Source organism: Streptomyces sp. NPDC058239 (assembly GCF_042882185.1).
In the GTDB taxonomy this organism is placed as follows: domain Bacteria; phylum Actinomycetota; class Actinomycetes; order Streptomycetales; family Streptomycetaceae; genus Streptomyces.
Window position 1 is genome coordinate 1 of the sequence record NZ_JBHVWS010000069.1, and the last position, 44,594, is coordinate 44,594.

Here is a 44,594-nt window from a genome sequence, read left to right on the forward strand (position 1 = left end):
TTGGTGTGTTGCTGTCTTGGGGGGGTGGGGGTGGGGGGGGCGGGGCCGCGCGCCCCGGGCGCGTTCTTTGGGGGCGGGGGGGTTTGGTGCGGGGGCGGCGGGGGGCGCCTCTCCGGCTCCGTACAGGCCGGCCGGTCAGCCGGAGCAGCCACCGCACTGGCACGGGGCCCCGGACTGGCATCCGCATCCGCAGCCCGAGCCGCAGCCGCAGGCGCCGAGCACGGTCAGGTGCACCACTTCAGCGGGTGCCTCCTGCCGGGGGTCGGTCGTGGGGGAATCGGCCATGGTTCCTCCTCATTGCGTACGACAGGGCCGTACGCCACGGCAACGCGCGTACGACCGGGGCGTACGGACAAGGCGTGCCGCCCCACCCCATTGCATGCCCAACCGGGCGGGCGCATCAACGGCGCACGCGCGCAGAGACACATGTGCGACCGGATGCGACCGCGTACGCCATCAAGATCCTCCGCTCTCGGCCCCCTTTCCGGCTACGCGCCCTCCACCGGGGTCTGCTGCTGGATCTCGTCGGCGTGCTCGCCCGTCACCAGGTAGACCACGCGCTTGGCGACCGACACCGCATGGTCGGCGAAGCGCTCGTAGTAGCGGCCGAGCAGCGTCACGTCGACGGCCGTCTCGATGCCGTGCTTCCAGCGGTCGTCCATCAGGTGCTGGAACAACGTGCGGTGCAGCAGGTCCATCTCGTCGTCGTCCTGCTCCAGCTGGAGCGCCAGATCGACGTCCTTGGTGATGATCACCTCGGCCGCCTTGGCCATCAGGCGCTGCGCCAGCTGCCCCATCTCCAGAATGGTGGCGTGCAGGTCGTGCGGAACTGCCGATTCCGGGAACCGCAGCCGGGTCAGCTTGGCGACATGCTGGGCGAGGTCGCCCGAGCGCTCCAGATCGGCGCTCATCCGCAGCGAGGTGACCACGATCCGCAGATCCGTCGCCACGGGCTGCTGGCGCGCGAGCAGGGCGATGGCCCGCGCCTCCAGGTCGTGCTGGAGGTCGTCGACCTTCTGGTCCGCGGCGATCACGCTCTCCGCGAGCTTGAGATCGGCATCGAGCATGGACGTCGTCGCCCGGCCGATCGCCGACCCGACGAGCCGGGCCATCTCGACCAGTCCCTCGCCGATCGAGTCGAGTTCCTCGTGGTACGCGTCACGCATGGAAGTCCCTCTCCAGTCCTCACTAAGGCCGGGGCCAGGTATGAACCCCACGCTGCCACCATGGGCGGCGTACGCGTCGGCTTCCGGCCGCCCAAGTGAACCAACCCTTGCTCCTCGGTGAACTCTGGGCGACGAGTGTTCGGATCCGCACTCGGATGGCTGGGAGAGTCCTCCCGGACCCGCATAACCTTGACCTATGGACGTGAACGCGGCAGTCGCCGCAGCTGCGGCGATCGGCGGTGCGTGTACCGGCGTGATCGCCATGCTGGCGTTCCGCTGGAGCGAGCGCGACCAGAAGAAGCCGACGCGCACCTCCCTGCGGCCCGACAGCAATGCCCCGCTGCCCCCGGGGGTGGACACGGTCCTGTCCGTGCTCAGCTCCTCCGCGGTCGTGCTCGACGAGAGCGACAGTGTGGTCAAGGCCAGCTCCGCCGCCTATGCGCTGGGTCTGGTCAGGGGCGGCCGGCTCGCCGTCGACGCGATGCTGAACATGGCCAGGGACACCCGCCGGGACGGTGAGATACGGCAGGTGGAACTGGACCTTCCCAGACGCGGTACGGGCCGCGGCGAGGCCCTTGCGGTTTCCGCCCGGGTCGCCCCGCTGGGCTCCCGTCTGGTGCTCCTGCTGGTCGAGGACCTCACCGAGGCCCGCCGCATAGAAGCGGTACGGCGCGACTTCGTCGCCAATGTCAGCCATGAGCTCAAGACCCCGGTCGGCGCGCTCTCGCTGCTCTCCGAGGCAGTGATGGACGCTTCGGACGACCCGGAGGCGGTGGAGCGGTTCGCGGGGCGGATGCAGATCGAGGCGACCCGGCTGACCAACCTCGTACAGGAGATCATCGACCTCTCCCGGGTGCAGAACGACGACCCGCTGGAGGACGCCGAGCCGGTCCGGGTGGACGAGCTGGTGGCCGAGGCCATCGACCGTTGCCGCCAGCAGGCCGGCTCGAAGCAGATCACCATGGCTGCGGGCGGCACCGCGGAGCTCCGTATCTGGGGCAACCGCGGCCAGCTCGCAGCGGCGCTCGGCAACCTCGTCGAGAACGCCGTCAACTACAGCCCCGCCCGTACCCGAGTGGGCATCGCCGCCAGGCGACTGTCCGTACCCGGCGGGGACCAGATCGAGATAGCCGTGACCGACCAGGGCATCGGTATCTCGGAGAAGGACCGCGAGCGGGTCTTCGAACGCTTCTACCGCGTCGACCCGGCCCGCTCACGGGCCACCGGTGGCACCGGCCTCGGCCTCGCCATCGTCAAGCACGTGGCCGCCTCGCACGGCGGGGAGGTCACGGTCTGGAGCTCGGAGGGCCAGGGCTCCACCTTCACCCTGCGGCTGCCCGAAGCGGGCTCCGTACGGGAACGGGACCGCAGCTCGGGCGGACCGCTCATCGTCAACGGCGACGAGGGCCCCTACGGACCCGCTCACCCCGACACCCTTGAACCATTCCCTGCCCCGGAGGTCCTTCCGTGACCCGAGTGCTTGTCGTCGAGGATGAGGAATCCTTCAGCGACGCCCTGTCCTACATGCTCCGCAAGGAGGGTTTCGAGGTCGCCATCGCGGCCACGGGCCCGGACGGGCTTGACGAGTTCGAGCGCAACGGCGCCGACCTCGTACTGCTCGACCTGATGCTGCCGGGCCTGCCCGGTACGGAGGTCTGCCGTCAGCTGCGCAGCAGGTCCAACGTCCCCGTGATCATGGTCACGGCCAAGGACAGCGAGATCGACAAGGTCGTCGGCCTGGAAATAGGAGCCGACGACTACGTCACCAAGCCGTTCTCCTCACGGGAACTCGTCGCCCGCATCCGCGCGGTGCTGCGCCGCCGCGGCGAGCCGGAGGAGGTCACGCCGGCCGCGCTGGAGGCGGGCCCGGTCCGGATGGACGTGGACCGCCACGTCGTCACGGTCTCCGGTGGCAAGGTCGACCTCCCGCTCAAGGAGTTCGACCTGCTGGAGATGCTGCTGCGCAACGCGGGCCGGGTCCTGACCCGCATGCAGCTGATCGACCGGGTCTGGGGCGCGGACTACGTGGGCGACACCAAGACCCTCGACGTCCACGTCAAGCGCCTGCGCGCCAAGATCGAGCCCGACCCGGGCGCACCGCGCTTCCTGGTGACGGTGCGGGGCCTGGGGTACAAGTTCGAGCCGTAAACCGGCCCGTATGCGACGGCGGAGGGCGCCCCTCGAAAGGGAGGGCGCCCTCCGCCGTCTGCGTACCCGCGTACGGTCAGCCGGTCTGCGCCGAGGCGGACGCGGCGTCGCTCGGGGTGCCCGTGTCGCTGTCGGACTCCGACCCGGCCGCCGGGGCTCCCGGCGTCTCGGAGGCGGAACCTGACGGCGTGGTGGAGGTCTCGGGCGACTGTGCCGGCGCCACGGGCAGCGAGCTCGGGCCGAAGCCCTGGAAGTAGCTGCTCGCCGGAACGACGAACGCGCCGAGCGAGATCTCACCGGTCGAGCTGAACTTGAAGACGACGGGCTGTACGTTGCCGGCCTGCGCGGCCTCGCGACCGTTCTCGATCACGGCGGACGCATTGCCCTCGCCGCCGAGAACCACCCTGCCGCCGGCCGGGACCACGACCGGTCCGGAGCCCTTGGCGGCGTGCAGCTGCACCGCGGCGCTCGTACCCGGCAGGGTGACGGCATCCAGGGTCTGCGGCTTGACGCCGTTGTTGAACACCGTCGCGGAGACGACGGCCGGGCCCTCGGCGTTCCGCTCGGGCTGGGTGATGACGTTCGCGTTCTGGATGCTGATGTCACCGGAGGTGGTGGCAGCAGTGTCCGGCCTGACCTTGAGCGTCGCTGCGTCATTGCCCGCACCGCACGCGGCGAGCGAGGCGATCGAGAACACGATGGCTGTGGCGGCGAGGGCGCCGTGTCGAAGGCTGCGGCTCACGGCGGCGGCAACTCCTTGAACGTTCGGACTGCGGACGGGAGGGGCGGGCGACGTAAAGCCGTCCTAAGGGTGTGTCAGCGGCCTTAGGCTACCGAGCCGCCCGTCCCGCCCCGCACCCGACCCGCCCCTTCGCGCACCGGCACTTCCCCGGGCCGGTGCCGTTCGGGGTCCGCACCCGGCCGAGGTTCGCGGACCGGCGCATCCCGAAACCGGTCGACACGCGCCGTTCACATATCGCCGGTGATCAATTCATGGAGCGTGGCGCATTCCGCGCGCATAACCGATCACATCAGGGCGTTGATCAATTCCATTGATCCACCACACTTACGCTCGTACGGGTGATCGATGTCCGAACGGAGTACGGAAAGTTCATCATCCGGAATCCGGCAAAACGGGACGTTAGACCACTTCGGAGGAGGGTTCGGATGCGTGTAACGTCCGCGTTTCACCTCGCCCGTACAGCCGCTCCGACCTGCGAATACCGTCTCCCGTGAGCCTTCCGCAGCACGTACGTGTTGCTGTTGTCAAGCCCCGAGATATGCCCTGACCTGCGAAAACGCCATTCAGGAGAAGCTGTTCTCGTGTTACTCTTGATAGCCACGGAAGGGGTACCTGTCACATGACGTTCAAGGTTGGCGACACCGTGGTCTATCCCCATCACGGGGCCGCGCTGATCGAGGCTATCGAAACTCGCCAGATCAAAGGCGTGGACAAGACCTACTTGGTGCTCAAGGTCGCCCAGGGCGATCTGACGGTTCGTGTGCCGGCGGACAATGCGGAGTTCGTGGGTGTGCGCGACGTGGTCGGGCAGGAGGGGCTGGACCGGGTCTTCGAGGTGCTGCGTGCACCGTATGCCGAAGAGCCGACGAACTGGTCCCGGCGCTACAAGGCAAATCTGGAAAAGCTCGCCTCCGGCGATGTCATCAAGGTCGCCGAAGTTGTTCGCGACCTGTGGCGTCGTGAGCGCGAGCGTGGACTCTCCGCAGGTGAGAAGCGGATGCTCGCCAAGGCTCGCCAGATTCTGGTGAGCGAGCTCGCTCTCGCGGAGAACACGAACGAAGACAAGGCCGAGGCTCTGCTCGACGAGGTACTCGCGTCCTGAACCGGCTTGCGCCGGTCGTAAAAAATGTGCCGCGGTGCCCGCTGACAACCGTATTCACGGTATGTCGTCGGGCGCTGCGGCATGTCCGGATTCAGCCACGACGTGTCTGGATTACGTTCTGACTCACCGATGCGTTGGCTTCATCGGCGATCCCCCCGATACGTTGCTCGCGATCTTGTGTAGCCGATCCCGAGCGACCGGTGCGGCTTGTCCGACTTCGACCGGGTGTCACGGAAAGGGCCCGGTCGAGTCATGGCGTGGCGCCCGGCTCGCTTGTGGCCATACCCATGTCGGCTGTGGAAACAAACATGCCGAAGCTTCGGAGTGCAACCGATGTCTGATCAATCGCGTCCGTACCGCACCGCCGCCGTGATTCCCGCGGCCGGCCGCGGCGTACGGCTCGGCCCGGGCGCCCCCAAGGCGCTCCGCGCGCTGGGCGGGACGCCCATGCTCATCCATGCGGTACGGGCCATGGCTGCGTCCCGTTCCGTGTCCCTCGTCGTCGTCGTCGCGCCGCCGGACGGCGCCGCCGAGGTCAAGAACCTGCTCGACGAGCACGCCCTGCCCGAGCGCACCGACTACCTGGTCGTGCCCGGCGGCGAGACCCGGCAGGAGTCGGTGCGGCTCGGTATCGACGCCCTGCCCGAGGGCATCTCCGTGGTCCTCGTCCACGACGCGGCGCGCCCACTGGTGCCCGTCGACACCGTGGACGCGGTGATCGAGGCGGTACGGGACGGGGCGCCCGCCGTCGTCCCCGCGCTGCCGCTCGCCGACACCGTCAAGGAGGTCGAGCCCGGTCCGCCGGGGGAGCCGGAGCCGGTCCTCGGCACGCCCGTACGGGCCAGGCTGCGCGCCGTGCAGACTCCGCAGGGCTTCGACCGCGACATGCTCGTACGCGCGCACGAGACCGTCGCCGTCAGCGGCGACGGCGCCACGGACGACGCCGGCATGGTGGAGCAGCTCGGGGCGCCCGTCGTGGTCGTACCCGGGCACGAAGAGGCGTTCAAGGTGACCCGGCCGCTGGATCTGGTGCTGGCCGAGGCGGTACTCGCACGCAGGAGGGCGAACGATGGCTTCTGAGGAACGGACCGGGCCCGTGATCCCGCTCGTCGGGATCGGCACGGACATCCACGCCTTCGAAGAGGGCCGCGAGCTGTGGTGCGCGGGACTGCTGTGGGAGGGCGAGGGGCCCGGCCTGGCGGGGCACTCCGACGCCGATGTCGTCGCGCACGCCGCGTGCAACGCGCTCTTCTCGGCCGCCGGGCTCGGCGACCTCGGGCAGCACTTCGGCACGGGGCGGCCCGAGTGGTCCGGCGCCGCCGGAGTCACCCTGCTGACCGAGGCGGCGCGAATCGTACGGGCCGAGGGCTTCGAGATCGGCAATGTCGCCGTTCAGGTCGTCGGCGTACGGCCGAAGATCGGCAAGCGGCGCGACGAGGCGCAGAAGGTGCTGTCGGCCGCCGTGGGGGCGCCCGTCTCGCTCTCCGCCGCCACCTCCGACGGGCTCGGCTTCACCGGGCGGGCCGAGGGCCTCGCGGGGATCGCGACCGCACTGGTCTACCGCACGGGCTGACCTGCCGGTGGGTGGGGGCGGGGCCCCTCAGGGCCGTCTCCTCGGCACTGACGCGGCACTCCACTGCGTACAGCGGACCGCGGTCATCTGCGTCGGCCCCCGTCGACCCCGAGGTGCACGTGCGCAGAAACGGGAAGCGGGAGCGGTGACGCGGGGTTGGGGTACGGGTAGGAGCACCATCGACCCGCTTGGAGGACGTACGCCATGACCGCCGCACTCTCCGCAGAACTCAAGGCGCTTCTCGACACGCCCGTCTTCGTCACCGTCGCCACCGTCCAGCCCGACGGCAGCCCCCAGGTCTCCCCGGTCTGGGTGAAGCGCGACGGCGACGATCTGCTCGTCTCCACGACGGTCGGCCGCCGCAAGGAGAAGAACCTGAGCCGCGACCCGCGGGTCTCCGTCGTCGTGCAGCCCTTCGACGCGCCGTACACATACGCCGAGATCCGCGGCACCGCCACGCTCACCACCGAGGGCGGTCAGGAGCTCATCGACGAGCTGTCCGTGAAGTACACCGGCAAGAAGTACGCGGAATTCAACCCCGAGTCCGGCGCCGACGACGAGCGGGTGGTCGTCCGGATCACCCCGCGAAAGGTCGTCGGACGCATCTAGGCACACTCGGCCGGCACAAACTTTTCCCCGCGATCCCCAAGGGGTCGCGGGGCACTGGTGCGCGCCCACTACCCTTGAGGCGTGACTATTCGCCTGTACGACACCAGCGCCCGGCAGATCCGTGACTTCGTACCGCTCACAGCGGGCTGTGTCTCGATCTACCTCTGTGGCGCGACTGTCCAGGCCGCCCCGCACATCGGGCACATCCGATCCGGGCTGAATTTCGACATCATGCGCCGCTGGTTCGAGTACCGCGGCTACGACGTCACGTTCATCCGGAACGTCACCGACATCGATGACAAGATCATCGCGAAGTCGGCCGAGCAGGGCCGCCCGTGGTGGGCCATCGGGTACGAGAACGAGCGGGCGTTCAACGCCGGTTACGACGCGCTCGGTTGCCTCCCGGTCACGTACGAGCCCCGCGCGACCGGCCACATCACCGAGATGATCGAGATGATGCGGGGCCTGATCGAGCGCGGCCACGCCTACGCGGCCGACGGCAATGTCTACTTCGACGTGCGCTCCTTCCCCGGCTACCTGGAGCTCTCCAACCAGGACCTGGACGATCTGCGCCAGCCGTCCGGCGACGGTGAGACCGGCAAGCGCGACCAGCGCGACTTCGCGATGTGGAAGGCGTCCAAGCCCGGCGAGCCGAGCTGGGAGACCCCATGGGGCCGCGGCCGGCCCGGCTGGCACCTGGAATGCTCCGCCATGGCGCACAAGTACCTCGGCACCGCCTTCGACATCCACGGCGGCGGCATCGACCTGATCTTCCCGCACCACGAGAACGAGATCGCCCAGGCCAAGGCGTACGGCGACGACTTCGCGAAGTACTGGGTGCACAACGGCTGGGTCACCATGTCCGGCGAGAAGATGTCGAAGTCGCTCGGCAACTCCGTGCTGGTCAGCGAGATGGTCAAGCAGTGGCGTCCGATCGTGCTGCGCTACTACCTCGGCACCCCGCACTACCGGTCGATGATCGAGTACAGCGAGGAGGCCCTGCGCGAGGCCGAGTCCGCGTTCGCGCGGATCGAGGGCTTCGTGCAGCGCGTCGTCGAGAAGGCGGGCGGTGAGGTCGCCGCGGCCCCCGAGGTCCCGCCGGCGTTCGCCGAGGCGATGGACGACGACCTGGGCGTCCCGCAGGCGCTCGCGATCGTCCACACCACGGTCCGCCAGGGCAACTCCGCACTCGCCGCCGACGACAAGGAAGCCGCCGTCGCCCGGCTCGCGGAGGTCCGCGCGATGCTCGGCGTCCTCGGCCTCGATCCGCTCGACGAGCACTGGGCGGGCGAGAGCGATCGCGGCGACGATCTGCACGGGGTCGTCGACACGCTCGTACGTCTCGTCCTGGACCAGCGCCAGTCGGCCCGCGAGCGCAAGGACTGGCCCGCCGCCGACGCCATCCGCGACCAGCTCAACCAGTCCGGACTCGTCATCGAGGACAGTCCGACCGGGCCACGGTGGACACTCGGCCCGCGCCAGTAGTCCTCACCATGTGCCGCCCGGCGATCCGGGCGGCACACTTCAATTACGTACGCATGTCTGAGAAGCAACGAAACAGGTAGGTCATGGCCGGGAACAGCCAGCGCAGGAACCGCCGCACGTCCAACAAGAAGGGCGCGCAGGTAGGCAGCGGTGGGCAGCGACGCCGTGGCCTGGAGGGCAAGGGCCCGACGCCGCCCGCCTCCGCCCGTAAGGGACACAAGAAGAACCGGATCGCCGGCGCCCAGGCCAAGCAGGCCGCGGCCCGCCGTCCCGCGCCGCGGCGCGGCGGCGTCAAGGGAACGTCCGAGATGGTCGTCGGGCGCAACCCGGTCTACGAGGCCCTGCGCGACGGCGTCCCGGCGACGACCCTGTACGTCCAGCAGTACATCGACAACGACGAGCGGGTCCGCGAGGCGCTCCAGCTCGCCGGCGAGCGCGGCAACATCAACCTGATGGAGGCCCCGCGCCCCGAGCTGGACCGGATGACGAACGGCCTGAACCACCAGGGCCTTGTCCTCCAGGTCCCGCCGTACGAGTACGCGCACCCGGAGGACCTCACCGCCGCCGCGTACGACAAGGGCGAGGACCCGCTGATCGTCGCCCTCGACGGCGTCACCGACCCGCGCAACCTGGGTGCGATCGTCCGCTCCGTCTCCGCGTTCGGCGGCCACGGCGTGGTCGTGCCGGAGCGGCGCGCGGCCGGGATGACGGCGGGCGCATGGAAGTCCTCGGCGGGCACGGCGGCCCGTACGCCGGTCTCCCGGGTGACGAACCTGACCCGGGCCCTGGAGGGCTACCAGAAGGCCGGCATCACGGTCGTCGGCCTCGCCGCGGACGGTGAGCACACCGTCGAGGACCTGGAGGCCCTCGCCGGCCCCGTCGTCATCGTCATCGGCAGCGAGGGCAAGGGCCTGGGCCGCCTCGTCGGCGAGACCTGCGACTACCGGGTCCGCATCTCGATGCCGGGCGGCGCGGAGTCGCTGAACGCGGGTGTCGCGGCCGGGATCGTCCTGTACGAGGTTGCGCGGCGCCGGGGCTGAAAGTGCACCCGGCCGGGGGGCGGCCGACCGGGGCGCCCCCCGGCCGGACCCCATTGACGGGCCTCGGACACTTCGGGCCCGTCAAGGCAGTGTCCTAAACACACATCACTCGGTTAGATGAGTGTGGACACCAGAACGCCTCGGTTCGACGAACAACCCGCCCTGAGCATGGCCAAGGTGGACTGCGACCCTGCGCAGGTCATCGTCAACCACGCCAGCTTCCGGGTGCAGCTCGCCTCCGGCCAGCGCCCGCGGCTGCGCGGTCTGGCCCCGGCCGGCGTGCCCAGGGTCCCCGCCATGAGCGGCTCCGCCGGAGCTGCGCGCGGCAGGCGCTCGCCCGTCGTGTGGAGCGGCAGGTCCGCACCCGGCGACCCCGGCGCCACCGGACTCCTCCAGGCCGTACGGAACTCCACCGCAGGCCGCCCGGCCACCGCGTACGACCCCTACGCCGGCCACGAGTTCGACGGCGGGCCCGGTGCGGGCGGCACCCGTGTCATCGAGCGGCTCGAAGACACCCAGCCCAACCCCGTCATCACCGCGCCCCAGCAGCCGGGCCGCCACGGCAGCGGCCCCCTGCTGCCGCCCATGCGCCGGGCGGTCGGCGCCTACGACCCCGTCGACACCGGGCCGTACGGCCGGGAGGCGTACGACGAGGGCGAGGACGAGTACGACGACATCACCGAGGCCCGGGGGCGGCGCCACAGCGGTGATTCCGTACGGCACGCGTACTACCCCGGGCGCCGGATGAACCTCGGCGTCGTGCTGCTGCCCATGCGTGTCTTCCTCGGCTTCATCTCCATCTACGCCGGCATGGGCAAGCTGTGCGACCCCGTCTACTTCGACGGCGGCGAGCGCGGCTCCATGGTCAAGTGGCTGGCCTCGTTGCACCCCTGGGGGCTGGCCGAGCCACTGCGCGACTTCGCACTCTCGCACCCGGTGGGCGCCGGACTCACCGTTGCCTTCCTCCAGGTCGTTGTCGGCGTCCTCACCGTCCTCGGTCTCTGGCAGCGTGTCGCCGCCTCCGTCGGCGCTCTCCTCTCCGCCGCCCTGCTGGTCACCGTCACCTGGCGCACCGTCGCCGTCTACGACGCGCCCGACATCATCTACCTCGCCGCCTGGAGCCCGCTGATCATCGCGGGCGCCCCCGTCTACTCCGTCGACGGACGGCTCGCAGGCGAGGCCTGGCGCAGGCTCGGCCCGCGCTCGGCGATCTGGGACCTCCGCCGCCGGGTGCTGCGCCGGGGTGCCGTCGTCGCCACCGTCGTCGTCGGCCTCACTCTTCTCGTGGGTTCCATGCTCGGCGGCGCTGTCCGCTCCTCCGAGGTCGTCACCGTGCCCGGTCCGAACGGCGACCCGACCAACCAGCTCCCCGGCTCTCCGCTCCCGCAGGAGTCCGGTAGCGGCCGGGCCTCCCACACGCCCGACGGGCGGCGCCCCTCGCCCTCCCGCAGCAGCGCCTCCACCACCCCGTCCGCCAAGGCGTCCACGCCCGCTGCGGAAGCCGTCCGCGAGTCCGGCCAGGCGGGTGCCGGTGCCGGACAGCCCAGCCAGACCCAGGGCACCGCCCAGCAGCCCCCGCAGCGGACGACCCCGCAGCAGCCGCCGTCCAGCAGTTCCGGCCCGAGCTCCTCCGGCTCCACCGGCACCGGCGGTGGTTCCACGGGCGGCGGCTCGGACAGCGGCGGCGGCTCCACCGGCGGAACGTCCGGCGGCGGGCAGAATCCCATCGGCGGTCTGCTCGGCTGAGCCCCCCGGACAGCAGCGGACGAAGCTGAGACCCCCGGACAGCAGCGGACGAAGCTGAGACCCCCGGACAGCAGCGGACGAAGCTGAGACCCCCGGACCGCAGCAGACGAAGCTGAGACCTCCGGACCGCAGCAGACGAAGGGGCGGTCACCGGAACGAACCGGTGACCGCCCCTTCGCGTACTCCGCCGCCGTCCGCTACTGCCCGTCGAGCTCCTTGGCGGCCTCGGTCAGGTCCTTCGCCGTGTCGATGGCCCGCCAGTACGCCCCGTGCGGCAGCGGGTACCCGGCCAGCCTGCGCTCGCGGGCCAGCCGCGGGAACGTCGTCCGCTCGTGGTCGCCCCGGTCCGGCAGCAGCGTCGTGAACGTCGGCGAGAAGACGTACACACCGGCGTTGATCAGATACGGCGACGGCGGCGACTCGATGAAGTCGGTGATGTGCCCGAACGCGTCCGTCTCCACGGCACCCCAGGGGATACGGGGACGGGCCAGGGCCAGTGTGGCGGTCGCATCGCGCTCGGCGTGGAACGCGGCCATCTCGCGCAGGGAGAAGCGCGTCCAGATGTCGCCATTGGTGGCGTACCAGGGCTGTTCCGGATCGGGCAGCCGGGCGGCGGCGTACTTCAGCCCGCCGCCACGGCCCAGGGGCTCGGACTCCACGACGGTGGTCACGCGCAGCGGCAGTACTGCCGAGTCCAGCCACTCCTGCAGTACCTCGGCCAGATGACCGCACGACACCACGGCGTCGGTCACGCCCTCGGCGGCCAGCCAGGACAGCTGATGGCCGATGATCGGAGTCCCGGTGCCCGGGATCTCGACCATCGGCTTGGGGCGGTCATCGGTGTACGGGCGCAGCCGCGATCCCTGGCCACCCGCCAGGACCACGGCCTGCGTCGGATACGTATGCATGTCAGGCACGATATGCGGTGCCCGGACCGGCGGGTCAGCTGAACTGTGCGACGCCCGAGGCGAACGACGTGTCGCAGACGGGACGCGAGAACCGGTGGGCGCGCGTCGGACCGTACTGCTCGACCGCGGCGCGGCCCAGCGCCTTCGCGATCGACATGCAGTGCCGGGCGAGCGAGGGGCGCCCCTCGACGGAACGCTGCAGGTCCGTCAGCGCGACACCCGGGTCCTTCTCCCGGAGCTCCACGAGCAGTCGGTCACGGAGGATGTCCTGCGGGGTGCGCGCCTTGGCACGCTTCGAAACATTGTGAGCCGATGCGGTCAGGACCTGTGACTCGGAATTGTGCGCTGCCCACGGCACGCTGGTGACGGCGAGAGTCCCGGAGAGGACCATCACGACGGGCAGTACGAGAGCGAGGGATCGGCCGATGCGGCGCGCGGTGTGGGTCACGCAGCGAGCGTAGCGGGCAGTGATGATTTGGCGACATTTAGTCACCCTTGAGGGGGATGGTTCGAGGATGCTTTTCGAATCACGTGTTGACGAACCGCAGTGAAATGACCGGTGTGCCGGGGATTTCGGCGCTGTACGGATCCAAACCCAAACACGCCCCACGGCGCGCGAACGGCCCCGCACGGAGAATGTGCGGGGCCGGCTGCGGTGCGGGTGTGCGGGCGTCAGTCGGTGAGACGCGCACCCGTCGAGGTCGAGAAGACGTGCAGCTCGTCCGGGCGCGGCACGACGTGCAGCTTGGTGCCCTTCTCCGGAACGGCGCGGCCACCGACGCGGACGACCAGGTCCTTGTCCTCGCCGCCGACCCGCGCGGAGCCGTAGACGAAGCCGTCGGCGCCGAGCTCCTCGACGACGTTGACCGAGACGGCCAGGCCGGCCGGGGCGTCGGCGCTGTCCTTGGAGAGCGACTTCGCGGCGGCGCCGCCGTGCTCGACGATGTCGAAGTGCTCGGGGCGGATGCCGACCGTGACGGTCGTGTCTCCCTTGTCCGCGGCGGCGGAGAGCGCCTCGCGGGAGACCGGGACGACGCTGTTGCCGAACTTCACACCGCCGTCGGTGATCGGGACCTCGACCAGGTTCATGGCCGGGGATCCGATGAAGCCGGCGACGAAGAGGTTGGCCGGGCGGTCGTACATGTTGCGCGGCGAGTCGACCTGCTGGAGCAGACCGTCCTTGAGGACCGCGACACGGTCACCCATGGTCAGGGCCTCGACCTGGTCGTGCGTGACGTACACGGTCGTGATGCCCAGACGGCGCTGGAGCGAGGCGATCTGCGTACGGGTGGAGACACGGAGCTTGGCGTCGAGGTTCGACAGCGGCTCGTCCATGAGGAAGACCTGCGGCTCACGCACGATGGCGCGGCCCATCGCGACACGCTGACGCTGACCACCGGAGAGCGCCTTCGGCTTGCGGTCCAGGTACTCGGTGAGGTCCAGCATCTTGGCGGCCTCTTCGACCTTCGCCCGGATCTCGGTCTTGTTGACCCCGGCGATCTTGAGCGCGAAGCCCATGTTGTCCGCGACGCTCATGTGCGGGTAGAGCGCGTAGTTCTGGAACACCATGGCGATGTCCCGGTCCTTCGGGGGCAGGTGCGTGACGTCGCGGTCGCCGATGCGGATCGCGCCGCCGTTGACGTCCTCAAGACCCGCGAGCATGCGCAGGGAGGTCGACTTGCCACAACCGGAGGGACCGACGAGGACGAGGAACTCGCCGTCCGCGATGTCGATCTCGAGCTGGTCCACGGCCGGCTTGGTGGAGCCGGGGTAGACGCGGGACGCCTTGTCGAACGTGACACTGGCCATGCTGAATCTTCTCCTTCACCGGCAGGAACGTGCCGGACGATCCGAGTAAGGGAGTGGTCTGGTCCACTTGGGTGAATCCTCAGCGACGCTACCTGGCCATTTGAAATCTGTCAGTAGTCCGAGGGATGCGAAATTTTGGGACCACGCAGGGAGCGGTGTTGGTTACACTGCTCCGGCATGCCTCCTTAGCTCAGCTGGCCAGAGCAACGCACTTGTAATGCGTAGGTCGTCGGTTCGAATCCGACAGGGGGCTCCGAGAAACCCCAGGTCACATAGTCCGTGACCTGGGGTTTTCTGTCGTTCCGAGCATGGCGCGTTAGATGGCTGGGGTGCCGCAGGAGGGCCTGCGTGAGCGATGTGTGAGCGGAGAGCCGCTGGACCCTACTTCGCGGGCTTCTTCCGCTTCGCCTTCTTCTTGCCTGCGGCCTCGGATTTCTTGGCGCGCTGGGCTTTCTTCCGGGCCTTCTCCGCCTTGCGGGCGGCTTCCCCCGCCTCCGCCTTCCGCTGTAGAGGGGCCAGCTTGGCGGTGGCCTCGGTCGCGCTCTTCCCGACGTAGGGGAGGACGCTCTGGTAGATGTCCCGGGTGATGCGGGTGCCGCTGTGCCCGAGCGTGTCGGAGATGATCTTCACGTCGATGCCGGCGGCGAGCATGAGCGTCGCGGCACCGTGGCGGAGGTCGTGCAGCCGGATGGGCGGCAGACCGGAGGCGGCGACGAGCCGTTCGAAGAGGTCGGTGACTTTCCCGGGGTGTAGCCAAGAACTGTTCTCCTGTGTGAAGACGAGGCCCGTCTCGATCCAGGCAGGCCCCCATTCCGCGCGGTCCGCCTCCTGCTGCTTTCGGTGGTGCCCCAGGACGTCGGTGGTGTCGTTGTCGAGGGCTACGACGCGGAAGCCGCTGTCGGTCTTCGGTTCGGATGCCTCGACCTGCCAACCGTCTTGGACCAGCTGGCCGGTGACGGTGAGAGAGTGCCGCAGGCCGTGTTCGCGAGGTTTGTCTAGCGGCGAGTTTCGGTCAGCGCCCCCATTCTCCGGCCCCCACCCCGACGTCACCAGTACGGTCAATCAACTCTGATGTGCGACCGGGACCAGGTCGCACGGACTCACACGAACTTGCCACTCACCAGCCGCAGGGGGAGCCGTCCCATGTACGAAGAAGCAATCATGGCCGTGTCTACAGGAGCCGCTAGCGGTGTCCTCTCCTACCTGCTTCAGGGCCAGGCCGACACCTAAGCGGGATTCTCGTCGAGACTCACGCGCTGCCGAATTGCGACGTGGCTGAGTTCCTCGGCGTCCCCCAAAACCGATGGAAGAAGCTGAGCCGCGATGCCGAAGGGGGCGTCAAGGCCGAGTGGCCGGAGGCGACCGAGATGTGTACCGAGGCGCGGGAGGCGCCGACCGGACACTTCTCCCGCAGGTATCTCGCCGCCCAAGTCGTCAGCTGGGACGGCCAGATCGTCGTCACCGTTTTCGCACATGCTGCGTTGGAGGGCAACACCCTCCACTTCGTCACGCGTCCTCACGTCCTGGCGCCCCTGCTTGCCTCGGCGGACGTAACGCCCGCCAAAGGCTGGGAGCTCGCGAGGAAGCTGGCAGAAACGCCGCTCCATGCCTGCGGCGACACCATTGAACTGGCGGTACGGCTCTACAACGTCATCGGTCGCGGCCTCGGGCTCCTGAGTGCAGTCATCACAGCCGACGCGATTGTGCCGCAGAAAGACGACGGGCTGCCAGTGAGTCTGCGGGAGCACTGCGGCCGCGTCACGACCGAGGACATGCACCAGACCGAGGATGTCCAGCGCTATGTGTCGATCCTGCAATCGCGCATGTTCAGCACGGTGAGCGCATTCCTCTCGGACCACGGGCTGGCGATCGGGGAGTTCCAGCGTCAGGCCATCGCCATCACCCAGAACTTCATCAGCGGCGACAACAACCAGGTCAACACCGGCAACCTGGGCGGGAGCATGAACCAGCAAGGCAATGCCCCTGGCCCAACAGACAGAACTGCGAAGGCAGGTTGATCATGCGATTCGGGCGAGGAAGCGAAAGCGGCGGCACCCACGTCACCGGCAGCGGTAACCAGGTCAACACCGGCAGGGTCGGCGGCGACATGCGTCAGATCCACGTCTCGGGTGGAGGGGCCGACGATCCCAGACTTCTGGCCGCGCAGACCAGACTCGCCGAGCTTACGGCGGCACTGAACGCACATGCTGGCGAGGTGCACAGCATTGACGGTTGCCGACAGGCGGTCGCCAGGATTGACGAAGAACTGCGCAGCCCTGAACCCGAGACGGCCGCCGGCTCACCGAGACCCTGGAAATGCTGAGCCTCGCGATCGGGTCGGTGGCGTCCCTGGCCTCACTCGCCGGGACACTGAAAGACGCGATCGAGGCCCTTCTCGGCTGAGCTGCTCCACACAGGACCGGTATGGCCGCCACGGTGAGCGCCCGCGGAGGCATCCAGGACGGCGCGTGAGCCAGTCGACGGACAGGAGGGCCCCCGGGTGGCGGAACATGCGTATCCGGTCGTCTCCTCGTCGTGCGTCGGCCTGCTGTCGTGCTGCTCGTCCGCCATGGCGTCACTACCCTCACCCCGTGGCAGCCGGCCAAGGTCACACCAGGGGTGCACCGCCCATCAACGACGAGGCCCACCCACACTCTCAACCACCCCTGAAATCAAGCCTCTTCGCATTACACTCGTGCCTCGCACACGCCACGGAAAGAGCACGGATGGCAGACACGACGGCTCACGCACCGGCACCCGACGCGTCCTTCATCTGGACGGACCCGGCGGAGGAGGCCGTCTACGACCGGACCGTCGAGGCATGCCTGACCGATCCCCGCGTCGCACGCAAGCTGGGGACCCGCCCAGGCGTGACGGCTGACGCCGTGCGCACCGCGATGGCGACCGGGGCGAACATCACCCGTGCGCTCGCCCCGTGCACGGAGCCTCGCGCCAAGTACCGCGCCGCGGCGGACAAGCTGGAGGAAACCAGATCCGCTTTGGCCCGGGCCAGAGCGGACATCGAATTCGATCTGCGTTCGACTCTCCTGTGGGTCTATCTCGCCCTCCTGACCATGTCTGCAACCGCCGGTCAGTTCTACTTCGGGGACTCGAAATGGGTGACGTTCGGGGCCCCCATGATCGGCGGCGCGGCCTTGGGGCTGGGGCTCGCCTGGGTCGGGAGCTCCGAGCGGTCGGAGAAGAACTTCGGTAACCAGCTCACCGCAGTCTGGGGACTCCTCACCCTCAAGCCGCGCGCGCTGAGCGCGAGGGTCGAGCTAAGACACTGGGAGAACGACCTCCGGCAGAACGGCACAGCCCCCGTCGTCTTCCTCGTGATAGAGGCACTGCTCGGCGATGATCCGCATTCGGTGCTGTTGCCCGACAGCTATGAGGGGTTGCGCGCCTTACAGGGCGGCGGATACGTGGTACCCAGTAGCGCGGCGCGTGAGCTGGAGCGCAAACTGTCAATCCTGGAAGGCGGCACCATCGCGGTCTGCGGGCCACGCGGATCCGGCAAGACCACGCTTCTCGAAAGCGCGGTTGAGGAGAGCGACTTCAGGGTCGCCTCCCACGTCCCCGCCACGTACACCCCGCATGACTTCCTTCTGTCCCTCTTCACCGATGTCTGCGAGGAGTTCATCAAGCGGGAAGGGTTCGGGGTTCCGGAGTTCACCAGGCTCTCCGGACTCGTCCGCGGGATGCGCCGACTGCGTCAGGCCCTGCGGGTCCTTAGGCGCCGTATCTTCTTCGCTGTGCTCGCGGCCGCGCTAGTCGTCCTCGGCTCGTTCGCCACTGCCCGTTCCCTGTGGCTCCAGTACGACCACACGGTGCGCTCGCGCGCCGGCTCCGCGACCGACTGGTCGACCAGACTGATCCTGGACGTCTGGCAGGGGAGAAACCTGGGCGCCGGGCTCCTCATCACCCTCGCCGGACTGTTCATCTGGCAGGTGCGACGGTCCGCCCGCTGGCGCCGTCATCTGCGCACCCTGCCGCGCACCCTCCTCCGGATCCTCGCCGTCGGCCTGGCAATCGGAACCGTCACCTCCCTCCCCTGGGACGCCGAACTGCGGCGTCGCATCCTGGCGTTGTCCGACCAAGCTCTGTTCGTGTTCGGCGAAGCGGTCCTGCTGCTGTCGTTCCTGGTGCTCCTGCTCACGGGCTATGTGATGGGCAATGTCCGACTGGGCGGACGGACGTTCCCCGCACGACGGCTGTTCTCTCCGGCGGCTCTGTGCTGCCTGACCGGTTTCGTTGAGCTTTTCCGCCGCAACGACGAAGCGGTCGCGTTGTTCCTGGACCGGGAGAATCCGACGCGTCTGCTCTGCCTCACCGTAGCCGCGCTGATACTGCGCATCGCGTCCCGGCCTGCCAAGCGCCTCGAACCAGTGCTGGTCACACGGTGCCGCGACCAGCTGTACCACCTCAAGACCGTCCAGAACACGTCGGCCGCCATCAACCCGGGAGCTTCGCAGATCGCCGCCCTGGCAGGCACCCACACCTCGTCGCTGTCCACGATCCCACCGAAGTTCCCCGAACTCGTCGACGACTTCCGCGAGTTGCTGACCCACATCGCGGATCAGATCCATCAGGAGGGCCACCGAACCGTGGTCGCCCTCGACGAGCTCGACCGGCTCGGCTCGGACGTGCAGGCACGCGCGTTCCTTAGCGAGATCAAGGCGATCTTGGGCGTCCCGCACGTGTACTACCTCATCTCAGTCTCGGAGGACGTCGGCGCCGCCTTCGTTCGCCGCGGACTGCCCCACCGCGACGCCACGGACAGCTCCCTAGACGACATCATCCACGTTCAGCCCTGTGACCTCGACGAGTCGAGGGCCATCATGGACCGACGCGCTCCGGGTCTGACCCCGCCCTACGCGCTGTTGGCCCACGCGCTCTCCGGCGGTATTCCGCGTGACCTCATCCGCTACGGCCGCCGCATTATGGAGATGCGCGAACGGACCAGTTCCGTGGAGCTCACCGACATCTCCCGCCGCCTCATCCTCGAAGAGCTGTCCGAGACTCTCGCTGGCTACCGCACCCTGCTGGCCAAGCAGCAGTGGTCGTCCGAGACCGCGAGCGTGCTCAATACCTACCGTGAACTCGTGGCCCAACTGCGCTTCGCCTGCGCCTGCCACGCCGCCTCCGTGACCCGCGCGCTGGAGAGGTTCTCCGCCCAGTCGGCCCCCGGCACTTCCCATGCGACGCCCCTTCCCGAGGACATCGCCCATCTCAGCCACGAGGCGTCCGTGTACACGTACTACGCCCTCACCCTCCTCCAGATCTTCAGCAGCCCCGCCTTCGACCAGCGCAGTGCTCTGGCCGAGGCCCACGGACCGGGAGGGGAGCCACAGTGCCTGGCCGAAGCGCGGCTGGAGCTGGCTGTGTCCTCATACAGCGCCCGGTCGCTGATCGGCGACGTGCGCCAGGCGTGGAGCCTGCCACCCGTGACGACCCTGGCCCTGTCCGCGACGATCCCCGCGCCCCGTCGCCGACCGTGCCCGTTGCACCCCCGGACCTGAAGTCGTGTGGTGTCCAAGCCGCGAGAAGGACCAGTTCCTCGCACGACGCGGCAGACCCGCCGCCTGGCGCGCGAGTTCGGGTCAGGCATGGAAGGCCGAACGGCCTGGGTGATGGCATGGATGGAGCGGCTTCCGGAGGAGTTCGCGTGCGCAATGCCATGATGAGAACACCGGCTGATCGCAGCGAGAACTGCAGGCGCCAACACAGGCTCCAGACTGCTGCGAGACTCTCGCTGAGCAGGCACAACATGGTTCTGTCTGGTCTCAGTTTTGGTCTCGTTTCACCCCCGTCCAGCCCAGTCCGCCGCCCACCCAACGGCCCACTCTGCCGCAGGTCAGAACACCCCCGGCCCCCGTCGGACCCCCAGGCGAACATTTGGAAAGCCTGTTGGGGGCACCCCCTCACGAGTTCGAATCTCGTATCCTCCACCATTGCTCTCACCGGGCAATACGTCGAAGGGTTGCCGCATGCCGGTCTCCACGTACCCTCCGACTCGTACAACACCTTGGCCTCGCCACCCGAAAGCGGCGATGCGGCTGCGGCGAAGCCTCCGTACCCGTCTACGCCTGTGCACCGTCCACGCGATTCCTGTTGAACACCGCCAGGTGTCCGTACTCGGCGCGTGTCACGGCGCCGGAACCCGACGGCAGCGCACCCAGGCCGGCATCGACCGCGACGCTGTCCGGGAAGGGCTCGGACGGCCAGGCGCGCTCAAGGATGAGCGAGTCCCAGGCGTCGCGGGAGCTGCGTCCCGTACGGTCGAGGACGAAACCCTGGCATTCGTCACGGAATTCGTCCAAGGCCCGCACCAGCGCGGCCACCACCTCCTCGCGCTCCGGCTCCTGCAGGTGTGCGATGTCGTAGATCACCGCCGTCGTGGTGTCGTCGAGCCGACGCACCCGAACGATCGTGTAGGTGTCCAGAGCGAGCCACAGGTGGAGTTCGAACTCGCCGTCACCAGGGCCGGCCAGCACCTCGGCCATACCGGGCACGTCACGTACGGGCAGGGAGTCCGAACCGCCCTTACCGATACGGGCGAGGAACATGTCCTCGGTGAGCAGATGGCGGGTGTTCAGCCCAGCGGATTCCAGCGCTCCCAGCAGTCGGCCCCAGCTCTGCGAAGTCAGATCCGACAGGTACCAGGAGAAGAACCCTCCCCGGCCTTCCTCGCGGTTCGCCCCCTCACCAAAAGCGGAGGGGCCGAAAAGATCGTCCACGATCTCCACGTAGCGCGCGCTCGAAACTTTGGGAGGCGTGTAATTCGCGGCACGGACAGCCGCCAGAAAATCTTCCGGCAATTCCACATGATATCGGCGAATATAATACTGGAGTTCGAGAGGCCATACCCATGTGCCATCAGTGATGAGCGATCCAGCCCCAGCAACAAATTCCTCATCATCCGAAATCACATCGAGGTCCGCCCCCATCGTGGTGTAAATCTCGCGACATGACGACATGTATTCCAGGGTCTGCGCCTCATCGAACAAGGCATGAGACCGAACGTCGTCATGAATGGACGGAGTCGATCCACCCGGGTTCTGAGAATTGAACTCTCTGTAGAAGCCGACTCGCCTGATCACTGTACCTCCACTGTTCGTTCCCATTACTTGGCCATCGGCAGGTACGTACGCCAATACCCACCATCGCCAATCTCCGGCGTCTGCCCCAAACCCTTCTCAGCAGAGGTTCCCACTTTATTGGTCGGCGCCGTCACGGGCACTCCCAGGTCGTTGGCCACACTCTGAGCGAGCGGAAGCTCCACGGAGTTCGGTGCGGAATAACCGGAGTGGCACGAGATCAGACGCACCGGGCCACCATCATAATTAGGATTACTGCGGATAGCATCCGAAATATGGGTCGGGTGCACCTTGAAATCCATGAGGATCTTTCCCGAACTATTGACCCGGCCAGGCAAAAACACGCCCGTGTTCGTACCGTGGATGATGACGTCATGTTTTCCGGGAACGCGAGCGACGCGTTGCGCATTGGCCAACGTTTTCGCGTCGTATCCGATGATTGTGGTCCGATTACCGAAATATACGGGGTCCCCGGATATGATCGCCCGGCACCCTGGGGGGAACGTGAACTTTCGAGTTCTCGCTCCGGAACAGATCCCAGGTGCGCCGTTTCCCCATGTCGTCGAGCACGAAAGGCGTGCGCCCGATTCCTGCGAGATTCGGGTTCGCGATTCCGATCGGGATGTTCTGCCCGAAAAGGTTGGAGAAGCCACCCACTTCGCTGGCGGCACGTGCCACACTGCCGGCGCCGCCGAAAGCCCCACCGAACGCGCCGCCGTAGATACCCGCTTGTTCCACCGAGTCGAGACTCAGGCCGTCCTGTAGGCCCGTGGCCATCCTGAGCGGCTGGGCGACCGCGAGGTCGACGGTGATGCCCTCGATCGCACCGAAGGCGATGCCGGTCAACGTGGTCGCGGCAATGGTGGCGACGGTGGTGGACACCGTGACGCCGAGCCCGGCGGCGACTTCGATAATGGTCGCGGTCGCCGCCGCGGAAGCCGCGGCGGAGGCACCGAAGGTGAATACTGCGAGCCCCACGCCCGCGGCGATGACCGTGGCTCCGATACCGATCTCGGTCCACAGAAGCTCAATGGCGTTATCGACGGCGTCGGCGAACTCTTCGAGCGCCTTGGCCATGGCCCGGGCCGCCGTGGCCGTGTCGTCCAGCCACCCCACACCCTCACTCTTGTGATAGCGGTCCCAGAAGACCCGGAACGCGTCGATCGCCTCACCCTGATTGTGGAGAACGACAGAACAAGCTTTGCCGTTGACCGGCCCGATGACGTCGTCCACCGCGTCCGCGAACGTCCGCCACGCCGTCGCAGCCGATCGCAGACTGCCCGAGTTCGCATCCGGCCACCACATACCAGCCTTCATGAGAAGGTCCTTGGCGATGTCCTCAACGTTCACTTGGCGCCGTTGTCTCCGTCGGCGCCAGGCACCCGAGCCTTGGTGAACATGCCCTCGATGAGCTTCTCGTTGTCCACGTAGCCGTCGGACATGTCGGTCATGGCGGCGTGGATGCTGCTCAGCCCGAGCACCAGGATGCCGACGCCCTTCTCGAGCTCCTTACGCTTCGACGAGTACGCGTCCCCGAACTCCTGGCCCTGCTCGTCGTCACCCCAAGGCGAACCCAGCGCGTCCAGGGACTCCCTGAGCGCCTTCGCCGCATCACCGAGCGCCTTGCTTTGCTCCTGGAACGTCGGCGCCGCCTCTTTCAAGTCCTGCGTCGAGATGCCGAGAACCTTGCCCGTGTCGCCCATCTCTTCCTCCCCGTCATGCCGTTCAGGAAGCCATGACCGTACTTGATCCCCCTGACGGACGACGCGTCATATGTGACGGGAGCCAGCGCAGATCGAGTCCGTGCACGGCGCCGGCACGGTCTCCATGAATCACGATCTTTGCGGTCGAAGCCTCGTACCGACACGGCACGCCGAAGCCGACCACGCGGTCCCGCAGCATGCGACCGCACCGTCCGACCTCGCTTCGTGGACCGTCTCTCCAAGAGCCGGAAGGCAGCCTGGAGGCACCCCTGCACCAGGATTTCGCGTCCCGCCGCGTCAACCGGATCAACAGCAAAAAGGCCTCTTCCACGTGAGTGACGCCGGGCGAGGTACGGGACACGCTGGAGCGTTACGCGGGCGAGCACGCCGTCGAGTTCAACGAAGTACCGCAGGCCCCGGAATGGTGGGCCATCACCGCCGCTCAGGATGGCAACCCCCTGTCGTCGGCAGTACGGCGGAGTACTGCCGGTAGGGCGCCTCGAATCTCGCGGACCTGCCGCGAGCGCAGAAGAGCTGGTCTCAATTCTGGTCTCATTCGCCCGTGTACGGCAGCGTTCAGGGCCCTGCTTCTCAGCCACTCCGCCCCAGGCCAGAACGCCCCCGACCATCCTTGAACCCCCAGACGAACAGTTGGAAAGCGTGTTGGTTGTAGCACGGTTGCGGGCCCGCAGTGCGTGAGCGGACGGGGTAGCACGTGAACAGGCCCGCGAGCGCGTCCAGGTGGCGGCGGCGAAACCGGGCGATCGACCGGTAGTCCGGGGCCTGGTCCCACGCGCACCATGCCGGAGCCGGCGCGGCCGTGGCGGACGACCTGCCGGCGCCGCTCCGACTGAGGTAAACCCCTCAGTCGTGCATCGGTGGGGGCATGGAAGGACAAAGGCTTGACGCGGTTCGGTCTCGCGTCCCCGCTGCGGTCAGTGGCGTGGGCGGCCGAACCAGGTCACGCCGTCCTTCTGAACCATGAGGACGATCAGCAGAACACCGGCGGCCAGCTCTACGAGGGCTGCCATGACCATGGTGGCGGGTGCGGTGCCGGCAGTGAGGCCGAGAGTGAAGGTGCCGACCACGCAGAGCCAGGCACCGTAGACGATCGTGCCGATGCGCAGGGCGTTGCCGCCCTTGCCGAATTGTGCGGCGAGGACGAGCGCGAAAGCGGCGTAGATGGCATTCCAGAGCATCCCGGACTGCGCGACCACCATTTGTGCAGCCGCCTCCTGCTCCGCCTCGTGGACAGCGGGGGCCATGAACCCCGAAGACCCGCTGTAAGGATCGAGAGCGCTCTGCGCTGCCTCGGCCTGAGCGAGCGCAGCCAGGCCCAGAATGATCAGGAAGCCCGCCAGCAGGAACAGGACGATGCGAGCCGCCTTGACCCGCTGCGGCATGTCCGGGGAGCCGCCGGCGTACCCCGGCTGCTGCATGTGCCCGAAGCCGGGCGACATCTGAGGCCGCGGAGGGCAACCCGGCTGGGGCGGCATGTGCGAGAAGCCGAATTCCGGCTGCCGGCCAGGGAGGTTGCTCTGCGCGGTCTCCGCGCGAGGTGCCTCATTCATGAGGATCGTTCTCCTTCGGTCTTGAAGTGGTGGGGCCGGATGTGGATCCGGTCGGCATGGGCCGGCGGTCGAACCGCTACCAAGCTTGTGAGCAGGGGGTGGGGCTTCCGCCGGGTTCATCCGGCGGAAGCCCTCGGTCGGGGGCGGCGTCAGCGCCCGGGGGAGTCAGCCACGGCCGTCACACGCCCGTGACCTGCGAAGTCCGGGCCGGGGTCAGCCGCGGCCGTCACACGCCTTGCAGTCGCCGCTGCCTCGGCAGCTGTCGCACTTCCACACGCCGCGGAAGCCGGATCCGTCACAGGTGGTGCACTTTCCATCGCCCTTGCAGCGCTGGCACTTGTTCCACATGGTGAGTCCTCTTTTCGTTGCCTTGTCGGCGGTCGGATGTCTCTGGCCGGCCGGGGTGGGGTCACAGGTTGACGGTGCCGCTCCACCCGGCCCTGGGCAGCAGGTTGTTGTAGTAGTGGTTGGGGGTGAGGGAGATGCCGTAGGGCTTCGGGTCGGGCAGGTGCCGCGAGTTGTTCAGCCAGGGGCTGTAGGCGTGGAAGATGTCCACGCTCTTGGTCAGGCAGTTGTTCCGGGCCAGGTTGTAGCCGTTGCTCGCGCTGGTGCGGGCCGCCCGTTGCGCCTTGGCCACGTTGGCGGAGGGTGTGTTGAGGCACCGGTACTTCACGTAGCGCTGCTTGCCGGTGTGCCTGGTCTTGAAGTTGTGGAGCATCCTGCTCCAGGAGCCGGTCGTGATGAAGGTCGACTTGGGCCGGCCGGTGTCGCCCTCGGTGGCCCCGTAGGTCCAGGTGCTGCCGGTGCCGTTGCGGAAGGCCCAGCCGATGTGCCCGACCGGCGCAGCCGGCCCGCGGCCGTCGAGGTCCACGGAGTTGGGTGCCAGGACGAGGCACACCCGGCCGCCCACGGCGGCGGCCTCGGCCGTGCCCGGGACGATCATCGGTACGGCGCTCGCCGACAACACGGCCGCGAGGAGGGTCAGGAGTGTGCGATGCTTTCGGGTCGTCGATCGGTCCATGGCAGGACTCCGTTCCTGGGTAGGTGGATTGACGGCGGATCAGCTCGGTCCCGTCCGCCGCAATCCACTCTCCTGAATGCTGGAAGCCCGCTCCAGATCCTTCGTCCGGCAGGCGCTTGCAGTGCAAGGTGCACAAGCTTTGACCTGCTGTTTCACTGGCGCAGTGCAAGCTTTGGGCGGGAGGAGAAGCAGTGGTGGGGGAACCGGGGGAGTCCTTCGAGGAATTGGCGTACGCCCTCGTCCAGGCCCTGGACGAGTGGAGCGAGTGCCTGCAAGAGGTGCTGGAGGGGTCTGGACTCTCCCGTTCGGGACTGGTCGCCCGGCTACGGGACGCGGACCCGAAGATCGACAATCCTCTCCTTGGGCACTGGCTGCTCGGCCGCAATCAGCTGCTCGGCGAGAACAAGAGATCCGGCCGTGTACCGACCATCCAGGACACCACCTGGATCGTGGCGACCTTCCCGGTCGACGCGGCGTCCCAGCGCCGGCGACTGATGGGGATCGCCAAACGGATCGAGTCCCACAAGGCCCAGCTGTACAAGATCAAGGGCCATCAATGGCGTAGCGCGGTGGTCAACGCGCTCAGGGCTCCGGAGCAGCCTGTCCAGCCGGAGCCCGCAGACCCTGCTGTCTCTGCCGCCCCCAGCTCGTGGAAGCGGCCTGCCGCCATCACTGTGGCCGTCGGCCTGCTGGCCGTCCTGGTGATCGCCGGGAAGGGATGGTCCGGGTCAACCGGGCAAGACGATCAGACCGGGTCTTCCTCCGGCTCGGCGGCGCCGCCCGCAGGAACACCCACCCCGTCCAGTGACGCGTTGGGGGGAGACAGCCGCTGTTCTCCGCCCAAAGCCGGTCCGTCCGGTGTGCAACTGCGCGCCTGCGCGAGGGTCCAGCGCGACAAGGTCGCTTTCGCCCTCAAGGTCGACAACCCCACAGCTTCCGCCGTGAAAGTCACGGTCAAGGTGAATGGCTCCTGGGCAGGAGTGGCTCACACCTGTGAACCCGGGCCCGCCATTACGCACAGCACCGTTGAACCGGGCGCCACATTCACCACCGATCCGGCCCGCTGCGAGACGGCACGCCAGGACGCTCCGCTGGCCTATCAGGCGGAGGCGTACATTGCCGCAGGCGACGGACAGGAGTGGATCGGCCACGCGTTCTCTCCCCGCGCCAACGTCTACGCGGACCGGGGCACTCTGTGGCGGTGCGGTGGTGATGTGCCGTGCTGAGCAGTGCGTGTATCGAAACCGCCGAAAGCCCATGCCGATCGTGATCACCGCCGGTCAAAGCGGTGACTCCGGTTCGGGCGCGGCATCAACCGGCTCGAAGGACACCGCGCCGTAGCAACGGGATACGGCAGACTCGCGGTCCGCTACGAGGCAACTGCCGTCTCCTGCCCCCGTCCGGTCGGAGCGGCTAGCGCGGGAGCCGCATCGACAGGCCGTCGAGGACGACCTCCAGGCCGTAGGCGAACTTGGTTTCGCGGATCTCCACGGGGTCGACGGCTGTGGTTTCGGCGTAGGAGTCGGCGAGGTGGTCGTGGCCGGCCGCGGCCTGCTGGGCGGCGGGCATGAGGCGGGCGATGAAGGCGGCCTCGGTCTCGCCGGAGCGGGCGACCGTGGTGAGCCAGGCCGCCTCCGTGGTGCTCATGCCGATGACGTAGGACAGGACGGTGTCGATCGCGCGGCTCGGCTCGGGAAAGCCGGCGGCCGTGAACAGGGCGGCCAGTCGCTCGGAGAAGGACATGAGGTTGGGGCCGAGGTAGGCGAGGCCCGCCTGGCCGAGGACCGAGGACAGCCACGGGTGGCGCAGGGCGGTCGCCCGGAAGGACCGGGCGGCCTCGGTGGCGGCGGCGCGCCAGTCGGGGCTGCCGGCCTCGGGGTCTCCCCGGACGACGTCCGGGGATGGGACGACGATCTCGGCGGCGACCTCGTCCACCGCGAGTTCCATCAGCTCGTCCTTGGTCGCGACGTGCCGGTAGAGGGAGGTCGCGCCGGCGTTCAGGCGGGCGCCGAGCTTGCGCATGCTCAGCGCCTCGATGCCTTCGGCGTCCAGCATGGCGATCGCCTCGCGGACGATCGCGGCCCGGCTGAGTGCGGGCTGGTCGGGCGCGGGCTGCTGCCGGGCCCACACGGACGGGATCGGGTTCGTCTTGGCGGCCATGATCCTCCTTCAAGGCGTACAGCGTTCGCATCCAGCGTACAGGAATTGGTTCTTGCGAACGCCGTACTCACATGCGTACAGTGTTCGCAACGAAGGAACGTCGTGCGCAGGCCGAGAGGAAATCCCATGGAAACCCGAAATCCGCGCCGCTGGTGGATCCTCATCGTGCTGTGCCTCAGCACGCTGGTCCTGGTGGTCGACAGCATGGCGCTGACCGTCGCGGTGCCGTCGATGACCGAGGACATCGGCGCGGGCGCCCAGGACATCCAGTGGATCCTCGACTCCTACATCCTGGTCTTCGCCGGGCTCCTGCTCACCTCCGGCAGCCTCGGTGACCGCTTCGGCCGCCGGAAGATCATGATCATCGGCCTGTTGCTCTTCGGGGCGGCGTCGCTGGCCGCGACCTTCTGCACGAACCCCGGCGAGGTGATCGCGGCGCGGGTCACGATGGGCGTGGGCGGGGCGCTGATCATGCCCTCGACGCTGTCGATCCTCATCACCGTCTTCGACGAGGAGGAACGCCCCAGGGCGATGGCGGCGTGGAGCTCCGTGTCGATGCTCGGCCTGGTCGGCAGCCCGGTGCTCGGCGGCGTGCTGATCGACCACTTCTCCTGGCACTCGATCTTCTTCATCAATGTCCCGGTCGTCGTGCTGGCCGTCCTGGCGGCCCTCGTCCTCATGCCGGAGTCGAAGGGGCCGTGGCAGAAGCCCGACCCGATCGGAGCGGTGCTGTCCGCGGTCGGTATGACCGCCCTGATCTGGTGGATCATCGAGCTCCCGCAGCACGGCGCCTTCGGCGGCCGCTCGGCGATCACCCTGGTCGTCGCGGTCGTCGCCCTCGCCGGGTTCGTGGTCTGGGAGAACGTCACCTCCGCGCCGATGGTGCCGCTGGTCCTGTTCAAGCACCGCAACTTCAGCGGCGGTTCGCTCTCGCTGACCCTCGTGCAGATAGGCAACGGCGGCCTGCTGCTGGTGCTCACCCAGTACCTGCAGTTCGTGCTCGGCTATTCGCCGGTCAAGGCGGGCCTCGCGTTCGTGCCGCTGGCCGTCGCCGCGCTGATCGGCAACGCCGCCGGCGCCGGGCTCGCCGCGAAGATCGGCAATCGCTTCCTCGTGCTGGGCGGGATGCTCGTCATGGCCTCCTCCTTCGCACTGTTGACCACCGTCTCGGCAGACTCCGGCTTCACTGTCCCGGCGGTCGCACTCGGACTGCTCGGCCTCGGCGCCGGCCTCGCGATGCCGGCCGCGGTCGGCGCGCTGATGGGCACCATTCCGGCGGAGAAGGCCGGCGTCGGCTCGGCCCTGAACGACACCATCCAGCAGGCCGGCACCGCGCTCGGCATCGCGATCCTCGGCTCGCTCCTGACGAGCGGCTTCCGCAGCGAGATGCCCGCCGACGCACCCGAGCAGGCCAAGCAGTCGATCGCCGACGCACTGGCCGCCGCCAACGGCGACACCGGACTGGTCCACGCCGCCCGGGAAGCCTTCACCGCCTCGATGTCGACCACCTTCACCATCAGCGCGATCGGCGTCCTCGCCGCGGCCCTCCTGGCTACCCTGGTCATGCGCGACACCAAGCCCGAGCCCGCCGCAGCCCGGACCGAGGAGCCCGAACTCATCGCCTGACCTCGTGCAGAAGGCCGGTGCCCCGGGAGGGCGCCGGCCTTCTTCCGTTGCCGGTGCGCCGACCGGACCGGCAGGTGGCCACCGGCTCGCAGACGGATCAACGCGCCCTCCACGACGGGTGGTTCACCTTCGTCTCCCTGGAGAACCCGCCCGCTTCCTCTCGGCGCACGGTCGATAGATTTCCCCGCGCGAGGCGGCCTGGGCCGCAGAGCCTGACATTCGGAGGGGCACAGTGAGCAGTCGCGTGCGTTCGCGCGTATCGGCGTATGCCATTGCCACCATGCAGGACCAACTGCTGTTGACCCAGCTCTCCGATGCCTCACCGGTCTTCGAGCCCGGGCTGTGGCACCTGCCCGGCGGGGGAATCGATCCGGGCGAGCAGCCACGGGAGACGCTGGCACGCGAGTTGTACGAGGAGACCGGCCTCGAACTCCTCGACGCCCGCCTGGTGGACGCGCGGGCGTATACGGCCACCCGGCTCGGGATCAGCTGGAACCTGGTGGGGCTCTTCTACATCGTCGAACTCAAGCCCGGCCCGCTGACGGTCACCAAGGCCGATGACTCCACGAGCGCGGTGACCTGGATGCCCCTGTCCGGCCTGGAGGACTCGATGCTGTCCCCGGCCGCGGTCGACGGTCTCGGGATGATCGGTGCGCAGCGGGGCATCGGTCGGCCGGGGCCCGATTGAGGTCGGGCGCGGGTGAGCCGCCGGACATTCCGGTTCCCGGTTCGGCCGTGCGGTCGCTCGGTCCGTTGCCGACGGCCGTAATTCGGATGCGTACGCCGGCGGATGCCGCTCGGGGGACGGTCGTCAACGTGGCCGCCGCGCACGGGCAGTCCGGCTCCACACAGGTGGTGTCGGAACCCGACGACGTCGCCCTGCGGGCCGAGGCCGAGGAGGGCGAGCCGGGACTGCGGCTGACGAAGACGGTGGACGACTCACGCCGCTACCGGGTGGGCGAGAAGGTGACGTACACGTACACCGTCACCAACACCGGTCCCCGGGAGCTGACGGGGGTCGGGGTCACCGACGACCGGGTGACCGGTGTGACCTGCGGGGTGACCGCCCTCGCCCCGGCCGGGCAGTCCGGCGACAGCACCACCTGCACCGGCACCTACCGGGTCACCGACGCCGATGCCAAGCGCGGCACGGTCACCAACCTCGCGGTGGCCGCGGCCGAGAACGGCACCGTCCGGTCGAACCAGGACCAGGCCCGCATCGCCGTCGAGAAGAAGTCGTGCCACGACAAGCACTGCAAGCCGAAGCCGAAGCCGAAGCCCAAGCCGTGCCACGACAAGCACTGCAAGCCGAAACCCAAGCCCAAGCCGTGCCACGGCAAGAATCCCTGCCACTCGAAGTGACACGACCTCCACACAGGTGACCGAACGGACCACGGGCACCCGCCACCACCCGGTGGCGGGTGCCCGTCCGTCTTTCCGGTCAGTGCCGTCCGGACAGCCGGTCCGCAGCCCTCGCGATGGGGTCCGTGCCGGGGCGGAGCGAGGTGAGTTCGCGGCGGTCGGCGGCGCGGTAGGCGGCGTACATGCCGTGGACGCCGAGCCAGCGGAAGGGTTCCGGTTCCCAGCGGCGGACCCGGTGGTCGACCCAGGGCAGCGCGGTCAGTTCCGTGGGGCCGGACTGACCGGAGTCCTGCTGGATCAGGTCGCGCAGGGTGCGGGCGGCGAGGTTGGTGGTGGCGACGCCGGAGCCGACGTAGCCGCCGGCCCAGCCCAGCCCGGTGGAGCGGTCGAGAGTGACGGTGGCGCACCAGTCGCGGGGGACGCCGAGGACGCCGGACCAGGCGTGGTCGATGCGGACGCCCGCCGTGGTGGGGAAGAAGCGGACCAGGATGTCGCGAAGGGCCTCGATGGTGGCGGGCTGGGTGCGGCCGTCGTTGTCGGTGGCGGAGCCGTAGCGGTAGGGGACGCCGCGGCCGCCGAGCGCGATGCGGTCGTCCGCGGTGCGCTGGGCGTACATGTAGGTGTGGGCCATGTCGCCGAGGGTTTCGCGGCCGTCCCAGCCGATGGTGTCCCACACGGACCGGGGGAGCGGCTCGGTGGCGATCATCGAGGAGTTCATGGGGAGCCAGGTGCGCCGCTGGCCCTTGAGGTTTGCGGTGAAGCCCTCGGTGCAGCGCAGGATGTACGGGGCGCGGACGGTGCCGTACGGGGTGTGGGCGTGCTTGGGCTTGATCTCGGTGACGGGCGTCGACTCGTGGATGGTGACGCCGAGCGCCTCGACTGTCGCGGCGAGGCCCTTGACGAGTTTGACCGGGTGCAGGCGGGCGCCGTGCGGGGTCCAGGTGGAACCGACGGCTCCGGTGACGTTGACGCGTTCGCCGGTCTCGCGGGCGCCGCGCAGGACGCGGTCCTTCTCGCCGAAGGCGATCTCGACGGAGTGGAAGTCCTTGAGCCGGGCCAGCTGGGCGGGGGTGTAGGCGACTTCGAGAACACCGCCCTGGTGGATGTCGGCGTCGATGTTCTCCTCGGCGGCCACGCGGACGACCTCGTCGACGGTGTCGTTCATCGCCTGCTGGAGACGGACGGCGGCTTCGTGGCCGTGGAGCTTGGCGTAGCGGTCGCGGCCCGCGATGCCGTTGTACAGCCAGCCGCCGTTGCGCCCGGAGGCGCCGTAGCCGCAGAACTTGGCTTCGAGGACGGTGATGTTGAGGAAGGGGACGGCCTTCTTGAGGTAGTAGGCGGTCCACAGTCCGGTGTATCCGCCGCCGACGATGCAGATGTCGGCGGTTGCGTCGCCGGGGAGGGGTTCCCGGGGGGTGGGGGTTCCTTGGTCCGCGTACCAGAACGATATGCCGCCGTTGACGGTGCTGACGGTGCTCATGTTGCCCCTGCTTTGTCCGGTGTGAAGCCTTGCCTGAGGTCGTGCTTTCTCTGGGGCGGGACGTTACTGCGCCGGAGGGGTTTTCGTCTTCGGCCGGGACCGGGTCAGTGGGTAGCAGGCGAGGCCGATGAGTACCGAAGTGAGGTGGCCGAGGTCGGTGAAGGTGCGGCCGGTGATGAGCGGGATGCCGTAGAAGACGAGGACGGCGAAGAGGTACACGTACCGCCAGGGCGCCGGGACGCGGTACGTGAGGACCGCGACGACGCCCGCGAGCGCGTAACTGACCCCGACATCGAGCGTGTTGGCGGCGGCCGGCGGTACGTGTCCGTGCCCGATGGCCCAGGCCAGGACGCCTTCGCTGACGAGGGTGGCGAGGACATGGGCGGCGATGACGACGGCGAGCCAGCGCAGGGTGCCGAGCCAGCGTTCGGCGGGGGCGTGGAAAACGGTGTAGAGGACGGCGTAGGGAACCCAGTGGCCGCCGTCGATCCAGAAGGCGCTGGCGATCAGTACGCGTACGGGGTCCCGGGAGAGTTCGTGGATGTTGGTCGAGCGCTGACGCAGGAAGTCCTCTTCGAAGTCCGGTGACATCTGGTGGACGATGACTGCGGTGACGAAGAGCGCGGTCAGCCAGAGGTAGGTGCCGGGTGCGCTGCGAATCCATGAGCCGACGCTGCGGATCCACGAGCCGGCGGTGGTGCGCGGCCGGGTGGGCGGGGCGGGGCTGCTCGGAGTCATATCCGATTGATGCACGGCTCTACGATCGTCCGCGTGATCGACATTCCGGACGAGCTGATCGACAACCGGTCCAAGTGCGACGGGGCGGCAGGGCGGGCCTTTCTCGCGGCGCTGCCGGGGCGGGCCGCCGAGTTCCTGGAACGGTGGGGGCTCCGGCGGGACGGCGAGGCGTTCTACGGGATGTGCGCGCTGGTGCTTCCGGTGGTGCGCGTGGCGGACGGCCGCCGGGCGGCGCTGAAGCTTCAGCCGGTGGACGAGGAGACGGCGGGGGAGCCGGTCGCGCTGCGGGTGTGGGGCGAGGCGGGCGCGGGGGCCGTGGAACTGCTGGATCACGACGCGGCGACGGGGACGCTGTTGCTGGAGCGGCTGGAAGGTCACCGCTCGTTGACGGGGATGGCGGACGGGCAGGAAGCGGTGCGGATTCTGGCGGGGCTGCTGGCCCGGCTGTCGTCCGTACCCGCTCCGGCGGGTTGTGGGCTGCGGGGGCTGGGGGACATGGCGGCCAGGATGCTGGCGGCGGCGCCCGGGGCGGTGGTGGCGCTGGCGGACGGGGAGGAGCGGCGGCTGCTGGCGGACTGCGCGGCGGCGGTGCGGGAGGTCGCGGGGGAGCCGGGGGACCGGTTGCTGCACTGGGACCTGCATTACGGAAATGTGCTGGCCGACGGGGAGGGCCGGTGGGTGGCCATCGACCCGAAGCCGCTGGTCGGCGATCCGGGGTTCGAGCTCCTCCCGGCGCTGGTCAACAGGTTCGACGCGGCGGCGGTGCGCCGGCGGTTCGATCTGATGACGGAGGTGCTGGGGCTCGACCGGGAGCGGGCGCGGGCCTGGACGCTGGGGCGGCTGCTGCAGAACGGCCTGTGGGCTGTGACGGACGGGGAGCGGCGGCTGGAGCCGGATCAGGCCGAGATCGCACGGCAGCTGCTGGGGCGGGGTCGGTGAGGGACGAGCCCGTGCTTACGCTGCCCTCATGATTCGTACCGCTGCCCCTGCCGATGTCCCCGTCATCCATGCCATGGTCCGTGAGCTGGCCGACTACGAGAAGGCCCTGCACGAGGCGAACGCCACCGAGGAGCAGTTGCACGAGGCACTGTTCGGCGAGCGGCCCGCCGCGTACGCGCACATCGCCGAGTCGGACGACGACGGCGAGGTCGTCGGCTTCGCACTGTGGTTCCTGAACTTCTCCACGTGGCGCGGGGTGCACGGCATCTACCTGGAGGACCTGTACGTACGCCCGGAGCGGCGCGGCGGCGGGCACGGGAAGGCGTTGCTGACGGAGCTGGCGCGGATCTGTGTGGAGCGCGGCTACGAGCGCCTGGAGTGGTCGGTGCTGAACTGGAACACCCCGTCCATCGCGTTCTACGAGTCGCTGGGCGCGCGGCCGCAGGACGAGTGGACGGTGTACCGGCTGACGGACGGGGCGTTGTCGAAGCTCGGGGAAGAGCTCGGCGGAAAGTAGGACCTCGCCGGGTTACGGAATCAGGACGACCTTGCCCATCGTGCCCCGGGTCTCCAGGGCGCGGTGGGCGGCGGCCGCCTCGGCGAGCGGGAAGCGCTGGACAGTGGGGCGGAGCCGGCCGGAGGCCGCCTCGGAGAGCGATCGCGTTTCGAGGGCGCGCAGGCCGCCGGCCTTCGCCGTCATGACGGGGCCGAGCACGCTCTCGGAGGTGATGCCGCGTTCGGCGAGTTCCTTGTCGGTGAAGGTGAGCGGTGCCCCGTCGTGGAGTCCGGCGCCGGACCAGCCGAACACGATGTGCTGCCCGCCCTTGCCGAGGAGATCGACGGCGGCGCGGCCGGTGGTGCCCCCGACGGAGTCGTAGACGACGGTGGCGCGACGGCCGATTTTGTCGAGGTGGGTGCGGACCTGCCGGGGCCAGTCGGGGAGGGTGTAGTCGACGGCGAGGTCGGCGCCGTTCGCCCGGACGGCGGCGACCTTGGCGGGGCCGCCGGCGAGGCCGATGACGGTGGCCCCGGCGTTCTTGGCGTACTGCACGATCAGGGTGCCGATGCCTCCCGCGGCTGCCGGGACGATGACGGTCGAGCCGGGGCCGAGATCGGTGAACTGCAGGATGCCGAGGGCGGTGCGGCCGGTGCCGATCATGGCGACGGCGTCTGCTTCGTCGAGGCCGTCCGGGACGGTGTGCAGCTTCTCGGCGTCGACGACGGTGAGTTCGGCGTAGCCGCCCGGGACCATGCCGATGTGCGCGACGACGCGCTTGCCGAGCCAGCCGGGGTCGGTGCCCTCGCCGAGCGACTCGACCCGGCCCGCGACCTCGCGGCCCGGGATGGTCGGCAGCTCGGCGGGGGCCGGGAACGGGCCGGTCATGCCTTCGCGCAGGGCCGTGTCGAGAAGGTGCACGCCCGCTGCGGCGACGGCGATACGGACCTGGCCGGGGCCGGGTACGGGGTCGTCGGTCCGCTCGTAGGTGAGGTTCTCGGCCGGGCCGAAGGTGTGGAGGCGGATGGCGTGCACGGTGGACTCCCCGTTGGTGTCGGTCGCTGTGGGCCTGTGGGCTTGTGGGGCCCGTGGCCCTGTGCAGCCACTCTCCGACCTCAAGCCCGCTTGAGGTCAAGTCCTGTCGTGGAGGTGCGAGCGGTGGCACGGCTCTCGGAAGCCTTGAGGGCGAGCAGCGCCGCCTCCATGCCGCTGTTGAACGACACCTCGCTGAGCAGTCCGGGCGCGGCGACCTGGTCGCCCGCGAGGTAGATGCCGTTGCCGTGGTCGATGGCGGGCCGGTCGCGCCAGGTGGTGCCGGGCCGGTCGACCGCGCCGGTGCGGCCGGAGGCGAGGGCCTCGCGCCGCCATACGGTGCGCTCGCGCCAGTTCGGGCAGCCGAGGTCGAGCAGCTCCTCGGCGCGGGCGATGCCGATGGCCCTGGACTCGCCGGGAGCGAGGGGGAACTGCCCCTGGACGAGCTGCTGTCCGGCGGGCGCGAGGGTGCGGTCCTGGGCGCTGAAGCGTTCGATCCAGCCGGGGGCGTCGAGGTCGGACACGGCAAAGGCGTCGCCGCGCCGGGTGCGCAGGGCCAGGTCGATGAGTGCGGTCCTGCCGCTGTCCCAGGTCAGTGAGGGGTCGCGGAGCAGGGTGCGGGCCGCGTCGAGGGAGGTGGCGACGATCACCGGGCCCTGTCGGGTCAGGGTGTCGAGGGTGTCGGCGTCCACGCGCGCCGCCGTCTCGATCCGGACGCTGAGGTTCCAGGCGCGTGCCGCCATCCGGTCGATGACCTGTGCCCAGCCGCCGACGGGGTAGCGGGCCTCGGGCGGCAGCGCGGCGGCGCGGCGCAGCCGTTCCTGGACGAACGCGGCGGAGAGCGCCCCGGGGTCGTGGTGGTAGAGCGCGACGGCTGCGTAGTGCGCGGCCACGCGGGCGCCCGCCTCGCCGACCTGTCCGGTGGCCCAGGTGCGGAAGTCGGTGTCGACGGGGGCCTGTTCCGCGCGGCGGCGGGTGAGGCGGAGGAGGGCGAGGGGCGGGGTACGGCGCAGGGTGCCGTCGAGGCGGAAGCGGAGCCGGGCGCCTTCGAGGAGAGGGATGGTGGCGACGGGGCCCAGGAGGTTGCGCCGGTCGAGCCAGGTCCAGTGCGGTCCGCGGCGGTAGAGGGCGTGGGGTCCTTCGTTGGTGCGGTACGGGCCTTCGGCGGTCCTGGCCCGTCCGCCGAGGGTGTGGTGGGCCTCGTGGACGGTCACCAGGGCGCCGGACTCGGCGGCGGTGATCGCTGCGGTGAACCCGGCGAGGCCGCCGCCGATGATGTGGATGCGCTGCATGGTCCCGGTCTCCTTCGCTGAAGGGGCGCTGCTGTGTACGGGACGGTTCGCGGCACCCCGTTTGTGACATCGGCGAGGGGGCGTTGTCAGTGGGGTGGGTCACGATGGGGGCATGGCGCGCAGCAGCAGGAAGACGGACACGATCGCAGCGGCACGGCGGCCGGAGGTGCGGCTGCCGTCGCTCGTTCCGTACGACGGGGCAGGACTGGAGCCGGACGGGGACTACGACGGTGTGCGGTTCGACGGGACGGATCTCGCGGACGAGTCGGGTCCGGGGGCCCGTTTCATGGACTGTGCGCTGGACGGCTGCGCACTGGACCGTACGGAGCTGGTCAGGGCCCGTTTCATCGACTCGGTGCTGACGGGCGTACGAGGTGTGGGCACCGATCTGGCGGGGGCGTCGCTGCGCGACGTGGAGGTGGTGGACGCACGACTGGGCGGGGTGCAGTTGCACGGTGCGGTGCTGGAGCGGGTGCTGGTACGCGGCGGAAAGATCGACTACCTGAATCTGCGGAAGGCGCGGCTGAAGGACGTGGTGTTCGAGGGCTGTGTGCTGTCCGAGCCGGATTTCGGGGATGCGCAGCTGGTGCGGGTGGAGTTCCGCGACTGTGTGCTGAAGCGGGCCGACTTCAGTTCCGTACGGATGGAGTCGGTGGATCTGCGGACGGTCGCGGAGCTGGACATCGCCCGCGGGGTGGAGCGGCTGGCGGGTGCGGTGATCAGCCCGGCACAGCTGATGGAGCTGGCTCCGGCGTTCGCGGCGCAGATCGGGGTGCGGGTGGAGGCGTAGCCCGCCGGGGCCGGGTCAGATACGGGGGAAGCGGGCCTGGAGGTCCCAGATCACGGGGTTGTCGGCGAGCCCTTCGTGCATGTCGGCGAGGTCGGCGATCAGGTCGTGCAGGAAGTCGCGGGCCTCACGGCGCAGCAGCGAGTGGCTGAAGGTGAGCGGGGGTTCGTCGCCGGGCATCCAGTCGGCCTCGACGTCGACCCAGCCGAAGCGGCGCTCGAAGAGCATCCGGTCGGACGACTCGGTGAAGTCCAGCTCGGCGAACTGCCGCCGGTGCGAGCGGTTGCCGCGCGGGTCCTGGTCGATCTGCTCGACGATGTCGCACAGCGCCCACGCGAAGTCGAGCACCGGCACCCATCCCCAGGCTGTGGACACTTCGCGGTCCGCCTTGGTGTCCGCGAGGTAGACGTCCCCGGAGAACAGATCGTGCCGCAGGGCATGGACATCCGCGCGGCGGTAGTCGGTCTGCGGGGGATCGGGGAAGCGTCGGGAGAGGGAGTAGCCGATGTCGAGCACGGTTCGATGGTGTCATGCCCGGTGACGGGGGCCGACACGATCGGGTGGGGCCCTGCGCCGCAGGGCCCCACGAGTCCGAAGGATCTAGGGCAGCAGCCGCTGCTCCTTCGCCACGGCTACGGCGCCCGCGCGGGTGTCGACGCCGAGTTTGTCGTAGATGCGGCCCAGGTGGGTCTTGACCGTGGCCTCGCTGATGAACAGGGCGCGGGCGATGTCCCGGTTGCCCAGGCCCTGGGAGAGCTGGGCCAGGATGTCGAGTTCGCGGTCGGTGAGGGTGGGCCCGGGCTTGCGCATCCGGGCCATGACGCGGCTGGCCACGGGCGGGGAGAGCGTGGTGCGGCCCAGGGCGGCCGAGCGGATCGCGGCGAAGAGCTCCTCCGGGCGTTCGGCCTTCAGCAGGTAGCCGGTGGCGCCCGCCTCGATGGCGCGGGTGATGTCGGCGTCCGTGTCGTACGTGGTGAGGACCAGTACATGGACGCCGGTGGCGGCGATGCGGCGGGTGGCCTCGACGCCGTCGATGCCCTCGCCGAGCTGGAGGTCCATCAGGACGACGTCCGGGGTGAGCTTGGCTGCCAGGGCGACGGCCTCCTCGCCGCTGCCGGCCTCGCCGACGACCTCGATGTCCGGTTCGCTGCCGAGGAGGGCGAGCAGCCCTGCGCGTACTACGGCGTGGTCGTCGCAGAGCAGGATGCGTACGGTAGGCGCGGTCATGCGGGGGCCTCCGGGGCGGTTGTCGGTGCGGGTGCGGGCGTGAGGGGGACGGCGGCGGACAGGACCGTACCCTCGCCCGGTGCCGACTCGATCGTCAGCGTGCCGCCGAGCTGGTGCAGCCTGGCGCGCATCGCGGGCAGCCCGTGGCCGCGTACGCCGCCGTTGGGTCCGGTGCGCTCGGCGGGTGCGAAGCCCCGCCCGTTGTCGGCGATGTCCAGGACGATCCGGTCGTCGAGATGGGTCAGCGTCAGCGCCGCCTCCGTCGCATGTGCGTGTTCCCTCACATTGGCCAGTGCGCCCTGCGCGATGCGCAGGAGCGCCGACTGCACCCGGTCGGGCAGCGCGGTGTGCTGCTCTCCCTCCACATGGCAGCGGACGGTGAGCCGCCCCTGCGCCTGCGCCGTCTCGCGTGCGGCCAGTGCGTGCAGGGCCGCCTCCAGGCCGCCGCCCTCCGCGAGATCGGCCGGGGCCAGGTCGTGGACGAAGCGGCGGGCCTCGGCCAGATTGCGTTCCGCGATGCCCGTTGCCGTACGGACATGGCGGCGGGCTGTCGCCGGGTCGGCGTCCCACGTGCGGTCGGCGGCCTGGAGCAGCATCTGCTGGCTGGACAGGCCCTGCGCGAGAGTGTCGTGGATCTCCATCGAGAGCCGCTGGCGTTCGGCGAGGGTTCCTTCGCGGCGCTCGGTGGCGGCCAGTTCACGGCGGGTGCGCAGCAGGTCGTCGATCAGTTCGCCCTGCCGCTCGGACAGTTCGCGCTGACGCACGGCCTGGCGCTGCATATGGACGAAGACCGCCGTCGCGACCGCCGCCACCGCGGGCGGGGCGAGCACCAGGTTCGGGTCGAAGCCGTCGGCCAGCCGCAGCTGCGCGGCGACGACGAACACGGTGAGCAGGGCGACGAGCGCGATTGCGGCGCGTGGCGGAAGGATCCGCAGCCCGGTGTAGAACAGCGGGACCGCGCACCACGCGAAGCTCGGCGCGAGGACGACCAGCACCATCCATACGGCGACCAGCACCCCCAGCCACACCACGCTGCGCGGCGTCGGACGCGAACCGAGCACCGGCCCGAGCACGTACAGCACGGCCAGGGCGACGGAGAGCGCGATGATCCACGGGGTGCGGGCCTCGCCCGGGTGCCGCAGCAGGAAGCGGGCGAGCGAGGCGCCGAGCAGCAGGAAGAACGCGGCGTGCATCAGGAGCGTGAGCCATCGGGCATCCGGGTCGCCGGTCCCGGTTGCGTCGTTCTTGCTTTCGTCGAAGGTGCCGGTCCGTCCTGTCACGGGGCCGCCGGTCCGCCCCGTGACCGTGCCGGGCGCCGGTCGGGTTCGGTGTTCCACCTCGTACCCCTCGCTCCTCACCATCGCCATCGGCGCTGCTGACCTGCACAGATACATCCATGGTCACCCCGGATGACCACCCCCGCATCAACCGATCGGCCGATGGGGCCGTCGGCCGTACCGCTCGCGGCGTCGAGCCTGTTCGTCGACGGTACGGCGCCGGACGCGGCCGGAGGATCGATGACAGAGCCGAACAAGCTCATCCGCCGACCCCCCGCTGCTGAAGGAGCCCACCATGAAGAAGCTGTCGCTGCGCACTCGCGTCCTGACCGGTGCCGTTGCCGCCGCCGCCCTCGGCGCCGGAACCTTCGGTGCCATGTCCGCCAACGCCTCCACCCCGGCTGCCGCACCCGCCGCCGCGGTCGACGCCGACACCGCGAACCGGAACCTCCAGCAGACCACCCACCTGACCGTGGCCGCCGCCACCAAGGCCGCGCAGGCCGCGCTCGACGCCGCGAAGAACGAGAACCAGCGCGTCTCCGTCGCCGTCGTCGACCGCAACGGCAACACCGTCGTGACGCTGCGCGGTGACGGCGCGGGACCGCAGGCGTACGAGTCGGCCGTGAAGAAGGCGTACACCGCCGTCTCCTGGAACGCTCCCACCTCCGAGCTGGCCAAGCGCCTGGAGCAGGCCCCGAACCTCAAGGACATCCCCGGCACCCTGTTCCTCGCGGGCGGCGCTCCGGTGCAGGTCAAGGGCGCCCCGGTGGCGGGCATCGGAGTGGCCGGGGCCCCGAGCGGCGACCTCGACGAGAAGTTCGCGAAGGCCGGCGTCGCCGCCCTCGCGAAGTAATCTCCCCGCCGTGCCCGCGCAAGCGCATTCAGACATTTCGCGCCTAGGATCACTTGTGTGGATCAGCGAACGTCTGTACGCAGCACGGCACGCGCCGCCGTCGCCCTGCTGATTCTGGCGACGTCCACAGCGTGCACCGGTGGCACCGGCGGTGTCGAAGGCACCCCCGGCGCCGCCGGTCTGCGCGACCCGTACTTCCCCAAGCTCGGCAACGGCGGCTACGACGTCACGCACTACGACCTCGCCCTCGACGTCGACCCGGCCGCCCGCCATCTGCGCGGCACCGCCACGATCACCGCGCGCGCCACCCAGGACCTCAGCGCCTTCAACCTCGACCTCGCCGGGCTCACCGTGCGATCCGCGACCGTCGAGGGCCGCCCTGCCGCAGTCAACCGGGCGGGGCACGAGCTGACGCTGCGCCCCGACGCCGAGATCGAGAGCCGGCTCCACAAGGGCAGGACGTTCCGTACGGTCGTCCGCTATTCCGGCTCCCCGCAGACCCTCACCGACCCCGACAAGTCGAAGGAGGGCTGGCTGAGGACCGCGGACGGATCGGTCGCGCTCGGTGAGCCGACCGGTTCCATGGCCTGGTTCCCCGGCAACAACCACCCGAGCGACAAGGCGTCGTACGACATCACCGTGACCGTTCCCAAGGGCCTGACGGCCGTCTCCAACGGCGAGCTGACATCCCGCAGCACCTCGGGCACCACCGCCACGTATCACTGGCACACCGCCGAACCGATGGCGAGCTATCTCGCGACGGTCACCATCGGACGCTTCGACATGAAGACGTCGACCACCCCGGACGGCATCAAGGTGTTCACCGCCGCGAACACGAAGGTGGCGGCGGACAGCGCGCGGATTCTCGCCCGGGTTCCCGAGATCGTGAAATGGGAGGCGGAACGTTTCGGCCCGTATCCCTTCTCCGCCACGGGCGCGATCGTCGAGCGTCCCGGGGACACCGGATATGCGCTGGAGACACAGAACCGGCCGTTCTTCCCGGGGCCGCCGGACGCCGGACTGCTCGTCCACGAGATGGCCCACCAGTGGTTCGGTGACTCCGTCACGCCCAAGAGCTGGCGGGACATGTGGCTCAACGAGGGCTTCGCGACGTACGCGGAGTGGCTGTGGGAGGACGACCAGGAGGGAAACCCGGTCCAGAAGCGGTTCGACGCCGCCTTCGACGACGACAACAACTGGGCCTTTCCGCCCGCCGATCCGCCGACCGCCGCGGACATCTCGCAGGCGCCGGTGTACGGGCGCGGGGCGATGGTCATCCACAAGATCCGGCAGGCTGTGGGCGACGACGAGCGTTTCTTCGCGCTCGTCAGGGGCTGGACGCAGGCCCACCGGCACGGCAACGCGTCGACCGCCGACTTCACCGCCTATGTGGAGAAGACGACCGGTCAGGATCTGACGGAACTGTGGAACACCTGGCTGTACGGCAGGAGCCGGCCCGCCTCGAAGGGCTGACCGGCTCCCGCGTACAGCAGTGGGACTACTTCACATTGACGCCGCTCCAGGCGGCGTCGACTGCCGCGAGCTCGGCGCTGTCCGCCCCGTACAGGTCGGTCGCCGCCTTCTCGGTCGCCGTGCGGGCGGCCGCGTAGTCGGTGGTCGACGTCATGTACTCGGAGAGGGCCTTGTACCAGATCTGGACGGCCTTGTCCCGGCCGATGCCGGTGACCGTCGAGCCGTCGATGGTCGGGGAGTCGTAGTCGACGCCGTTGATCGTCTTCGCGCCGCTGCCCTCGGACAGCAGGTAGAAGAAGTGGTTGGCGACACCGGACGAGTAGTGCACGTCGAGGTCGCCGACGCTGCTGTCCCAGTAGTCCGCGGAGCCGCCGTCCTTGCTCGGCTTGTCCATGTAGCGCAGCGGGGTGCCGTCGCCGTTGATGTCGATCTTCTCGCCGATGAGGTAGTCGCCGACGTCCGTGCTGTTGTCGGCGGCGAACTCCACCGAGGTGCCGAGGATGTCGCTGGTCGCCTCGTTCAGGCCGCCGGACTCCCCTACGTAGTCGAGGTTGGCGGTGGACGCGGTCAGGCCGTGGCTCATCTCGTGACCCGCGACGTCGAGAGCGGTGAGGGCGCTCTTGTTGTCGGCGCCGTCGCCGTACGTCATGCAGAAGCAGCTGTCGTCCCAGAACGCGTTGACGTACCCGTCGCCGTAGTGGACCCGCGAGTACGCGGCCTTGCCGTCACCGGCGATGCCGTCGCGGCCGAACGCCGACTTGTAGAAGTCCCAGGTCTTCGCAGCACCGTAGGCGGCGTCGACGGCGGCGGTCTGGCGGTCGTTGCCGGTGCCGTCGCCCCAGGTGTCGTCGTCGTCCGTGACGAGGTCACCGGTGCCGCTCTCGCCCTGGTTGAGGTCGTACGTCTTGTGACCGCCGCGGTCGCCGTCGGTCAGCTCGAAACCGGAGCCGGCCGCGGTGGTCGTCAGGTCGACCTGGCCGCTGTACTGGCTGTTGCCGACGCCGGTCTCGATCGCCTCGTAGCTCTGGAGCTTCTTGCCGGTGGTCGCGTCGGTGATGATGTGCAGCCTGCTCGGCGTGCCGTCCTTCTGCACCCCGGTCTTCACCGTCTCGAAGGCGAGGACGGGCTTTCCGCCGCCCGCCCAGATCACCTTGCGGCCACTCGCCGCGGTCTTGATCTTCGCCGTCGTCGAGGGCACGGATATCCGGGCCCCGGTCGCCTTGGTGACGCTCTTGAGCTTTCCGCTGCGGGCGGTGTGGGTGACGAGGTCGCCGCCGATGACCGGGAGGCCGGCGTAGGTTCGCTCGTAGCGGGTGTGGACGGTGCCGTCGGCGTCCTTGATCACATCACGGGCGATCAGCTTCTCCTGGCCGCCGAGCCCGAGGGAGTCGGCGGTCGAAGAGGCGTCGGACTGCGCCGACTTGATGGCGGCGGTGCGCTGCGAGGCGTTGTTCGCGCCGAAGGGGGCGGCGCTGCGAGAGGCGGAGGGACCGTCATTGCCGTTGTCCGGCGCGGCGTTTGCGGCACCGGTCTGGACGCCGACGACGACCATCGCGGCCACGGCGGCCAGGGCTGCGGCGCGACGGGTGTTCATGTGGGGGGTCATGCGTTCTCCGTTGCTCGTTCCGTGGGGGGTTACGAGCCGAGAGCGTGCCACCGAATGACCGACATTGACGGTGTACTAACAAATGCCTCACATTTTTTTGACCACTTCTTGTCCGAATGGGATGCGCTTGTGTTCGCTATTCGGCGGAGTCCGGTGGTGGCGGCGGCCCGGAACTCCGCGTGCCGAAATGCCGCGCACAGCTTTGGCAAGGAGCATGTGTGCGGCGTGTGAAGGGCCGCGGGGCCGGCCCTGACGAGCAGTGGGCATCGAGTCGGCCGGCCGTCTTCGACCAGTGGCCGGCCGGGCCGCCGTTCCTGCTCGGCCTGCCCGGTGTTCGCTGTGCGGTCATCTGTGATGGTTCGCGGAGCGCTCAGGCATAACGGCCCTGACTCAAGCCCGGTCGGTGAGCACGCAGAAGCCCCCGGCCGCGACGGCCGGGGGCTTCTGCGTGATGGGCTCTTGCGTCAGAGGTTGACGCCGAAGTCCAGCGCGATGCCGCGCACGCCCGAGGCGTAACCCAGGC

At 69.2% G+C, this 44,594-nt stretch carries 41 protein-coding genes, 1 tRNA gene and 1 pseudogene; 22 read left to right on the forward strand and 21 right to left on the reverse strand.

Features of this window, described 5'->3' with window-relative positions; genetic code table 11:
* Positions 1–488 precede the first annotated feature (488 nt).
* A complete protein-coding gene (gene phoU / locus ACFVYE_RS41335; RefSeq protein ID WP_383979564.1) occupies positions 489–1,166 on the reverse strand; it encodes a phosphate signaling complex protein PhoU in 678 nt (225 codons plus the stop codon).
* A 196-nt stretch (positions 1,167–1,362) separates the two neighbouring features.
* Between phoU and ACFVYE_RS41340 the strand changes: the two genes are divergently transcribed.
* Together ACFVYE_RS41340 and ACFVYE_RS41345 are read left to right on the forward strand one after the other, a co-directional pair.
* Positions 1,363–2,637 (forward strand): ATP-binding protein, encoded by a 1,275-nt coding sequence (locus ACFVYE_RS41340; protein ID WP_329836935.1) that lies wholly within the window; start codon positions 1,363–1,365, stop codon positions 2,635–2,637.
* The gene (locus tag ACFVYE_RS41345) at positions 2,634–3,314 is read left to right on the forward strand and encodes a response regulator transcription factor (protein WP_030977814.1); all 681 of its coding nucleotides are present in this window, start codon (positions 2,634–2,636) and stop codon (positions 3,312–3,314) included. Before ACFVYE_RS41340 ends, ACFVYE_RS41345 begins: the two co-directional genes overlap by 4 nt.
* Before the next feature lie 76 nt (positions 3,315–3,390).
* Here ACFVYE_RS41345 and ACFVYE_RS41350 read toward each other — a convergent pair whose 3' ends face one another.
* The gene (locus tag ACFVYE_RS41350; RefSeq protein WP_389608671.1) at positions 3,391–4,056 is read right to left on the reverse strand and encodes a DUF461 domain-containing protein; all 666 of its coding nucleotides are present in this window, start codon (positions 4,054–4,056) and stop codon (positions 3,391–3,393) included.
* Between the two features lie 619 nt (positions 4,057–4,675).
* Here ACFVYE_RS41350 and ACFVYE_RS41355 point away from each other — a divergent pair.
* The 7 genes from ACFVYE_RS41355 to ACFVYE_RS41385 all read left to right on the forward strand — a co-directional run bounded on the left by ACFVYE_RS41355 (position 4,676) and on the right by ACFVYE_RS41385 (position 11,611).
* Entirely contained in the window at positions 4,676–5,158 is a 483-nt protein-coding gene (locus tag ACFVYE_RS41355; protein ID WP_006380568.1) for a CarD family transcriptional regulator, read from the forward strand.
* 333 nt (positions 5,159–5,491) lie between these two features.
* Positions 5,492–6,238, forward strand: coding sequence for a 2-C-methyl-D-erythritol 4-phosphate cytidylyltransferase (ispD, locus tag ACFVYE_RS41360; protein ID WP_383973249.1), 747 nt, complete (start codon positions 5,492–5,494; stop codon positions 6,236–6,238).
* Positions 6,228–6,731: a 2-C-methyl-D-erythritol 2,4-cyclodiphosphate synthase gene (ispF, locus tag ACFVYE_RS41365; RefSeq protein ID WP_114245792.1), complete on the forward strand. Its 504-nt coding sequence runs from the start codon at positions 6,228–6,230 to the stop codon at positions 6,729–6,731. Before ispD ends, ispF begins: the two co-directional genes overlap by 11 nt.
* A gap of 204 nt (positions 6,732–6,935) precedes the next feature.
* Positions 6,936–7,340, forward strand: a complete 405-nt coding sequence (locus tag ACFVYE_RS41370; RefSeq protein ID WP_383973251.1) for a PPOX class F420-dependent oxidoreductase — start codon at positions 6,936–6,938, stop codon at positions 7,338–7,340.
* An 81-nt stretch (positions 7,341–7,421) separates the two neighbouring features.
* Positions 7,422–8,825 carry a cysteine--tRNA ligase gene (gene cysS / locus ACFVYE_RS41375; protein ID WP_383973253.1) on the forward strand — a complete coding sequence of 468 codons (1,404 nt, stop codon included), beginning with the start codon at positions 7,422–7,424 and terminating at the stop codon, positions 8,823–8,825.
* Positions 8,826–8,908: 83 nt separating this feature from the next.
* The gene (gene rlmB, locus ACFVYE_RS41380) at positions 8,909–9,865 is read left to right on the forward strand and encodes a 23S rRNA (guanosine(2251)-2'-O)-methyltransferase RlmB (protein WP_383973255.1); all 957 of its coding nucleotides are present in this window, start codon (positions 8,909–8,911) and stop codon (positions 9,863–9,865) included.
* A 117-nt stretch (positions 9,866–9,982) separates the two neighbouring features.
* A complete protein-coding gene (locus ACFVYE_RS41385) occupies positions 9,983–11,611 on the forward strand; it encodes a DoxX family membrane protein (RefSeq protein ID WP_383973257.1) in 1,629 nt (542 codons plus the stop codon).
* A 197-nt stretch (positions 11,612–11,808) separates the two neighbouring features.
* Here ACFVYE_RS41385 and ACFVYE_RS41390 read toward each other — a convergent pair whose 3' ends face one another.
* From ACFVYE_RS41390 to ACFVYE_RS41400, 3 genes are all read right to left on the reverse strand, one after another.
* Positions 11,809–12,519, reverse strand: coding sequence for a nucleotidyltransferase family protein (locus ACFVYE_RS41390; RefSeq protein ID WP_327273848.1), 711 nt, complete (start codon positions 12,517–12,519; stop codon positions 11,809–11,811).
* Between the two features lie 34 nt (positions 12,520–12,553).
* A complete protein-coding gene (locus ACFVYE_RS41395) occupies positions 12,554–12,967 on the reverse strand; it encodes a hypothetical protein (protein ID WP_383973259.1) in 414 nt (137 codons plus the stop codon).
* A 224-nt stretch (positions 12,968–13,191) separates the two neighbouring features.
* On the reverse strand, positions 13,192–14,328 hold the full coding sequence (locus ACFVYE_RS41400; RefSeq protein ID WP_383973261.1) for an ABC transporter ATP-binding protein: 1,137 nt from the start codon (positions 14,326–14,328) through the stop codon (positions 13,192–13,194).
* A 179-nt stretch (positions 14,329–14,507) separates the two neighbouring features.
* Between ACFVYE_RS41400 and ACFVYE_RS41405 the strand changes: the two genes are divergently transcribed.
* Positions 14,508–14,581 (forward strand) — tRNA-Thr (locus ACFVYE_RS41405).
* A 128-nt stretch (positions 14,582–14,709) separates the two neighbouring features.
* Here ACFVYE_RS41405 and ACFVYE_RS41410 read toward each other — a convergent pair.
* Positions 14,710–15,300, reverse strand: a pseudogene (locus ACFVYE_RS41410) (tyrosine-type recombinase/integrase); the annotation flags it as partial.
* A 299-nt stretch (positions 15,301–15,599) separates the two neighbouring features.
* On the opposite strand from ACFVYE_RS41410, the gene ACFVYE_RS41415 reads away from it, so the two are divergent.
* The 3 genes from ACFVYE_RS41415 (at position 15,600) to ACFVYE_RS41425 (ending at position 19,850) form a co-directional block, all read left to right on the forward strand.
* A complete protein-coding gene (locus ACFVYE_RS41415; RefSeq protein WP_383973263.1) occupies positions 15,600–16,346 on the forward strand; it encodes a hypothetical protein in 747 nt (248 codons plus the stop codon).
* 2 nt (positions 16,347–16,348) lie between these two features.
* Entirely contained in the window at positions 16,349–16,651 is a 303-nt protein-coding gene (locus ACFVYE_RS41420) for a hypothetical protein (RefSeq protein WP_383973264.1), read from the forward strand.
* Positions 16,652–17,054: 403 nt separating this feature from the next.
* Complete coding sequence (locus ACFVYE_RS41425) at positions 17,055–19,850, forward strand: P-loop NTPase fold protein (RefSeq protein WP_383973266.1); 2,796 nt, start codon at positions 17,055–17,057, stop codon at positions 19,848–19,850.
* A 561-nt stretch (positions 19,851–20,411) separates the two neighbouring features.
* Here the strand turns inward: ACFVYE_RS41425 and ACFVYE_RS41430 are convergent.
* From ACFVYE_RS41430 to ACFVYE_RS41455, 6 genes are all read right to left on the reverse strand, one after another.
* Positions 20,412–21,338: a hypothetical protein gene (locus ACFVYE_RS41430; protein WP_389608672.1), complete on the reverse strand. Its 927-nt coding sequence runs from the start codon at positions 21,336–21,338 to the stop codon at positions 20,412–20,414.
* A 116-nt stretch (positions 21,339–21,454) separates the two neighbouring features.
* Positions 21,455–21,844, reverse strand: a complete 390-nt coding sequence (locus ACFVYE_RS41435) for a hypothetical protein (RefSeq protein ID WP_389608673.1) — start codon at positions 21,842–21,844, stop codon at positions 21,455–21,457.
* Between the two features lie 34 nt (positions 21,845–21,878).
* A complete protein-coding gene (locus ACFVYE_RS41440) occupies positions 21,879–22,778 on the reverse strand; it encodes a hypothetical protein (protein WP_383973272.1) in 900 nt (299 codons plus the stop codon).
* Entirely contained in the window at positions 22,775–23,131 is a 357-nt protein-coding gene (locus ACFVYE_RS41445; RefSeq protein WP_389608674.1) for a WXG100 family type VII secretion target, read from the reverse strand. The genes ACFVYE_RS41440 and ACFVYE_RS41445 overlap by 4 nt, the downstream gene beginning before the upstream one ends.
* Before the next feature lie 935 nt (positions 23,132–24,066).
* Entirely contained in the window at positions 24,067–24,702 is a 636-nt protein-coding gene (locus ACFVYE_RS41450; RefSeq protein ID WP_389608675.1) for a hypothetical protein, read from the reverse strand.
* 409 nt (positions 24,703–25,111) lie between these two features.
* Entirely contained in the window at positions 25,112–25,723 is a 612-nt protein-coding gene (locus ACFVYE_RS41455; protein WP_383979101.1) for a Tat pathway signal protein, read from the reverse strand.
* Positions 25,724–25,914: 191 nt separating this feature from the next.
* On the opposite strand from ACFVYE_RS41455, the gene ACFVYE_RS41460 reads away from it, so the two are divergent.
* Positions 25,915–26,949, forward strand: a complete 1,035-nt coding sequence (locus tag ACFVYE_RS41460) for a hypothetical protein (RefSeq protein WP_389608676.1) — start codon at positions 25,915–25,917, stop codon at positions 26,947–26,949.
* A gap of 187 nt (positions 26,950–27,136) precedes the next feature.
* Here the strand turns inward: ACFVYE_RS41460 and ACFVYE_RS41465 are convergent, their stop codons facing one another.
* Positions 27,137–27,883 carry a TetR/AcrR family transcriptional regulator gene (locus ACFVYE_RS41465; protein WP_383979106.1) on the reverse strand — a complete coding sequence of 249 codons (747 nt, stop codon included), beginning with the start codon at positions 27,881–27,883 and terminating at the stop codon, positions 27,137–27,139.
* A gap of 126 nt (positions 27,884–28,009) precedes the next feature.
* Between ACFVYE_RS41465 and ACFVYE_RS41470 the strand changes: the two genes are divergently transcribed.
* The 3 genes from ACFVYE_RS41470 (at position 28,010) to ACFVYE_RS41480 (ending at position 30,871) form a co-directional block, all read left to right on the forward strand.
* Complete coding sequence (locus ACFVYE_RS41470; RefSeq protein WP_389608677.1) at positions 28,010–29,509, forward strand: MFS transporter; 1,500 nt, start codon at positions 28,010–28,012, stop codon at positions 29,507–29,509.
* A 244-nt stretch (positions 29,510–29,753) separates the two neighbouring features.
* Complete coding sequence (locus ACFVYE_RS41475) at positions 29,754–30,197, forward strand: NUDIX hydrolase (protein WP_389608678.1); 444 nt, start codon at positions 29,754–29,756, stop codon at positions 30,195–30,197.
* Between the two features lie 128 nt (positions 30,198–30,325).
* The gene (locus ACFVYE_RS41480; protein ID WP_389608679.1) at positions 30,326–30,871 is read left to right on the forward strand and encodes a hypothetical protein; all 546 of its coding nucleotides are present in this window, start codon (positions 30,326–30,328) and stop codon (positions 30,869–30,871) included.
* Positions 30,872–30,950: 79 nt separating this feature from the next.
* Here the strand turns inward: ACFVYE_RS41480 and ACFVYE_RS41485 are convergent, their stop codons facing one another.
* Together ACFVYE_RS41485 and ACFVYE_RS41490 are read right to left on the reverse strand one after the other, a co-directional pair.
* The gene (locus tag ACFVYE_RS41485; RefSeq protein WP_383969978.1) at positions 30,951–32,351 is read right to left on the reverse strand and encodes an NAD(P)/FAD-dependent oxidoreductase; all 1,401 of its coding nucleotides are present in this window, start codon (positions 32,349–32,351) and stop codon (positions 30,951–30,953) included.
* 63 nt (positions 32,352–32,414) lie between these two features.
* Positions 32,415–33,089, reverse strand: coding sequence for a rhomboid-like protein (locus ACFVYE_RS41490; RefSeq protein WP_383969975.1), 675 nt, complete (start codon positions 33,087–33,089; stop codon positions 32,415–32,417).
* Positions 33,090–33,098: 9 nt separating this feature from the next.
* Here ACFVYE_RS41490 and ACFVYE_RS41495 point away from each other — a divergent pair, with 9 nt between their 5' ends.
* Both ACFVYE_RS41495 and ACFVYE_RS41500 read left to right on the forward strand, forming a co-directional pair.
* The gene (locus ACFVYE_RS41495) at positions 33,099–34,028 is read left to right on the forward strand and encodes an aminoglycoside phosphotransferase family protein (protein ID WP_383969972.1); all 930 of its coding nucleotides are present in this window, start codon (positions 33,099–33,101) and stop codon (positions 34,026–34,028) included.
* Positions 34,029–34,056: 28 nt separating this feature from the next.
* Positions 34,057–34,545 (forward strand): GNAT family N-acetyltransferase, encoded by a 489-nt coding sequence (locus tag ACFVYE_RS41500; RefSeq protein WP_383969970.1) that lies wholly within the window; start codon positions 34,057–34,059, stop codon positions 34,543–34,545.
* Positions 34,546–34,557: 12 nt separating this feature from the next.
* Here ACFVYE_RS41500 and ACFVYE_RS41505 read toward each other — a convergent pair whose 3' ends face one another.
* Positions 34,558–35,559: a zinc-binding dehydrogenase gene (locus tag ACFVYE_RS41505; RefSeq protein ID WP_383969966.1), complete on the reverse strand. Its 1,002-nt coding sequence runs from the start codon at positions 35,557–35,559 to the stop codon at positions 34,558–34,560.
* 80 nt (positions 35,560–35,639) lie between these two features.
* Positions 35,640–36,848: an NAD(P)-binding protein gene (locus tag ACFVYE_RS41510; protein ID WP_383969963.1), complete on the reverse strand. Its 1,209-nt coding sequence runs from the start codon at positions 36,846–36,848 to the stop codon at positions 35,640–35,642.
* Positions 36,849–36,960: 112 nt separating this feature from the next.
* Here ACFVYE_RS41510 and ACFVYE_RS41515 point away from each other — a divergent pair, with 112 nt between their 5' ends.
* Complete coding sequence (locus ACFVYE_RS41515; RefSeq protein ID WP_383969960.1) at positions 36,961–37,638, forward strand: pentapeptide repeat-containing protein; 678 nt, start codon at positions 36,961–36,963, stop codon at positions 37,636–37,638.
* A 15-nt stretch (positions 37,639–37,653) separates the two neighbouring features.
* Here the strand turns inward: ACFVYE_RS41515 and ACFVYE_RS41520 are convergent, their stop codons facing one another.
* From ACFVYE_RS41520 to ACFVYE_RS41530, 3 genes are all read right to left on the reverse strand, one after another.
* Positions 37,654–38,151 carry a hypothetical protein gene (locus ACFVYE_RS41520; protein WP_114245809.1) on the reverse strand — a complete coding sequence of 166 codons (498 nt, stop codon included), beginning with the start codon at positions 38,149–38,151 and terminating at the stop codon, positions 37,654–37,656.
* An 84-nt stretch (positions 38,152–38,235) separates the two neighbouring features.
* Positions 38,236–38,862, reverse strand: a complete 627-nt coding sequence (locus ACFVYE_RS41525) for a response regulator (protein WP_389608680.1) — start codon at positions 38,860–38,862, stop codon at positions 38,236–38,238.
* Positions 38,859–40,223 carry a sensor histidine kinase gene (locus ACFVYE_RS41530; protein ID WP_383969987.1) on the reverse strand — a complete coding sequence of 455 codons (1,365 nt, stop codon included), beginning with the start codon at positions 40,221–40,223 and terminating at the stop codon, positions 38,859–38,861. The genes ACFVYE_RS41525 and ACFVYE_RS41530 overlap by 4 nt, the downstream gene beginning before the upstream one ends.
* A 211-nt stretch (positions 40,224–40,434) precedes the next feature.
* On the opposite strand from ACFVYE_RS41530, the gene ACFVYE_RS41535 reads away from it, so the two are divergent.
* Positions 40,435–40,992: a heme-binding protein gene (locus ACFVYE_RS41535; protein ID WP_383969954.1), complete on the forward strand. Its 558-nt coding sequence runs from the start codon at positions 40,435–40,437 to the stop codon at positions 40,990–40,992.
* A 57-nt stretch (positions 40,993–41,049) separates the two neighbouring features.
* Positions 41,050–42,465 carry a M1 family metallopeptidase gene (locus ACFVYE_RS41540; protein ID WP_383969951.1) on the forward strand — a complete coding sequence of 472 codons (1,416 nt, stop codon included), beginning with the start codon at positions 41,050–41,052 and terminating at the stop codon, positions 42,463–42,465.
* Between the two features lie 25 nt (positions 42,466–42,490).
* Here the strand turns inward: ACFVYE_RS41540 and ACFVYE_RS41545 are convergent, their stop codons facing one another.
* Positions 42,491–44,071 (reverse strand): M4 family metallopeptidase, encoded by a 1,581-nt coding sequence (locus ACFVYE_RS41545; protein ID WP_383969948.1) that lies wholly within the window; start codon positions 44,069–44,071, stop codon positions 42,491–42,493.
* Positions 44,072–44,594: the final 523 nt, after the last annotated feature.

Excerpts from the sequence above, each read along its gene's own strand:
- ACFVYE_RS41445 (WP_389608674.1), bottom strand. The coding sequence starts at position 23,131 with ATGGGCGACACGGGCAAGGTTCTCGGCATCTCGACGCAGGACTTGAAA.
- phoU (WP_383979564.1), bottom strand. The coding sequence starts at position 1,166 with ATGCGTGACGCGTACCACGAGGAACTCGACTCGATCGGCGAGGGACTG.
- ACFVYE_RS41485 (WP_383969978.1), bottom strand. The coding sequence starts at position 32,351 with ATGAGCACCGTCAGCACCGTCAACGGCGGCATATCGTTCTGGTACGCG.
- ACFVYE_RS41515 (WP_383969960.1), top strand. The coding sequence starts at position 36,961 with ATGGCGCGCAGCAGCAGGAAGACGGACACGATCGCAGCGGCACGGCGG.
- ACFVYE_RS41465 (WP_383979106.1), bottom strand. The coding sequence starts at position 27,883 with ATGGCCGCCAAGACGAACCCGATCCCGTCCGTGTGGGCCCGGCAGCAG.
- ACFVYE_RS41470 (WP_389608677.1), top strand. The coding sequence starts at position 28,010 with ATGGAAACCCGAAATCCGCGCCGCTGGTGGATCCTCATCGTGCTGTGC.
- ACFVYE_RS41545 (WP_383969948.1), bottom strand. The coding sequence starts at position 44,071 with ATGACCCCCCACATGAACACCCGTCGCGCCGCAGCCCTGGCCGCCGTG.
- ACFVYE_RS41385 (WP_383973257.1), top strand. The coding sequence starts at position 9,983 with ATGAGTGTGGACACCAGAACGCCTCGGTTCGACGAACAACCCGCCCTG.
- ACFVYE_RS41535 (WP_383969954.1), top strand. The coding sequence starts at position 40,435 with ATGAAGAAGCTGTCGCTGCGCACTCGCGTCCTGACCGGTGCCGTTGCC.
- ACFVYE_RS41370 (WP_383973251.1), top strand. The coding sequence starts at position 6,936 with ATGACCGCCGCACTCTCCGCAGAACTCAAGGCGCTTCTCGACACGCCC.
- ACFVYE_RS41495 (WP_383969972.1), top strand. The coding sequence starts at position 33,099 with ATGCACGGCTCTACGATCGTCCGCGTGATCGACATTCCGGACGAGCTG.
- ACFVYE_RS41490 (WP_383969975.1), bottom strand. The coding sequence starts at position 33,089 with ATGACTCCGAGCAGCCCCGCCCCGCCCACCCGGCCGCGCACCACCGCC.
- ispD (WP_383973249.1), top strand. The coding sequence starts at position 5,492 with ATGTCTGATCAATCGCGTCCGTACCGCACCGCCGCCGTGATTCCCGCG.
- ACFVYE_RS41340 (WP_329836935.1), top strand. The coding sequence starts at position 1,363 with ATGGACGTGAACGCGGCAGTCGCCGCAGCTGCGGCGATCGGCGGTGCG.
- ACFVYE_RS41530 (WP_383969987.1), bottom strand. The coding sequence starts at position 40,223 with ATGGTGAGGAGCGAGGGGTACGAGGTGGAACACCGAACCCGACCGGCG.
- ACFVYE_RS41355 (WP_006380568.1), top strand. The coding sequence starts at position 4,676 with ATGACGTTCAAGGTTGGCGACACCGTGGTCTATCCCCATCACGGGGCC.
- ACFVYE_RS41500 (WP_383969970.1), top strand. The coding sequence starts at position 34,057 with ATGATTCGTACCGCTGCCCCTGCCGATGTCCCCGTCATCCATGCCATG.
- ACFVYE_RS41525 (WP_389608680.1), bottom strand. The coding sequence starts at position 38,862 with ATGACCGCGCCTACCGTACGCATCCTGCTCTGCGACGACCACGCCGTA.
- ACFVYE_RS41455 (WP_383979101.1), bottom strand. The coding sequence starts at position 25,723 with ATGGACCGATCGACGACCCGAAAGCATCGCACACTCCTGACCCTCCTC.
- ispF (WP_114245792.1), top strand. The coding sequence starts at position 6,228 with ATGGCTTCTGAGGAACGGACCGGGCCCGTGATCCCGCTCGTCGGGATC.
- rlmB (WP_383973255.1), top strand. The coding sequence starts at position 8,909 with ATGGCCGGGAACAGCCAGCGCAGGAACCGCCGCACGTCCAACAAGAAG.
- ACFVYE_RS41425 (WP_383973266.1), top strand. The coding sequence starts at position 17,055 with ATGGCAGACACGACGGCTCACGCACCGGCACCCGACGCGTCCTTCATC.
- ACFVYE_RS41400 (WP_383973261.1), bottom strand. The coding sequence starts at position 14,328 with ATGGCCAGTGTCACGTTCGACAAGGCGTCCCGCGTCTACCCCGGCTCC.
- ACFVYE_RS41390 (WP_327273848.1), bottom strand. The coding sequence starts at position 12,519 with ATGCATACGTATCCGACGCAGGCCGTGGTCCTGGCGGGTGGCCAGGGA.
- ACFVYE_RS41510 (WP_383969963.1), bottom strand. The coding sequence starts at position 36,848 with ATGCAGCGCATCCACATCATCGGCGGCGGCCTCGCCGGGTTCACCGCA.
- ACFVYE_RS41420 (WP_383973264.1), top strand. The coding sequence starts at position 16,349 with ATGCGATTCGGGCGAGGAAGCGAAAGCGGCGGCACCCACGTCACCGGC.
- ACFVYE_RS41450 (WP_389608675.1), bottom strand. The coding sequence starts at position 24,702 with ATGAATGAGGCACCTCGCGCGGAGACCGCGCAGAGCAACCTCCCTGGC.